General features: G+C 60.5%; 52 protein-coding genes. 34 read left to right on the forward strand and 18 right to left on the reverse strand.

Annotated elements, in window-relative coordinates:
* Positions 1–168 precede the first annotated feature (168 nt).
* From ACKVY0_RS18895 to ACKVY0_RS18905, 3 genes are all read left to right on the forward strand, one after another.
* Entirely contained in the window at positions 169–1,920 is a 1,752-nt protein-coding gene (locus ACKVY0_RS18895; protein ID WP_409216392.1) for a serine/threonine-protein kinase, read from the forward strand.
* Positions 1,921–2,107: 187 nt separating this feature from the next.
* Positions 2,108–3,070, forward strand: coding sequence for a hypothetical protein (locus ACKVY0_RS18900; protein ID WP_409216393.1), 963 nt, complete (start codon positions 2,108–2,110; stop codon positions 3,068–3,070).
* 186 nt (positions 3,071–3,256) lie between these two features.
* A complete protein-coding gene (locus ACKVY0_RS18905) occupies positions 3,257–4,384 on the forward strand; it encodes a family 16 glycoside hydrolase (RefSeq protein WP_409216394.1) in 1,128 nt (375 codons plus the stop codon).
* A gap of 79 nt (positions 4,385–4,463) precedes the next feature.
* Here the strand turns inward: ACKVY0_RS18905 and ACKVY0_RS18910 are convergent, their stop codons facing one another.
* Complete coding sequence (locus ACKVY0_RS18910) at positions 4,464–5,696, reverse strand: LL-diaminopimelate aminotransferase (protein ID WP_409216395.1); 1,233 nt, start codon at positions 5,694–5,696, stop codon at positions 4,464–4,466.
* A 189-nt stretch (positions 5,697–5,885) separates the two neighbouring features.
* On the opposite strand from ACKVY0_RS18910, the gene ACKVY0_RS18915 reads away from it, so the two are divergent.
* Genes ACKVY0_RS18915 through ACKVY0_RS18925 form a run of 3 tightly spaced genes read left to right on the forward strand, consistent with a single transcriptional unit; the run spans position 5,886 to position 9,437 of the window.
* Positions 5,886–8,954 carry a PVC-type heme-binding CxxCH protein gene (locus tag ACKVY0_RS18915; RefSeq protein ID WP_409216396.1) on the forward strand — a complete coding sequence of 1,023 codons (3,069 nt, stop codon included), beginning with the start codon at positions 5,886–5,888 and terminating at the stop codon, positions 8,952–8,954.
* Positions 8,955–9,003: 49 nt separating this feature from the next.
* Positions 9,004–9,195, forward strand: coding sequence for a hypothetical protein (locus ACKVY0_RS18920; protein WP_409216397.1), 192 nt, complete (start codon positions 9,004–9,006; stop codon positions 9,193–9,195).
* Positions 9,196–9,200: 5 nt separating this feature from the next.
* Entirely contained in the window at positions 9,201–9,437 is a 237-nt protein-coding gene (locus tag ACKVY0_RS18925) for a hypothetical protein (RefSeq protein ID WP_409216398.1), read from the forward strand.
* A 157-nt stretch (positions 9,438–9,594) separates the two neighbouring features.
* On the opposite strand, the gene ACKVY0_RS18930 is transcribed toward ACKVY0_RS18925, so the two are convergent.
* Genes ACKVY0_RS18930 through ACKVY0_RS18940 form a run of 3 tightly spaced genes read right to left on the reverse strand, consistent with a single transcriptional unit; the run spans position 9,595 to position 14,489 of the window.
* Positions 9,595–10,431 carry a hypothetical protein gene (locus ACKVY0_RS18930; protein ID WP_409216399.1) on the reverse strand — a complete coding sequence of 279 codons (837 nt, stop codon included), beginning with the start codon at positions 10,429–10,431 and terminating at the stop codon, positions 9,595–9,597.
* Between the two features lie 31 nt (positions 10,432–10,462).
* Positions 10,463–11,815 (reverse strand): DUF1501 domain-containing protein, encoded by a 1,353-nt coding sequence (locus ACKVY0_RS18935; RefSeq protein WP_409216400.1) that lies wholly within the window; start codon positions 11,813–11,815, stop codon positions 10,463–10,465.
* 1 nt (position 11,816) lies between these two features.
* Positions 11,817–14,489 carry a DUF1549 and DUF1553 domain-containing protein gene (locus ACKVY0_RS18940; protein ID WP_409216401.1) on the reverse strand — a complete coding sequence of 891 codons (2,673 nt, stop codon included), beginning with the start codon at positions 14,487–14,489 and terminating at the stop codon, positions 11,817–11,819.
* Between the two features lie 65 nt (positions 14,490–14,554).
* Between ACKVY0_RS18940 and ACKVY0_RS18945 the strand changes: the two genes are divergently transcribed.
* Entirely contained in the window at positions 14,555–15,160 is a 606-nt protein-coding gene (locus tag ACKVY0_RS18945) for a riboflavin synthase (protein WP_409216402.1), read from the forward strand.
* Positions 15,161–15,168: 8 nt separating this feature from the next.
* Here the strand turns inward: ACKVY0_RS18945 and ACKVY0_RS18950 are convergent, their stop codons facing one another.
* From ACKVY0_RS18950 to ACKVY0_RS18965, 4 genes are all read right to left on the reverse strand, one after another.
* Positions 15,169–15,486, reverse strand: coding sequence for a Dabb family protein (locus tag ACKVY0_RS18950; protein ID WP_409216403.1), 318 nt, complete (start codon positions 15,484–15,486; stop codon positions 15,169–15,171).
* Between the two features lie 31 nt (positions 15,487–15,517).
* Positions 15,518–15,892 carry an NADH-quinone oxidoreductase subunit A gene (locus ACKVY0_RS18955; protein ID WP_409216404.1) on the reverse strand — a complete coding sequence of 125 codons (375 nt, stop codon included), beginning with the start codon at positions 15,890–15,892 and terminating at the stop codon, positions 15,518–15,520.
* A gap of 106 nt (positions 15,893–15,998) precedes the next feature.
* Positions 15,999–16,349, reverse strand: coding sequence for a hypothetical protein (locus ACKVY0_RS18960; protein ID WP_409216405.1), 351 nt, complete (start codon positions 16,347–16,349; stop codon positions 15,999–16,001).
* 203 nt (positions 16,350–16,552) lie between these two features.
* Positions 16,553–17,866, reverse strand: coding sequence for a PQQ-binding-like beta-propeller repeat protein (locus ACKVY0_RS18965; RefSeq protein ID WP_409216406.1), 1,314 nt, complete (start codon positions 17,864–17,866; stop codon positions 16,553–16,555).
* Between the two features lie 91 nt (positions 17,867–17,957).
* Here ACKVY0_RS18965 and ACKVY0_RS18970 point away from each other — a divergent pair, with 91 nt between their 5' ends.
* Both ACKVY0_RS18970 and ACKVY0_RS18975 read left to right on the forward strand, forming a co-directional pair.
* Positions 17,958–18,416 carry a hypothetical protein gene (locus tag ACKVY0_RS18970; RefSeq protein ID WP_409216407.1) on the forward strand — a complete coding sequence of 153 codons (459 nt, stop codon included), beginning with the start codon at positions 17,958–17,960 and terminating at the stop codon, positions 18,414–18,416.
* Positions 18,417–18,506: 90 nt separating this feature from the next.
* Complete coding sequence (locus tag ACKVY0_RS18975; protein ID WP_409216408.1) at positions 18,507–19,415, forward strand: universal stress protein; 909 nt, start codon at positions 18,507–18,509, stop codon at positions 19,413–19,415.
* A gap of 244 nt (positions 19,416–19,659) precedes the next feature.
* Here ACKVY0_RS18975 and ACKVY0_RS18980 read toward each other — a convergent pair whose 3' ends face one another.
* Both ACKVY0_RS18980 and ACKVY0_RS18985 read right to left on the reverse strand, forming a co-directional pair.
* On the reverse strand, positions 19,660–20,499 hold the full coding sequence (locus ACKVY0_RS18980) for a sterol desaturase family protein (RefSeq protein ID WP_409216409.1): 840 nt from the start codon (positions 20,497–20,499) through the stop codon (positions 19,660–19,662).
* Between the two features lie 82 nt (positions 20,500–20,581).
* On the reverse strand, positions 20,582–22,318 hold the full coding sequence (locus tag ACKVY0_RS18985; protein ID WP_409216410.1) for a serine/threonine-protein kinase: 1,737 nt from the start codon (positions 22,316–22,318) through the stop codon (positions 20,582–20,584).
* A 106-nt stretch (positions 22,319–22,424) separates the two neighbouring features.
* Here ACKVY0_RS18985 and ACKVY0_RS18990 point away from each other — a divergent pair, with 106 nt between their 5' ends.
* A complete protein-coding gene (locus ACKVY0_RS18990) occupies positions 22,425–25,070 on the forward strand; it encodes a right-handed parallel beta-helix repeat-containing protein (RefSeq protein ID WP_409216411.1) in 2,646 nt (881 codons plus the stop codon).
* Positions 25,071–25,671: 601 nt separating this feature from the next.
* Here ACKVY0_RS18990 and ACKVY0_RS18995 read toward each other — a convergent pair.
* The 6 genes from ACKVY0_RS18995 to ACKVY0_RS19020 form a co-directional block, all read right to left on the reverse strand.
* Positions 25,672–27,645 (reverse strand): amidophosphoribosyltransferase, encoded by a 1,974-nt coding sequence (locus ACKVY0_RS18995; protein WP_409216412.1) that lies wholly within the window; start codon positions 27,643–27,645, stop codon positions 25,672–25,674.
* A gap of 61 nt (positions 27,646–27,706) precedes the next feature.
* Positions 27,707–28,282 carry a hypothetical protein gene (locus tag ACKVY0_RS19000; protein ID WP_409216413.1) on the reverse strand — a complete coding sequence of 192 codons (576 nt, stop codon included), beginning with the start codon at positions 28,280–28,282 and terminating at the stop codon, positions 27,707–27,709.
* A 30-nt stretch (positions 28,283–28,312) separates the two neighbouring features.
* Entirely contained in the window at positions 28,313–28,633 is a 321-nt protein-coding gene (locus ACKVY0_RS19005; protein WP_409216414.1) for a hypothetical protein, read from the reverse strand.
* On the reverse strand, positions 28,630–28,902 hold the full coding sequence (locus ACKVY0_RS19010) for an addiction module protein (protein WP_409216415.1): 273 nt from the start codon (positions 28,900–28,902) through the stop codon (positions 28,630–28,632). Before ACKVY0_RS19010 ends, ACKVY0_RS19005 begins: the two co-directional genes overlap by 4 nt.
* A 39-nt stretch (positions 28,903–28,941) precedes the next feature.
* On the reverse strand, positions 28,942–31,122 hold the full coding sequence (locus ACKVY0_RS19015) for a transglycosylase domain-containing protein (protein WP_409216416.1): 2,181 nt from the start codon (positions 31,120–31,122) through the stop codon (positions 28,942–28,944).
* Positions 31,123–31,196: 74 nt separating this feature from the next.
* Complete coding sequence (locus ACKVY0_RS19020; protein WP_409216417.1) at positions 31,197–32,057, reverse strand: PEP-CTERM sorting domain-containing protein; 861 nt, start codon at positions 32,055–32,057, stop codon at positions 31,197–31,199.
* A 150-nt stretch (positions 32,058–32,207) separates the two neighbouring features.
* On the opposite strand from ACKVY0_RS19020, the gene ACKVY0_RS19025 reads away from it, so the two are divergent.
* Positions 32,208–33,320: a hypothetical protein gene (locus ACKVY0_RS19025; RefSeq protein WP_409216418.1), complete on the forward strand. Its 1,113-nt coding sequence runs from the start codon at positions 32,208–32,210 to the stop codon at positions 33,318–33,320.
* Positions 33,321–33,518: 198 nt separating this feature from the next.
* Entirely contained in the window at positions 33,519–34,544 is a 1,026-nt protein-coding gene (locus ACKVY0_RS19030) for an Ig-like domain-containing protein (RefSeq protein ID WP_409216419.1), read from the forward strand.
* 46 nt (positions 34,545–34,590) lie between these two features.
* Here ACKVY0_RS19030 and ACKVY0_RS19035 read toward each other — a convergent pair whose 3' ends face one another.
* Complete coding sequence (locus tag ACKVY0_RS19035) at positions 34,591–35,637, reverse strand: helix-turn-helix transcriptional regulator (RefSeq protein ID WP_409216420.1); 1,047 nt, start codon at positions 35,635–35,637, stop codon at positions 34,591–34,593.
* Between the two features lie 91 nt (positions 35,638–35,728).
* Between ACKVY0_RS19035 and ACKVY0_RS19040 the strand changes: the two genes are divergently transcribed.
* The 22 genes from ACKVY0_RS19040 to ACKVY0_RS19145 all read left to right on the forward strand — a co-directional run bounded on the left by ACKVY0_RS19040 (position 35,729) and on the right by ACKVY0_RS19145 (position 55,770).
* Positions 35,729–36,337 (forward strand): hypothetical protein, encoded by a 609-nt coding sequence (locus ACKVY0_RS19040; protein WP_409216421.1) that lies wholly within the window; start codon positions 35,729–35,731, stop codon positions 36,335–36,337.
* Between the two features lie 53 nt (positions 36,338–36,390).
* A complete protein-coding gene (locus ACKVY0_RS19045; protein ID WP_409216422.1) occupies positions 36,391–36,969 on the forward strand; it encodes a hypothetical protein in 579 nt (192 codons plus the stop codon).
* Between the two features lie 18 nt (positions 36,970–36,987).
* On the forward strand, positions 36,988–37,674 hold the full coding sequence (locus tag ACKVY0_RS19050; RefSeq protein ID WP_409216423.1) for a vWA domain-containing protein: 687 nt from the start codon (positions 36,988–36,990) through the stop codon (positions 37,672–37,674).
* An 85-nt stretch (positions 37,675–37,759) separates the two neighbouring features.
* Positions 37,760–38,191, forward strand: a complete 432-nt coding sequence (locus ACKVY0_RS19055; protein WP_409216424.1) for a dual specificity protein phosphatase family protein — start codon at positions 37,760–37,762, stop codon at positions 38,189–38,191.
* A gap of 95 nt (positions 38,192–38,286) precedes the next feature.
* Entirely contained in the window at positions 38,287–38,421 is a 135-nt protein-coding gene (locus ACKVY0_RS19060) for a hypothetical protein (protein ID WP_409216425.1), read from the forward strand.
* A 6-nt stretch (positions 38,422–38,427) separates the two neighbouring features.
* Positions 38,428–39,399: a DUF932 domain-containing protein gene (locus ACKVY0_RS19065; RefSeq protein WP_409216426.1), complete on the forward strand. Its 972-nt coding sequence runs from the start codon at positions 38,428–38,430 to the stop codon at positions 39,397–39,399.
* A gap of 72 nt (positions 39,400–39,471) precedes the next feature.
* Positions 39,472–41,949 (forward strand): N-6 DNA methylase, encoded by a 2,478-nt coding sequence (locus tag ACKVY0_RS19070; RefSeq protein WP_409216427.1) that lies wholly within the window; start codon positions 39,472–39,474, stop codon positions 41,947–41,949.
* 8 nt (positions 41,950–41,957) lie between these two features.
* Complete coding sequence (locus ACKVY0_RS19075; protein ID WP_409216428.1) at positions 41,958–43,094, forward strand: YhcG family protein; 1,137 nt, start codon at positions 41,958–41,960, stop codon at positions 43,092–43,094.
* On the forward strand, positions 43,091–43,249 hold the full coding sequence (locus ACKVY0_RS19080; RefSeq protein ID WP_409216453.1) for a hypothetical protein: 159 nt from the start codon (positions 43,091–43,093) through the stop codon (positions 43,247–43,249). The genes ACKVY0_RS19075 and ACKVY0_RS19080 overlap by 4 nt, the downstream gene beginning before the upstream one ends.
* A gap of 48 nt (positions 43,250–43,297) precedes the next feature.
* The gene (locus ACKVY0_RS19085) at positions 43,298–44,461 is read left to right on the forward strand and encodes a Fic family protein (protein ID WP_409216429.1); all 1,164 of its coding nucleotides are present in this window, start codon (positions 43,298–43,300) and stop codon (positions 44,459–44,461) included.
* A gap of 85 nt (positions 44,462–44,546) precedes the next feature.
* Positions 44,547–45,803: a restriction endonuclease subunit S gene (locus ACKVY0_RS19090; RefSeq protein WP_409216430.1), complete on the forward strand. Its 1,257-nt coding sequence runs from the start codon at positions 44,547–44,549 to the stop codon at positions 45,801–45,803.
* Positions 45,800–46,726 (forward strand): DUF91 domain-containing protein, encoded by a 927-nt coding sequence (locus tag ACKVY0_RS19095; RefSeq protein ID WP_409216431.1) that lies wholly within the window; start codon positions 45,800–45,802, stop codon positions 46,724–46,726. The genes ACKVY0_RS19090 and ACKVY0_RS19095 overlap by 4 nt, the downstream gene beginning before the upstream one ends.
* 14 nt (positions 46,727–46,740) lie before the next feature.
* Complete coding sequence (locus ACKVY0_RS19100; RefSeq protein ID WP_409216432.1) at positions 46,741–47,043, forward strand: hypothetical protein; 303 nt, start codon at positions 46,741–46,743, stop codon at positions 47,041–47,043.
* A 55-nt stretch (positions 47,044–47,098) separates the two neighbouring features.
* Positions 47,099–48,166 carry a hypothetical protein gene (locus ACKVY0_RS19105; protein WP_409216433.1) on the forward strand — a complete coding sequence of 356 codons (1,068 nt, stop codon included), beginning with the start codon at positions 47,099–47,101 and terminating at the stop codon, positions 48,164–48,166.
* The gene (locus tag ACKVY0_RS19110; RefSeq protein WP_409216434.1) at positions 48,147–48,434 is read left to right on the forward strand and encodes a hypothetical protein; all 288 of its coding nucleotides are present in this window, start codon (positions 48,147–48,149) and stop codon (positions 48,432–48,434) included. The genes ACKVY0_RS19105 and ACKVY0_RS19110 overlap by 20 nt, the downstream gene beginning before the upstream one ends.
* A gap of 125 nt (positions 48,435–48,559) precedes the next feature.
* Entirely contained in the window at positions 48,560–51,667 is a 3,108-nt protein-coding gene (locus ACKVY0_RS19115; RefSeq protein WP_409216435.1) for a type I restriction endonuclease subunit R, read from the forward strand.
* The gene (locus ACKVY0_RS19120; RefSeq protein WP_409216436.1) at positions 51,667–52,383 is read left to right on the forward strand and encodes a M48 family metallopeptidase; all 717 of its coding nucleotides are present in this window, start codon (positions 51,667–51,669) and stop codon (positions 52,381–52,383) included. The genes ACKVY0_RS19115 and ACKVY0_RS19120 overlap by 1 nt, the downstream gene beginning before the upstream one ends.
* Positions 52,384–52,587: 204 nt before the next feature.
* Positions 52,588–52,836, forward strand: a complete 249-nt coding sequence (locus tag ACKVY0_RS19125; protein ID WP_409216437.1) for a helix-turn-helix transcriptional regulator — start codon at positions 52,588–52,590, stop codon at positions 52,834–52,836.
* Positions 52,833–53,159 carry a HipA N-terminal domain-containing protein gene (locus tag ACKVY0_RS19130; RefSeq protein WP_409216438.1) on the forward strand — a complete coding sequence of 109 codons (327 nt, stop codon included), beginning with the start codon at positions 52,833–52,835 and terminating at the stop codon, positions 53,157–53,159. Before ACKVY0_RS19125 ends, ACKVY0_RS19130 begins: the two co-directional genes overlap by 4 nt.
* 4 nt (positions 53,160–53,163) lie before the next feature.
* Positions 53,164–54,102 (forward strand): HipA domain-containing protein, encoded by a 939-nt coding sequence (locus ACKVY0_RS19135; protein ID WP_409216439.1) that lies wholly within the window; start codon positions 53,164–53,166, stop codon positions 54,100–54,102.
* A gap of 29 nt (positions 54,103–54,131) precedes the next feature.
* Entirely contained in the window at positions 54,132–54,629 is a 498-nt protein-coding gene (locus ACKVY0_RS19140; RefSeq protein WP_409216440.1) for a hypothetical protein, read from the forward strand.
* A gap of 118 nt (positions 54,630–54,747) precedes the next feature.
* Positions 54,748–55,770: a sialidase family protein gene (locus tag ACKVY0_RS19145; RefSeq protein ID WP_409216441.1), complete on the forward strand. Its 1,023-nt coding sequence runs from the start codon at positions 54,748–54,750 to the stop codon at positions 55,768–55,770.
* 164 nt (positions 55,771–55,934) lie between these two features.
* Here ACKVY0_RS19145 and ACKVY0_RS19150 read toward each other — a convergent pair whose 3' ends face one another.
* The gene (locus ACKVY0_RS19150) at positions 55,935–56,633 is read right to left on the reverse strand and encodes a fatty acid desaturase (RefSeq protein WP_409216442.1); all 699 of its coding nucleotides are present in this window, start codon (positions 56,631–56,633) and stop codon (positions 55,935–55,937) included.
* Positions 56,634–56,767 lie beyond the last annotated feature (134 nt).

Here is a 56,767-nt window from a genome sequence, read left to right on the forward strand (position 1 = left end):
GCGAGTGATGCGCTCATCACTTTGCGTGCCCTATACCTGACGCCCTCACTTTGGAAACACTTCTGGACTCAGAACAACAAACCCACCCGCGACTGCCTATAAAGAACATCATTCCGGCGATGCACCCAACTGCAACCGCCCACCGCGCTTCACGAAGATGCTTTCACGATGAACTCCCAACCCGACAACGACGCCCTATTTGGCAACAACGTCAGCGACCTGTTTCGCGGCGCTCTGGAGTCGCCTATCTCACAGCCTTGGCAGCCGCCGACGCCAGAACATCTCGCGGCGATGCTGCCGCAGTATCAGATCGAATCGCTCATCGGCCGGGGCGGCATGGGCGCGGTGTATCGGGGCCAGCAGGCCTCGCTGAAGCGTGCGGTGGCCATCAAGCTGCTGCCGGCGGAGTTTTCGGCGAATGCGGAGTTCATCTCCCGCTTTGAGCGTGAGGCGCAGACGCTCGCCAGCCTCAGCCATCAGGGCATTGTGGCCATCTTTGACTTCGGGCAGACGAGCGAGGGGCATTTGTACTTCGTCATGGAGTTCGTGGATGGCACGGACCTCGCACATCTGCTGCACGCACAGCGCTTGGAGCCGGATCAGGCGCTGGATCTGACCATGCAGATCTGCGAGGCGCTGCACTACGCGCATTCGCAGGGCGTCGTTCACCGCGACATCAAGCCCGCCAATGTCCTCATCACCCGCGATGGCCGCGCGAAGCTCGCGGACTTTGGCCTCGCCCGGCCGCTCAGCGCCATCCACACCCAGCTCACCGCCACGAATGCCATCATGGGCACGCCCGACTACATGGCCCCCGAGCAGTGGCAGGGCAAAGCGGATCACCGCGCCGACATCTACGCGCTCGGCGTCATGCTTTACGAGATGCTCACCGGCACGCGGCCTCAGGGAGCCTTCGATCTGCCTTCCATCAAAACCCACGTCGATGCCCGGCTCGATGAAGTCGTCGTCAAAGCCATGCGCCAGGAACCGGAGCGCCGCTACCAGCGCGTCAGCGAGCTGCGGGAGGCTGTGGACCGCATCCGCACCACACGCCCGCCGCAGCCTGCCGCCGTGCCGCGTCATCCCGTCCGCGCACCCGTGCCGAAAGCTCCGCCACCGCAGAAAAAACGCTCCGCATTCGCCGCGATCATGTGGGCCGTGCTCATCCTGCTGCTCCTCGGCCTCGGCTATGGTGCCTACACCTTGCTAAATCACCCGCCCAAGCCTGCACCGGAGGCAGACACCTCCGCAACCGTCATCACTCCGCCCGCCACACCACCCGTGACCAAACCCGTGCCGGTGGTGCCAAAGCCAGAGCCTCTTCCAGTCACTCCGCCTGTAGTGGTGGTCACACCACCGCCATCACCGATGCCCGTGCCTGCTCCAGCCCCGGTGCCAGCGCCACCCACCGCTGAATCAGCCTCCGCCTGCATCGACATCCTCAAGGCTCAGGCCCCCAATTCCATGAAGTGGGTGCTCGCTCCGCTCGATGAAACCGTCCCCAGCGACATCCGCCAAAACCTCACCCTGCTGCGCGAAGACCTCGTCGATGAAGGCAAATCCGCCAAGGCTGCCGCGCCCACCACCGCCTACAGCGCCGCCTGGCAGCTCTGCCAGACCCTCCTCGCCGCCCTCGACGAGCGTGACCGCGCCCGCGTCGCCGCCGGTTATCGCGATGCCCAGGCCGCTGCGAATCAAACCCACACCAACCAAGCCCTCAACGCCCGCCGCAACTACATGATGAGCTGGCCCCAATACGCCCGCGAAGGCGATCAACGCGGCGAACTCCAGCGCCAGTCCGCCAACCACACCGCCCTCGCCAGCGAAGCCCAAAAAGTCGCCTGGGCCACTCAGGGCGCCAAACTCAGCCGCAGCCTCGACACGCTCTATGCCAGGTTCCGCGAAGCCATGCGGCAGTAGCACGGCTTTGACCTTACACTGATGTTGAACCGCTGATATGACGCTAACGAGACGCTAATCCCAGACATCCCAGCCTATTTTCTTCATCAGCGTTAAATCAGCGTCTCATCAGCGGTTAATTATTCTGCCTCTTTGCAACCCTCCCGCCCGCTTTGCGAATCACTCTTTGAGAATAAACTCTTTGCCCATGAACTCCCGCCGTTCCCCCCTCGCCTTCACCTTGTTGTGCTCTTTGCTTTTTATGCCGCTGTGCCATGCGGCTGAGACTACCGAGCTGGAACAAGTCCTCCCTTCATTCGTCTGGTCGTGGAATAACCCCAAGTCCGCAAAGAATGGTTGGGGCGAGGGGGCTACGATGCGCTTTTCACCCGATGGAAAGTTAATCCAAACTAGCACAAAAGGTAAAACGGCTGTTTTTGACTGGAGAATTGAAGGGCCTCGAACCGTCGTCTTTGGCCCCAAGGATGGAATGAGGCGGGTTGAATTCGACGACTCCATTTCGTCCTACAAGGCGGCTGAGGTTTGGAATGGAAATGACACAATCACAGGCATTCGAAAACAACCGATTACAGCGACAATTCCATCACCCGCCCCCCAACAACACCCCATTAACCCGACCGCCGCACTCACCCTCGACACCAACCAACCCCTGCTCGACACCTTCTCCCAGCTCGCGCCGAATGCCAGCGCGTGGGTGCTCGCGGCTCTTGACGAAGGCGTGCCGCCGAACGTCCGCCAGAATCTCACTTACCTGCGGGAGGACTTGCTGGATGAGTACAAGCAGAAGCCCAAAGCCAGCCAGGACGCCTACAAAGTGGCGCACCAGCTCTGCAGCACCATGATCGCCGCGCTGGATGAGCGGGACCAGACCCTCGTCCGCGCCGGCTTCCGCGCCGTGCAGGCAGATGCCAATGCCACCCTCTCCGGCAACCAGGCCCTCAACGCCCGGCGCAACTACATGATGAGCTGGCCCCAATACGCCCGCGAGCAATCCCAGCGTGCCGAACTGCGCAGCGAGGCCTCCAATAAGTCCCAAGTCATGAAAGAGCAGCCCAAAGTCGAATGGTCCACCCGCACCGCCGCCCTGCGCCGCACCCTCGACGACCTCTATGCCAAGTTCCGCGAGGCGCTGCGGCAGTCAGTGAAGTAGCATCGAAGCCCACTGCCATTCTCAACCGCTAATTTGACGCTAACGAAACGCTAATCCCAGACATCCACCTCCAATTCGTTCCTCATTAGCGTTTCATCAGCGTCTTATCAGCGGTTAAATCTTCTGCCTCTTTGCAACCCTCCCTCCCGCTTTGCGAATCACTCTTTGAACATGAACTCCTCTCCTATGAAAGCACTCCTCTCCATTCTCTTCGCCACTTCACTCCATGCTGCCGTGGAACCTGGGTTTGTTTCGTTATTTGAAGGACCAAATGCTTCGGCTTGGCAACAAAGCGGTCCGGGGCAGATGAAGATCGCAAACGGAATCGCCACTTGTGTCTCTCCATCAAAATGGGGAGTCGCTGTCTTTGGCAGCAGGTCTTTCGCCGACTTCACTTTGAAGCTCGAATTCAAAGGGATGAAAACGGAGTTCAATTCGGGAGTGTGGCTGCGTATCCCTTCCATCTCAGGTGAAATCAATGCGTTGGCAGCAAGCCGCTATGAAGTAGGCATTCGTCACTCCAGCGCCGGACTCGGCAGATCAACTGGGGCCATCTGGGGCCTTCAACCTGCGTTTTTGGACACCGTCCGCACTGGAGACTGGAACGAGATGGAAGTTACTGTCTCCGGCCAGCGCTATACAGTGAAGCTCAATGGCCAAACCGTGAATGACTTCACTGGGAGCAAAAGCCTGTCCGGTTACATCGGCCTAGAAAGCAACGCAGAAGGCCCCGTGCAATTTCGCAATGTCCGCATCAAAGACCTCACCGCACCATCAACCGAACCAGCCGCTCCTTTGGCGATGATTCAGACCGACGCCAACCAGCCCCGCATCGAAGTCATCAAAGACCAAGGCCCCAACGCCACCGAATGGGCGCTGACGCCGCTGGATGAGGCCATCCCCGCCGACATCCGCCAGAACCTCACCTTCCTGCGCGAGGACCTGCTCGATGAAGGCAAGAAGGCCGCTAAGTCCTCTCCAGAGGCCTACAAACTGGCCACCGACTACTGCGACAAGCTTCTCGCCGCCCTCAGCCAGCGGGAGATCGCCCGCGTACAGGCCGGCTATCAGGCCGCGCAGGCGGATGCGAACAAAGCCACCTCCACCCAAGCCCTCGACGCCCGTCGCAACCACCAAATGAGCTGGCCGCAGTTCTCCCGCGAGGAGTCCCAACGCGCCGCCCTGCGCGAAACCGAGACGAACAAGGCCGACGTGAAGAAACAACGCCTCACAGTCGAATGGGCCACCCGCGCCGAGCAGATGCGCTCCTACCTCGACAACACCTACCGCCAGCTCCGCGAGGCGATGCGCTGAGGCGTAGAACGAACTTTCCAGTTCGTTCGTCCCACAAAGCACGCAAGCGACCGGCAGGAACGAGTTGGAAAACTCGAAGCTACAGCTTCGCGATGCGGCGGCAGACTTCTTCGACGTTGGCACGGCTGTTGAAGGCGCTGATGCGGAAGTAGCCTTCGCCGGCGCTGCCGAAGCCGCTGCCGGGGGTGATGACGACGTTCGCCTCAGTGAGCATCTTGTCGAACATCTGCCAGCTCGTGAGGCCGTTCGGACAACCGACCCAGACGTAGGGGGCGTTCACGCCACCGAAAACGGTGAGTCCGGCCTGTTTGCAGGCCTCGACGAGGAGCGCAGCGTTGCCCATGTAGTGCTCGATGAGCGCATTGACCTGCGCCATGCCTTCGGGGCTGTAAATGGCCTCCGCACCGCGCTGGACGATGTAGCAGGCACCGTTGAACTTCGTGCTGTGGCGGCGGCTCCAGAGCGAATGGATGGCTTGTTTGCCACCGGCCTTGGTTTTACCCATGAGGCCCTTTGGAATGACGACGATGCCACAACGCACGCCGGTGAAGCCGCCATTCTTGGAAAAGCTGCGGAACTCGATGGCGCAATCGCGCGCGCCTTCGATTTCATAAATCGAGCGCGGCAGTTCAGGATCGCGGATGAAGGCCTCGTAAGCGGCGTCGTAGAGGAGCGTGGTGCCGTTGGCGAGGGCGTATTTCACCCAGGCTTCGAGTTGAGCGCGGGTGGCGACAGCACCGGTGGGGTTGTTTGGATAGCAGAGGTAGGCCAGATCGACGGGCTCATTCGGGATCTCCGGCACGAAGCCGTTGGCGGGAGTGCATTTGAGGTAATGCAGGCCTGCATAGGCACCGCTCTCGTCCGCTTCACCGGTGTTGCCGGCCATGACGTTGGTATCGACATAGACGGGATACACCGGGTCGGTGATGGCGATCTTGTTCCCAGCGCCGAAGATGTCGAGGATGTTGCCGGTGTCACACTTGCTGCCGTCGGAGATGAAAATCTCATCCGCCTCAATGTTGAGGCCACGTGCCTTGAAATCATGCGCCGAGATGGCGTTACGGAGGAAGTCGTAGCCCTGCTCCGGGCCGTAGCCACGGAAAGTGGCACGGTCGCCCATTTCATCGACGGCCCGGTGCATCGCATCGCGCACGGCCTGGGGGAGCGCCTCGGTCACATCGCCGATGCCACAGCGGATCAGGCGCTTCGCCGCCTCCGTGTTGGCCTCCGTAAAGACCTTCACGCGGCGGGCAATTTCGGGGAAGAGGTAACCGGCTTTGAGCTTGTTGTAGTTTTCGTTGATGTAGGCCATGGCGGGGAAAAGGGCTGCCAGTGTGGCGAGTCGTGGCGGGGATGCAACTGTAGGACGAGTGTGGCGACAGCCCGCTCGTCTTTGGAGCGTTCGTTGGGCCAACGAGCACCCAAGCTGTCGGGTGGGCTGTCGCCACACCCAACCTACGGCCAGCGGAATACAAGCCCTGACGCCAACGTATGATCCACCATGCATCGCAGCCTTCTCTTTCTCCTGCCGCAGGCCCTCTTTGCCTTGGATTTCCCCACCACGCCACCCGTGGAGCCGCAAGCAGCCGCGAAGACCTTCCACGTGCTCGATGGCTTCGAGATGCAGCTCATCGCCGCTGAGCCACTCGTCACCGATCCCGTGGCGATGACGTATGACGCGGATGGCCGCGCCTATGTGAGCGAGATGAATGATTATCCCTACACCGACAAGGAGCATCACAAGCACGCGCAGGAAAACCCCACGGACCAAGCCATTGGCAAAGTGCGCCTGCTCACCGACACCGATGGCGACGGCACCTTCGACAAGGCCACCGTCTTCGCCGACGGCCTTTCCTGGCCAACCGGTGCCGCGTGCTGGAAAGGCGGCATCTTCGTCACCGCCACGCCCGATGTCTGGTACCTCAAGGACACGAATGACGACGGCGTGGCCGATGTGCGGCAAAAGGTCTTCACCGGTTTCAAAAAGCTCAACGTCCAGGCCGTCATGAACAACCCCATCTGGGGCCTCGACCACCGCATCTACATCGCCGGTGGCTCGAACGGCGGCGAAATCCAGCGCGTGCCCGGCAGCGAGAGCGTCATGCCGCTGCCAAAGGACTTCAAACCGCTGTCCATCAAGCGCAACGACTTCAGCTTCGATCCCAGCACCGGCGATGTGCGCCTCGAAAGCGGCGGCGCACGCTTCGGCAACACCTTCGACGACTGGGGCAATCGTTTCCTCTGCAACATCCGCAATCCCTGCCAGCACGTCGTGCTGCCGTATCGCTACCTCGCGCGGAATCCGTATCTCGTCGTCCCCAGCGCCCTGAACGACTGCGCCGAGGCCGGCGACCAGCTCCCCGTCTATCGCACCAGCCCCGCCGAGCCCTGGCGCGAGTTCCGTGCGAAGCGCTGGGTGCAGGAAGGCAGCACGCTGCCCAAGAGCGAACTCGTCGGCGCCGGCGTCGTCACTTCCTCCAGCGGCATCACCGTCTATCGCGGCGATGCGTATCCCAAAGAGTATCGCGACTTCGCCTTCGTCGCCGATGTCGCTGGCAATCTCTTCTACCGCATGAAGCTCGTCCCCGACGGCGTCACCTTCAAAGCCGTGCAGGTCGATGGAACGAAAAACTTCTGCACCAGCGACGACCTCTGGTTCCGCCCCGTGAACTTCGTCAACGCCCCCGACGGCTGCCTCCACGTCTGCGACATGTATCGCGAAGTCATCGAGCACCCCTGGAGCATCCCCGACGACATCCACAGCGCCGTCGATCTGCTGCGCGGACGCGATAAAGGCCGCATCTGGCGTCTCACGCCAAAAAAAGTACTCCAGGGCTTTAGCTCGTCCCCATCCGGGCTGAAGCCCAGGACCACTCTGCTCAGCCAAGCGAGCACGAAAGACCTCGTCACCCTCCTCGACCACGCCAACGCCTGGCACCGCGAAACCGCGCAGCGTTTGCTGTTTGAGCGGCAAGACAAAACCGCTGCAGAGCCGCTGCGGGAACTGGTAAAGAGCGGGAAGACTGCACAGGGGAAGATCGTAGCGTTGTGGGCGCTGCAAACTCTCTCACAGCTCAACGCAGAGCTTGTGAACGAAGTCTGCAATACACGCGATGAGCATGTTCAAGAGACAGCCGCAGAACTCTTTGAGCCTTTTGTCTCTGCTGTCGAGTGGCATGACAACGGTGAGAGGTTGAGCAACTCCAACCCTCCCTTTGCGAACTTGTTGGGCAGTGGTTCCGAACGAGTTCGGCTCAAAGCCATGTATGCGATCCGTGATTTGAGTGTTCAAAACGGCAAAGGAAATGCAGGAGGATTTTGGACATCTAGCATGCAGAACGCAGCCTTCTTCACCAGTGATCCGTGGTTTCGCTACGGCTTGCTTGGCGTTGCCTCTGATCGTAGCAAGCATGTGCTCACCGGCCTGCTCCTTAACCGCACGGCAGAGGATCGCTCGTCTGGTACGATGATCGAATCGCTCGTCGATCAGGTCGCAGCACGCGATGACAAGGCTGCCATTGGTGTGATTGTCACTGCGCTAAGCCGAGATCGCTTCTCGAACGAGCTTCGGGCGGGCCTGCTCAGGATTCTTCATCGCCACTCCAGCCGATGGCCGTTCACACTCACGGACACTACCGAAAATACTAAAACGCTAAACCGACTGCTCGTGCTCGGAGCACAAGCCCGTCGAGCGTTCGACCAAGAAAGCTCGAGTGATGGCAAGCTTCGTGAACTTGCCATCGCCGTTGCCTTACTGCCGCAGCCAGACGCTTTAAGTTTGACCAAGTCGCTTATCGCCCCAGCACAGCCGCAAGATCTTCAACTCGCCGCCCTCGAAGCCCTCGGCAGCTATCGCGAGCCTGCTGTCGCCGACATGCTCATCGACGCTTGGTCGAAGCTGACTCCCACACTCCGCGACAAGGCCACCACCATCCTGCTGTCTCGCACGGATCGCATCGCGAAGCTGCTGGATGCCATCGAGGCGAAGAAGATCACGCCCGCGCAGCTAAGCGCAGCGGCGAAGGCGACACTGGGGCGGCAGAAAACACCGGCGTTGGCGGAGCGGATCGCGAAACTCATCGGCGACGGTGGTTCGTCGAATCGCAAGGAGGTGATCGAGAGGTATGCGAAGGAGATGGGACTGAGGGCGGATGAGGGTATCCGCGCTCCTGGGGATGCCACTCGCGGCGCGAAGATTCATGAAATGGCCTGCATGGTGTGCCACAAGTTCGCGGACAAGGGCAACGATGTTGGACCGCACCTCGGGACGATCAAGGCGTGGCCAGTGGAGCAGATTTTGACGAACGTGCTGGACCCGAATCGCGAGGTGTCGCCGAATTTTGCGCTCTACATCGTGGAGACGAATGATGGGCGGACGCTGTCGGGGTTGATCGCGAGTGAAACGGCGGGCAATCTCACGCTGAAACGCGCCGACGGCGGCACGGACACCGTTTTGCGCAGTGAGATCAAGTCGCTGACCAGTCCGGGTATCTCGCTGATGCCCGAAGGCCTCGAAGCCGCCATCACGCCGCAGCAGATGGCGGATTTGATCGCGTATTTGAAGCAGTAGGCCGGAACAAAGGATTGCCGGAACTGGCCCCAGGAGATATTCTCCGCTCATGGACGCAGCCCTCAAAGCCAAGTATGCGAATCATCCGCTGGCGCAAGCCATCTTGCAGGATGCGCTGGCGATTCAGGATCGTTTCGCCGCCGAGCCAGTCTATGCGAAGACGGGCAAAGGATTTTTGAGGCGTGCGGGCGTGGAGGAAATCAAACAGGCCAAGGCAGCAGAGAAAAAATCGAAATCCTGATCGCCATGAGCCAGGTGAAAGCATGGCTGGCCGAGGTGCCGTGGGATTTGGTGATTTTCCAGAACGCATCGCTGTGCGAGCAAAAGAACGCGCTGCACAAACCCACCTCGGATGGCTACGAAGCCACAAAGACACTCTGGGAATCGACACACCAGCAACCGATGACGCTGATGGAGGCGCTGGAGGTCTGCCGCCGCTGCCATCGCATGGCACCCTTCTGCTTTTACAACGGCAACACCTAGGCGGCGATTGCCCGCACTATGGTGGAGCAGTTGGGTCTCTCAGGATCGGAAGCGGCGGCCCTGCGCAGTTTGGCAGGCCATATCGTGGCCGGGGTGGCGACGCCAGAGCAACAGGCGGCGTTTCGGAAGTTTTGTGAGAAAGACTGAGAGAGGCGGCTCAGGACTTCTTCATCTTCTTGAACAACATCACGAGCAGTCCGCCCACTGCGCCAACGATGGCACCAATCACAGCCGAGTTCCCAACCCCGTCGAAGATCGAAGTGCTCGCCGGTGGGCCTTCCACACGCGGATTGGCGGCCACCACGGATTTGCGCCAGGCCATCACAGCTTTTTCCGCCCATTGACGGTCGGCTTCGGATTTGAGGTCGGCGTTGGCATAGAGATAGATGAGACGCCCGTTGGTCGGTACGATCATGGTGGCCACCACCGCTTTGAGCTTGGCGTCATTCCCGCCTTCCTTCGCGGCAACATTCATCGCCATCGTGAAGCCGAGGCTGTTCGGAGAGTCGTCAAAGTAACCCAGCACCGCCACATCACTGACACTGAGGGCCGCGTCAGTGCCACTGGCGTCCTGCAGTTTCTTTTGTGTGTTGCCGAGCTGCTTTTCGATCTCCTGGCTGATGGTTTCCCGCGCCTTATCGATCTCCGCCATGGTCTGCTGCTTCATCTCCGCGAAGGTGCGATCACCGATTTCGCGGGTTTCGAGCGAGCGTAGCACCTGCGCGTTAAAACTGCGGCCGGTGTCGGCGGGGTTGGCCTTGAGCGGGTCAAACCGGGCCAGATAGCGGTTGGAGGCACCCAGCATGGACTCAACCAAACGATCCGCGTCGGGGTTCAAGCCATCAATGCGCTCAAACCCGGCAGGCGGCGGCAGTTTGATTTTCTGCCCGCCCACATCCACCTCCTCGCGCGAATCAGACTTCGACGCCTCCTGGCCGTGGCAGAGCAACAAGCTGAACGAGAGAACAACGAAGAGCGGCAGTGTGAATCGCATGCCGCCGAGCATTCGCAGGCCACAGGACAAATCAAGCCACGATCGGCGCGATGACCTCGCCATACACATCCGTGAGCCGGAAATCACGACCGGCATAGCGATAGGTCAGCTCCTCATGGTTGATGCCCATGAGATGCAGGATCGTGGCGTGCAGATCATGCACGCTGGTGGGATTGTCCTGCGCGGCGAAGCCGAATTCATCGGTGCTGCCATGCACGGTGCCGCCTTGGATGCCACCGCCGGCCATCCAGACGCTAAAGCCGTAGTGGTTGTGATCGCGACCCAGTTTTGATTTACCGCCAGCGAGTTCCACCGTCGGTGTGCGGCCAAATTCGCCGCCCCAGATGACGAGCGTGTCTTCAAGCATGCCACGTTGCTTCAGATCGGCCAGCAGCGCCGCAATGGGCTGGTCGATCTGCGCGGCGAGCTTGCGGTGATTGGTTTCAATGTTGTCGTGATTGTCCCACGGCTGCCCCGCACCGTGCCAGAGCTGCACCATGCGCACGCCGCGCTCCAGCAAGCGCCGTGCGATGAGCGTCTGCCGCGCATGCACGCCATCACCATACAGCTCGCGGATGTGCTGCGGCTCTTTGCTCACATCAAAAGCATCTGCGGCCTCGATCTGCATGCGGAAGGCTAGTTCGAAGCTCTGAATACGTGCCTCCAGCCGCGGATCACTGCGCTGCTGACGATGCGATTCGTTGATATGACGCAGCAGTTCGAGCTGCCGGAGCTGCACTCGCGAATCCGCATGCGGACTGCGGATGTTTTCGATCAAGCGGTCCACCGCCTCATGCTTTGAATCGACATACGTGCCCTGAAACGCACCCGGCAGAAAGGCGGACTGCCAGTTCTCGGCGCTTTTGATCGGCATGCCGCCCGGACACATCGCGATGAAGCCCGGCAGGTTCTCATTCGCGCTACCGAGGCCATACGTCAGCCATGCGCCCATACTGGGACGCGCCTGGATCGAATCGCCGCAGTTCATGAGCATCAGCGACGGCTCATGGTTCGGCACCTGTGCCTGCATGGAGCGGATGACCGCGATGTCGTCGATGTGCGCCGCTGTTTTGGCAAACAGCTCGCTCACCTCGATTCCGCTCTGCCCGTAGCGCTGAAACTTGAACGGCGAAGGGAACGCCGCGCCCGTCTTTCGCTCCGTGATGCGATGACTCGGCACTGGTTTGCCTTCGTAGAGCTTCAGCGCCGGCTTTGGATCAAACGTATCGACATGTGAAGGCCCGCCGTTGAGGAAGAAATGGATCACTCGCTTCGCCTTCGGCGCGAAGTGCGGCTTCGCCGCCTGCAAATCCGCCAGTCCAAGCGACGCCATGCCCATGCCGGAGCGGCGCAGAAAATCTCGGCGTGTGAGAGGATGATTCATATCAATCGACAAACATGAACTCGTTCGAGAGCATCAGCACCTGCACGAACTGCTCCCAGGCATTGAGTTGGGACTTCAGCAGGGTGGAAAAGTCCTTCTTGGCATCCCAGGTGTCGTTTGGCGAGTCGCCGCCAGCTCCCGTGATCGTGGTGACAGAAGGCGTGATCTTGAGAGACCACAAAAACTGATCGCTGTTCAGACCGTTGCCGATATCGACGATGAAATCGAACGTGTCGCCAGCTTGGAAGGCGATGGCGTCGAGTTGGAGGTCAGCTTTGGAGCCGAGGAGAGTCGTGCTACGCAGCTTGCCGAGGCGGGAGTGGCTCAAGAAGCCGCGAATGCCGTCACCCACCTCGGGTTCGTGGATGAGCGTGGAATGCAGATCGTAGCTGCCGCCGGCTGGCGCGATCCAGCGACGCACGACAGCGTGTTTGCGGTCATTGCCGGGATGACCACCATCGGCGGTGAGTTGTGCCCAGCCGAGTTTCTCGTTGGGCCACGCTTCATCACCCTGCCAAGCGCTGCCGGTGAAATGCGGCAGCGGCTTGAAATTCTTCACGCGACCCGTGCTCTCATCCCATTCGCCGTATCCATAGTGCCAGGACTTCGAGTGATCAGCTTCGGCGATGACAGGCGTGGTGTCAGCTTGAACAAAGCGCTGTGCAAAAGCCAGTTCGTCAGATGTGGGACTGCGTTGGAAGAGCTTGGCATAGATGAGGCGAATCCTTGCCTCGTCTGACTTGGCTGCCGCAGCATTTTGGACAAGCGACTTCGCCTGCTGCACGACAAACGGGTGATTCATGCCGAAGAGTGCCTGCTGCGGCACGGTGGTCTCGGTGCGCTGCGGGATGGAGAGATCGGGATTGGCGAAATCGAAGGTGCGCATGACGGTGGGCACGTTTTCGCGGTCCACGAGCGCGTAAAGCGTGCGGCGCGTGTTGCTGCTCGCAAACAAAGCATCAGGACGGCCACCCATGCGCAGGTTTAGTCGTCCTGCGGCGGCAAGCCACGCATCGCGGGCTTCCTCGAAGCTGAGGCGATGCGGATTCATGCGGGAGAGCAGGCGGTTGTCAGGATCGAGCTGCTTCGCGGCGGAGAATTGGAGTGTTGGAGTCGTGGAGTGTTGGGATGCCTCACGCCATGACTCCACCACTCCATCACTCCTCTGCTGGTAGGTCTGCGACAGCATGATCAACTTGTGCATCGCCTTGATGCTCCAGCCGGAGTCGATGAAGCGTTGGGCAAGCCAGTCGAGCAGCTCTGGATGGCTCGGCGGGCTGCCTTGCTTGCCGAAGTCGCTCGGCGTACTCACAAGACCGCGGCCAAAGTGATGCTGCCAGATGCGGTTCACCATGACACGAGCGGTGAGCGGATTGCGCGGGTCGATGATGGCCTGCGCGAGTTCCAAACGCCCGCTGCCCTTCGTGAAGGGCGTTGGTTTGCCGAAGGCGCTCAGGAACTGTCGCGGCACCTCGTCGCCCTTCGTGAGCGGATTGCCGCGCGTAAACACGCGCGGTGTGCTGGGCAGCGGACGATCAACCAAAATGGTCGCGTGAGCAGGCGTTGCGTTGTTTTTGATGAGGAAGCGATCCACGTCGCCCTGCGACTTCCACAGCTCGGTGATGACGCCGGTTGGGAAATACCTCTCGTTGTTCGCGATGTGTTCATCGGGCACATGAGCGGGCGAATCGTCACGCTTGAGCACTTCAGCGGTCGGTTGCGTGGTGGGATGCTTTTCCCGCCATGCCTTCCAGGCATGCACGATGAAGGGATTGAGGTCCTTTTCGTCGATGATCTGGTCGAAGCCTTCTTCAGGATACTTTTCCAGCTCCGACAGCGCCTGGAGATAGTCGGCAGCACGCGCACGCGTGCGCGCCATCTGCTCTTCGCGGCGTTGCGTCATCAGATCGCGGTTCTTTTGCACCAAGACGGCCAGCTCTTTGGTTTCACCCGTCCCACATGGCACCAATGCTTCCGCACTGCTCTGAAACACGCCGTAGAGCGCATAGTAGTCACGCGTGGGAATGGGATCGAACTTGTGATCGTGACAGCGCGCGCACGCGACTGTGAGACCGAGCGTGCCGCGCGTGACGACATCAATGCGATCATCAATGATGTCATGGGTGACGCCGAGAAAGCGCCGCCCGACGGTGAGAAAGCCCATCGCAGCGAGATCCGGCGACTTCGGCGACACGACCTGATCGGCGGCGATTTGCAGCAGCAGAAAGCGGTCATACGGCATGTCGTCGTTCAACGCGCGCACCACCCAGTCGCGATAAGATGTGGCATGCACCCAGTTTTTTTCCTCGCGGGCATAGACGTAGCCTTTGGTGTCCGAGTAGCGTGCCACATCCAGCCAGTGCCGCGCCCAGTGTTCGCCGTAGTGGGGAGAGGCCAAAAGGGAGTCCACAAGGCTGGCGTAAGCCTGATCCGTCAGATCAGCCGGATCGGACTGATCTGGCGGGAGGCCTGTGAGATCAAAGGTGGCCCTGCGGAGAAGCGTGCGCGCATCGGCACGCGGAGAGGGTTTCAGGCCGTGCTCGCTGAGCTTTCTCTGGATGAATTCATCGATGCTGGCCTCTTTGCCCGGCTTCAACGGCTGAAAGGCCCAGTGGTCCGCCGAGAAGACGCTCGTGGAAATGAGGGTGCCAAGCTGGACGATGCGGCGGAACATGCTGGTACTACGTGTCTGGCCTGCTTTGTCCTTTCCATCTGCGGTTTGCCCGGTTATTTCGCCCTATGTTCACGGGTCTCGTCGAAACCACCGGTAAAGTTCTCGCTCTGGAACCACGCGGCGAAAGCGCGCGTCTGACGTTGAACGTCGGCACGATGGCCGCCGAGCTGGCGGATGGCGATAGCGTGGCGGTGAACGGCTGCTGTCTCACGGTGACGGTGAAGGATGCCCCGGCGCAGACGGCGTGTTTTGATCTGCTGATGCAGACGCTGCAGGTGACGAGTCTGGGCGATCTGAAACCCGGCTCACTGGTCAATCTGGAACGTGCAATGGCGATGGGAGCAAGGTTTGGCGGGCATTTCGTGCAAGGGCACGTGGATGCGACGGTGAAGGTGCTGGACTGGAGCGAACACGGGCAGGATCACCGGCTGGAGGTGGAGATTCCGGCGGAGCAGCGTGGGTTGATCATTCCGAAGGGATCGATCTGCCTCGAAGGCATTTCATTGACCGCCGCCGAGGTGAGGGAGAGCACGGTGGTGTGCTGGATCATCCCGCACACGTTTCAACTCACGAATCTGCACACGAAAAAGCCGGGCGACCGGCTCAATGTGGAGTTCGACATGCTGGGCAAGTATGTGCGTGAGCTGATGCGGCGACAACCGCACTCCTGAAATCCAGATCAGGAATATTTTACGTCCTTACGCGGCTCCATCTCGAAGGAGGTGGATTCCTGCTCTGAGATGTTCGGTTTGAGGACGTCCTCGCGAAATTTGAAGTAGTTGGGGTCGTCCTGGCAGATGGCGAGCTTGTCCATGCTTTCTACCTCGAGATAAACGAACCAGGGGTAGGGATCGGAGGGATTGACCCGCTTGCCGGTTTTAACGGTGAGCACCTCGGGCACGCGAAGGAGCATGACGCGGGTCTGGGACATCATCTGTTCCAGTTTTTCCTCGGTCACCTGGGGCTTGAGCTGAAACAGGCTGAGGTAGGCGATCATGAGGGCAAATGCGGACGGCGAAGATGATGGACTAGGATTTCCAGTCGAGAACACCCTTCTTCCAGGCATAGATGAAGGCGACGAGCAGGATGGAAACGAAACCGGTGGCTACGGCGAGGATGGCGGGGCCGAAGGCGGCGAGGTAGTCCTTGTAGATGATGGCCCAGGGATAGAGAAAGACGACTTCGATGTCGAACAGCACGAAGAGCATCGCGACGATGTAGAACTTCACGCTGAAGCGCGGCTGACTTTCGCCGACAGGAAGCATGCCGCACTCGTAGGCGGAGTCCTTGATGGCGGTGCGTTTGCCAGACTTCCCGAGCAGAGCGGAGGCGATGAGGGTCACGACGGCGAAACCACCGGCAATGACGATCTGGAGCAGGACGGGAATGTAATTCTCAAACATGGGGGGGAGTGACCACGGATGGGTAGCGAGAGGCCGTGCAGCGTCAAACTCTGAAACAAAAAGGGCCGCCCTGTGCGAGACAGGGCGGCCTTGATTGGAAGGAAGATTAACGGGCGGCCGCTGCGGCCGTAGTGCGTGAGACGACCGCTGCCGTACGGGCGGCGATCGCCGCATTATGGGCGGCACGCAGGCCTTCGAGACCGCGGTAGGTCTTGGCAACTTTGGCGCAAAGGCCGCGGCTGACGAGGTTCTGCAGCTTCTCGTAGGAACGCAGGCGGAGCATCTCTTCCCCACCGCTCACCGCGTTCTTCAGTTTGAGATTGTCATACACCAAGCCAAAAAGCGTGTTGAACTCGTATGTCTCAGGCTTGGATAGTACATTGACGAGTTCGTCGGTGACATGATCAGGCACTCGGCGAGAGAAACGTGTCTTGCGTGTCGGTGTAGTGGTAGGCATAGAGAATTCCAAAGTAGCACGCTTATGGCATCTTTGCGACGGTTTTGTGAGAATGGGCAGCTTTTTCTCCTACGCCGCATGTGCAACGATAGAAAACGGCGATTGCCTCCGTTCTGCACTGCCAGAGATTCCGCTACGGTAGATACAAAGCGTGGGTGGATTATAGTAATTTGAGGATGCCGACCCCAAAACCGAGTGAGCAGTTACTTCACTGCAATCTTGTAGAGTGCCTTTTTGGTGCGGATGAACAGGGTGCCGTCAGCCACGGCAGGCGAGGAGGAAATGGGCTCGGCGAGCTGGTTTTTGCCGACCAGTTCGAATTTTTCCGCCGAGGCGCGGACGAGGAAGGTCTGACCGCGATCATTGGAAAAAAGCAGTTTGTCTCCCACGACCACCGGTCCGGGCAGGTGCTGACCCTCCATGCGGTCCTCCCAGAGGTCTTTGCCGGTCTTGGCCTCGACAGCACTCACGATGCCGCCACGGGTGGTCTGCAACAGGATGCCCATCACCAGCACCGGAGCGGACTCGCTGGCGTTGCGCTTTTCGCGATCCCAGAGGACGTGGCTTTCGGTAATGTCGCCGCTCATCTTGTCGTCAATGCGAACACCGAGGGTGTGGGCGCGTTCGGAACCGGTGTTGAGAATCAACAGATCGCCGAGACGCAGCGGTGGAATGGCGGCATTGAAGCCGCCGTGGCGGATGGTCCAGAGTTCCTTGCCGGTTTTGACTTCGTAACCAAACGCGGCACGCGAACCGATAGAAACGAGCACTTCTTTGCCGCCGATCTCAAAGACCGCAGGCGTGTGGTAGGCCTTGCGCATGTCACCATCGCGCGTGGGTTTGCCTTCCTTGTCGAGATCGCCGTAGTCGGTGGTGCGGGAGGTCTTCCAGACGCTCTTGCCGGTCTTTTTGTCGAGTGCCGTGACGTATTGCTGGTCGATGCCGTCGAAGGTGAGTATCAGCAGATCCCCATGGATGATCGGTGAGGAGCCGGGGCCGCGAAAATGACGTGCGTTGATGTCACGACGCTCCCAAACCTTCTCGCCAGTCGCCGGATTGATGCGTGCGGTGCCGTAGGTGCCGAAGTGGACATACAGCGCGTCCTCTTCGAGCACGGGTGACGGGGCGGCATAGTTGTTGAGCGGATTGCCCAGGATCTCGGGGGCAGGATTTTCAAAGACCAGGTTATGATGCACGATCTTGCCGCTGTGGCGGTCGATGCCATAGACGAACATCTTTTTACCATCCGTCGTGGCGGCGGTGATCCAGATCATGTCACCACCAATCACCGGCGTGGAGTGGCCTTCGCCTTCGAGTTCGACCCGCCAGGCGATGTTTTTGCCGGATTCACCATCCCACTCCAAAGGAATGCGTGCAGCCTCCGCCGCAGGCACGATGCCGTCATGCGTGGGGCCGTTCTTCGCCGGCCAGAAGAGGGGTTTTGTAACGGGCTGGGCGCTCGCAAGAGCGGACAGCAGGATGAACGAGAGGGTGGTGAGGGCTGGCGTGCGGATCATGGGCGTGAAGTTGACGTTGCAACGTAGAAATTCTTTCGCACGAGAAAACAGCATGCATGGTTCGCGGAAACCTCTCGTAGCCTTTGCCATCATGAAAAAGACCACCCTTGCCTGCCTCATCCTCAGCCTGCCCCTGTCTTCCCTCCACGCCGAAGACAGCCTCAATGATCAACTCCGCCGTGCCGCCGAGAAGTTGAAAAATGAATTCTCCAAGGTGAAGGAACAGACCGAGGTCAAAGGCCGCGAGTGGTACAAAAAAGCGAAAGAGCATCTCACCACCAGCCGCGAGGAGTATTTGAAAAAGGCCGGTGACGCCCTCACGCGCTGGAAGGCGGACATTGACGTGCTGAAAGACCAGGTCGGTCGTGAGTACTTCAAAACCCGCATCAAAGCCCTCGAAGAGCATCACGCGTTTGCTATAAAGGAGATGGAAACATTGAACGCCGTCACCGAGGAAGCCCAGTTCCGCGCCCGGCAGAAGTCCTTCGACAAAACGCTGTGGACACTCGAAGCCGCCATCGAGCAGGCACAGGAAGAAGCCGGGTTATAGGCGCAAAGCCCGCCCACAGAGGCGCAAATGCCGCGCGGCATTGTCTGCCTCGGGTGATTATGCTGAAATCACTCAAATCCAACCATCACCATGAAAAAGCTCCATCACATCATCGCCGCCATCGACTTCACCCCGTCCTGCCGCAATGCGTTGCGTGAGGCTGCGCGACGCGCCTCTCTCGACGGTGCCGCCATCACCGCCGTGCATGTCATGGATGAATTCCTTGTGCATGAACTCAAGCGCGCGCTTTCCACCGACCAGGCCACCATCCGCGCCGACTGGCTCAAACGCCTGCAACAGTTCGTCGCCGAATGCGAAGTCGGAGCCGTCGCAGTGAAAGCGGAAGTGCGCATCGGCCACCCCTTTACCGAACTCGTCGAAGCCTGCCGCGCTCACAGCGCCGACCTGCTCGTCATGGGTGCGAAGGGCTCGAAGAACGAGCCGCATCGCATCGGTGCCATCGCCGCCAAATGCGTGCGCAAGGCCCCAGTCGATGTCCTCGTCATGCGTGAAGACGCGCAGGGTCCATTCAAGAAGATCGTCACCTGTGTCGATTTCTCCGAAAACTCCGCTAAGGCCGTGCAATGCGCTCTGCATGTGGCGCAGCAGGACGGCGCATCGCTCGACTGCCTGCATGTGTATCAGAGCGCCCTGGCCATGTCGCTCGACTACGGCGGCTTCGTCCCTTCCCTGCCAGCGACGATCGACCCCGAGGCCGTGGACAACTGGCGCAAGGATCTCGACGCCTTCCTCGTCCCGCTCACACGTGATGCGGCGGCGGTGAAAGTCACCGCCCTCATCATCGAACGCGTGAACATCCGTGAGGCCATCCTCGAACATGCCTGCGAGGTGCACGCCGACCTCGTCGTGCTGGGCACCCGCGGCAAGACCGGTTTGCGCGAGCTTTTGATCGGCACCACGGCGGAAAAAATCGTGCAACACGCCCCGTGCTCGATCCTAGCCGTCAAACCGGATGGATTTGTCACGGCGGCAGACTGACCACTGCATGAGCCGGACCACAGGTGCCGCCCTCCGCGTCTCCTCATTGGCGGCCTTTTTCTTCTTCGGCTTCAGGGGCTTCCTCTTGCTGACACCAGGGTTGTTCTCGGTCGGAAGCTGCCTGGCGATTTCCGCTTTCAATGCGGCATGCGCAGGCAGCGCGGCGAGGTTCTGCCACTCTTTCGGGTCAGCCTTGTGCTCGTAGTCTGGATGGCGGCTTTGAGATCGAGGCGCATAGGATTGATCACGTCGGGTCCACTTTCTTGCCACGCCGCAGCAGCCACGCAAACGGTTCCCACAACTGACCGAAGTAGCCTTTCGGCATGGGTTCGCAGATGCCAAAGTTTTCAGGATAACGGCCCGTGGGCATGTAATAGGTGCCAAAAATGATGTCCCACAACGGCAGCAGGCCGGCGAAGTTTTTGTCCCAGGCCGCACGCTCCTTCGAGTGATGCCAGCGATGAAACACGGGCGTGGCGATCACGCTGCGCAGCGGGCCGAAGTCCCAGTTCACATTTGCGTGCAGGAAGATCGCATAGAACGTGAGAATCGGGGCGCTGGTGAGCGTTACCAGCGGATTATAGCCCAGCAGCAACACCGGCGTCACTTGCGCGAGTTTGTTCACCAGGTCATTCACCGGATGCACCCGCAGACTGCCCAGCCAGTCGAGATCCTCCGAAGAATGATGCACCGCATGAAACGGCCACCACCGACCGCGATGAAACAGGCGGTGCGACCAGTAGGAGAAAAAATCGACCAGCAGATAGATCTGCACGGTCTGGAGCCAAACCGGCTGGCGGCTCAGCGGCCCATAACCGGCATACGCACCAAGTTTGAAGGCCTCTGCTGGCACCACCTGCGCCAACACCAGCAAGACCGCCGGTAACAACAACAGCACGCGCACCAGCGGCTTGGTGAGCAGCACGGTGGCAAACCAATAGACCACATCGGTAAACCAGCCGCGGCGCAGCACTGGCTGCACGCGGTTGCGGCCGTGTCCGGCGATGCGCTCGATCACAAAAAAGATCACGGCGAGAAGGAGCAGTGTGACCAGCACGCTGGTGAAGGTTTGGGCGTTTTTCATCGAGAGGTGGATGGCAGCAGTCGTGCGCTTCAACCACGCTGCCGCCGGTAGGTTTGATGATTTTGCCTGCGCGCCTGACGCCTCAGCGGGCGGCACCCGCATTCGTGGCTGGCGGCGCGTCTAAAACCACCGGGCCGGCCGCACTCTGCTTCAGCGCTTTCACGGAGGGCGCGGTCTTGAGCTTCGCCAGTTCCGCCGCCACGACCTCTGCACGCTTGGCAGCCTCCGCTTTACCGGCCGCAGCACGCTCTTTGGCCTTCGCCAGCACCAGCTCACACTGCGCGGCACGCATTTGCGCAGCGGCGGCATCTGCCTGGGCCTGGATCACGCTGAACTGCGTGTCGTAGGCCTTGCGCAAGTTGCTCAGCGCCGACGGCCATGACGGATCGGGTTCACTCAACGGCTCCTGGTTCGCCACATGCGAGATTTCACTGAGAATGTGATCGCGCTGCTCGGGCATGAGGCCGGCCAGGCTGCGCTGCAGCGCAGGAATGTATTTGCTGGTCAGTTCTTGGACTTCGGGAGCGGTTTCGATCATTTCGTTTGCCGCCCATTCCTCGCCAAAGGCATTCACCAGTTGTGCCAGTTCAGGATCTCGTTCTTCGAGTTTTTGCAACGCCTCACGCGGGTCTTCCGGCACAGGCACAGGAACAGGCACAGGAGGCGGAGTCATAGCGACCACAGTCGGAACCGGTACAGGCACCGCTTCTGACTTTTTCTGCGGCTCAGGCACGGGCACTGGCATGACCACCACTGGCGCCGACTTCTTTGGCTCCACCTCGACCTTCGGCTCCGGTGTTTTTTCCGGTTCTGGGGGAGGTGTCGCGGTGGCGACGATCTCAGGCACCGGTTCTTTGTCCGGCTCCCCTTTGAACATCACCCCCAGCACGATGATCACCATCGCCGCCGCCCCAAGTATGCCGAAATGCAGCGGCGCGAGACCCCTCTTTTTCTTCGGCTTGGTCTCCTCGACCACTTCCACGACAGACACCGCCGCCGCTGCCTGCGACATCATCATGGCAATTTGCGCCCGAAAATCACGCACGTCCTGAAAGCGCTTCTCGGGATCGGGATGCGTGGCTTTGTCGATCAGTCCATCCCACTTGGCTGACACGGGAGCGTACTCGCTCACCGAGCGGCGTGGATGCTGCGGCACCCGGCCTGTGAGCATTTCATACAGCACCACGCCTGCGGCATAAATATCTGCGCGTTGATCCACCGCGCCCTTGCCGAGAATCTCCGGTGCCACGTAATCCGGCGTGCCATACGGATTCTCTTCCGCCTCACCAGTGATCGGCCGCGCCAGGCCAAAGTCGGCCACCTTCACCTGGTCGTCCTCATTGACCATGATGTTGCCCGGCTTGATGTCGCGATGCAGGATCTTGTGATTATGCGCATAGGCCAGCGCCTCGCAGAGCTGCATGGCCAGGTTCGCCGCCTTGCGCACCGGCACGCAGCCTTTGTGGATGATCTCGTGCAGGGTGTGTCCCTCCACCCACTCCATCACCAGATACAAATGCCCGCTCGTCGTGATGCCAAAATCATACACTGCCACGATGTGCGTGTGGTTCAGCTTCGCCATCGCCCGCGCCTCGGATTTGAAGCGGTCGGCGAAATCCTTCTCCGCGCCAAACTCCGGCGGCAGGATTTTGATCGCCACCGGCCGATCCAGGCTCTCCTGCCGTGCCTTGAACACCGCCCCCATGCCACCGTAGGCCGCCAGCTTTTCAAACTCATACTGCGGCAGGAGCGCAGACATCTCCTCGACGCTGGGAACGTCAAACGGCGGCGGGTGATGATGCGGAGCTTCCTGAGACATGGAAAAGGCGACGGACAGTAGCGAAACGCACGCGCACGGCGAGTACAATCACCACGGCTTTCATTCCCATCCTTGCAGTGCTTCATGCCGCAGTCATTTTCCGGTCATGATGCGCTCCTGCTGCCTGTTTTTCATTTTCGCCGGTATCACCACCGCTGCCGACCTCACGCTGAAGCCCGGCAACCTCGCCGCCGTGCTCGAACAGGCCCGCAAGGCTCCCAAGCCGGTGCGCATCCTCATCGAGGACGGCGTGCATCCAATCACGCAGACGATCACACTCGGCAAAGATGATTCGCAGGTGACGTGGAGCGGCAAGAACGCCGTCTTCACTGCTGGGCAGCCGATCACCGGCTGGGTCAAAGACGGAGCAATGTGGAAAGCCGTGCTGCCGGACAAGGCGTGGAAGTTTGAGCAGCTCTGGATCAATGGCCGCCGCGCCACACTGGCTCGTTCGCCGAACAAGGGTTACTTCCACATCACCGAGGCCGTCGGCGCGGATGTGTTCGCGGATTTGAAGGAGAACATGAACTTCCACGCCTTCTCCATCGCGCCGGAGCAGTATGAGGTGCTCAAAAGCATCCCGCAGGCGGAGCGCGACGACGTCTTGCTCACCGTGACGCATGCCTGGGCCGTGGGGCAGTGTCGCATCAAGGCGCTGAACGAGGAATCGCTCGCGGTGCAGATCAAAGGCCGCTCGCGTTATCCCTTCGTCGAGTTCGAGCCCGATCAGCGCTTCTGGATAGAAAACTACCGCGCCGCGCTGGATGCGCCGGGCGAGTGGTTTCTCGACAAAGCGAAGGGCGAGGTGCTCTACCTCCCGCTGCCCGGCGAGGACATGACGAAGGCCGAAGTCATCGCGCCCGTGGTGACGAAGTTCATCGTGATGAAAGGCGCACACGATGTGTGCTTTGAGGGCATCTCGTTTCAATACAACCAGCATCTCTATCCCGCCGATGGCCTACACGACGGCCAGGCCGCGACGACGAGCGATGGCTGCATCGAGATCGAGGACTCGCGCGGCATTCACTTCGAGAACTGCGAGATCGCACACACCGGCCTGCACGGCATCTGGTTCAAAAACGGCTGCGCGGACTCCTCTGTGAAGCATTGCCAACTCCACGACCTCGGCGGCGGCGGTGTGTATGTCGGCGAAACGGGGCGTCCGGCGGATGATCGCGTGAATCATCACGTCGTGGTCGATGACTGCATCATCCAGCACGGCGGGCGACTGCATCCAAGTGCCTGCGGCGTGGTCTTCACGCATACGCAGCACTGCGCGGTCACGCATTGCGACATCACCGACTTTTATTACACCGGCATCAGCGCCGGATGGAACTGGGGCTATGGCGACACCGCGTCGCGTGAGACGCTGGTGGAGAACAATCACATCCATCATCTCGGCTGGGCTTACCTCAGCGACATGGGCGGCTTCTACGGCCTCGGCACCTCGCCCGGCACGATCATTCGTGGCAATCACGTCCATCACATCGCCAGTCATCGCTACGGCGGCTGGGGCCTCTACAATGACGAAGGTGCCACCGACACGCTGATGGAGAACAACCTCGTGCATGACACCTGGAACGCCGGCTTTCATCAGCACTACGGCTACTTCAACACCGTGCGGAACAACATCTTCGCCTTCGGCAACTCCGCGCAAATCCAGGCCAGCCGCAACGAAGCACGTCTGCGTTTCCGCTACATGAACAACATCGTCGTGTGGGACCCCGCGTCGCCGCTGCTCGATGGCGGCGAGTGGAACTGGAAGCTCTTCGACAAGATCGATCGCGGCGATCCGAAGGACAGCCTCCTCTTCCGCAAAAACCTCTACTGGTCCACCGACGGCAAAATCCCCGCCAAGCTCACCAAAAGCCACTTCACCTGGGAAGAATGGCGCAAGATGGGCCGCGATCGCGAAAGCCAGTTCGCCGACCCGATGTTCGAAAATCTCGCGAAACGCGATTTCCGCCTCAAGCCCGGTTCTCCGGCCGAAAAGCTCGGTTTCAAGCCCTGGGACCTCACCTTGGCCGGAGTCCGCAAAACCGAGGCAAAGTGGCAAGAACTCGCCGCGAAGGGTCACGACTACCCAAATTGGCAAACCGAGGCCAAACCCTGGCCCGCGCCACCTTACAAGGTCGATCAGAGCTTCGAACGTGCCTCTCTCGGCACCCTCGGCATTCGCAACGCCAAATACTCCACCGACAACAAAGGCGAAAGCATCGGCGTGACCGACGAGATCGGTTCCCCCATCGGCGGAACCTCCAAGCGCAGCCTCAAAGTGCAGGACGCCCCCGACTTGAAGCACAGCTACGATCCCGTGCTCGACATCTACCCGAAGTGGGCCGAGTCCGGCACCTACCACGTCAGCTTCGACATCATGGCCCAACCCGGTGCCGACTGGTTCTTCGAGATGCGCAACAAAGCGGGCGAGTTCGCCGCGGGTCCGTATGTGCGTTGGCAGAATGGCAAGATCGCCCCCTGCTTGCAGAGCGGCCCTGTGCCCTTTGAAGTCGAACCTAACCAATGGGTGCATGTCTCCATCACCGCCACTCCCGAAGTCGCCGCCACCCCAACCACGCCCACCAAACCCGGCACCTGGACCGTCTCCTTCACCCGCCAGGACGGCGAGAAAAAAGGCTATCTCACCTTCGCCACCAAACCCGGCTGGACCGACGCCCACTACCTGCTCTTCAGCGCCCTCGGCACCACGAAGACGGCGTTCTTCATTGATAACGTGAAGTTGGAGCAGAGGTGAGTGAACCCAGACAAACTGAGCTGTTCATTGACGTGAATCACGTTGCTACCTTGTGTTAAGCGGACATTGATCCAGCAAACCAACGCCACAAGCCATGAAAGACGTATTGACGTCCTTCGCCCAATTTAGTGGCTGGCCGATCCCGAAGGCCTTGAATTGGGGGGAGCGCTGTTGGGGTGCGGAGCCACACATGAGACCGGCTGTCGATGCGCCGGTGTGGTTCCGACGTCGGGACAGACGCCCGGACGGCTGTCGCCAGCCACTAATTTGGGACAAGAACCTTGCACACTTAGGGCCGTATTTCGTTGATGGCACCGACGACGGTGTTGATGAAGAAAAGAAAACTTACTTCATACTCAACACGCCAATGCCTTGCCCTCCTCGGAACACTTTCCCGGGTCACCGGCTTTCCATCTCCAGACGCAGGTGTTGGGAGATCTCAAGCCACGACTTCGGTAGGCGTGCGGCTGTCCTGACGATGGTTCGCCTCATGGCCTCAAATCACGCCGAACGCAAGCAGCCGGGTTTCCGGCTTGGCAATGGACGGGCGTATGGCAGCGGACTTTGTATTGACCAGAAAACTCCGGGATGGGTTAGACCATCACAGCAGCGCTTCGTGCGCACGGCCATCCTTGGCCTCGCAGTAGAGAATGAAGGACTGGTTCACGACGGAGTAACCGCCGGGCGTCGGATAGTCACCGCTGAAGTACCAGTCGCCGTATTCGGCGCCGAGGGCACGGTGCAGGTTTGGGATGTTTTGATAGATGACCTCCACGTCGCCGTGCCACGGCGTATCCTCGGGGCTGATCAACTGGGCGACCTTGGCGGAGATTTCTTCGTCAGTGAAGGGCGCGTAGATGGCCTTCACGGCATTGCGCATTTCTTCCTTGGGCTTTTTCAGCTCGGCCTGACAGGCGAAGTACGTCTCGCGCACGATGTGCGCCATGCCACGCGAGCGCAGCAGGCCGATGGCGGCCTGGAAGGCGATGAACTTGCCGAGTTCGGCCATGTCGATGCCGTAGCAGTCGGGATAACGAATCTGCGGGGCGGTGGAGCAGACGATGATGCGGCGTGGATTGGTGCGGGCGAGGATGCGGAGCAAACTTTTCTTCAAGGTGGTGCCGCGCACGATGGAATCGTCGATGACGACGAGATTGTCCTTCGGCGTGACGACGCCGTAGGTGATGTCATAGCTGCCGGAGACGAGCTGGTCGCGCCCGGTCTCCTGCGCGATGAAGGTGCGCATCTTGATGTCCTTGAGCGCGATTTTTTCGCCACGCGGCCAGTTGCGCAGCACGAGATCGTCGAGCTTCGCTTCATCGAGTTCGCCACGCTTGAGCATGTCCATGAGCGCTTCTTTGACGACACCACGCCGGCTTTTGCGCAGGCCGTCGAGAAAGCCGAAGTAGGCCGTCTCGGCAGTGTTGGGGATGAAACTGAGCACGGTGTGCTCGAAGTCGTTGTCGATGGCCTTCACGACCTGCGGCACGAGCTGCTCGCCGAGTGCCTTGCGCTGACGGTAGATGGCGGAGTCGTTGCCGCGTGAGAAGTAGATGCACTCGAAGGAGCAGGGCTTGAACACACGCGGCTCCGTGAACTGCTGGATGCTCATGCTGCCGTCGGCCTTGATCACGGCCACATGCGCTGGCGGCACTTCGCGAGTGTCATCTTCACCGACGCCGAACACGGACATGAGGGCGACGCGTTCGGAGGCGAGGGCGAAAATTTCATCATTCTCGTAGTAGTGACAGGGGCGGATGCCGCTGGGGTCGCGCATGGCGAAGAGATCGCCATTGCCGATGACGCCGACGATGCTGTAGCCGCCGTCCCAGCGTTTGGCGGATTCTTTGACGACGCTGGTCACATCAAGCTCCGCGCTGATGCGCGCAGGGATGTTTTCCCCCGGCATGCCGGAGTCACGCAGGACATGGTAGAGCTTGGTATGCGCCTCATCGAGCTGGAAGCCGATTTCTTCGAGCACGCTCTGCGTGTCGGTGCCGAAGACGGGGTGCTGCCCGCGCTTCATCATGACCTCGTTGAGTTCGCGAGTGTTGGTAAGGTTGAAATTGCCCATCACCATCAGCGTGCGCGTGGGCCAGGTGGTGCGGCGCATGTAGGGATGCAGCGCACCTTTGCCAAAGTCACCGCTAGTGCCGTAGCGCAGGTGGCCGATGTAAATCTCGCCCGCCATCTCGAACTCGCGTTTGATGGCCTCGGGATCGTCCTCAAAGGACACAAATTCGCGGCCTTCCTGGTCGCGCTCGTCCTTGCGCTGCTTGTCAATGCGGCGGGCGATGCGTTTGAACTCCTTGCGCTCGTCATCAAAGACCTGCGCGATGCGTTCCACGCTCTCGGTGCTGCGCACGCGGAACATGTAGGGCAGGCCGGGGGGCATGCCCAGCTTGCTGCAACCGATGCCGATGCCGTCCTGTCCGCGGTTGCGCTGTTTGGTCATGAGCGCCTGCAACGCATCGAGGCCGTAGAGGGCGTTGCCGTATTTTTGATAGTAGTATCCCAGCGGCTTTTTCAGCCGCACCACTGCTATGCCGCACTCGTGCCTGATTGGGTCGCTCATCGGTAAGGAGCGCCCACCTTTGGCAGGTGGTGGCAGGAGTGCAACCGGTGGAAAATGTTTCTCATTTGGAGCTTCTTTGCCACCATCCCAGCGCAAATCCTATTCCAGCCCCGAAGCCAAGCCCGTGGAACAACCCCCAGCCCAGTTTGGCCACGATGGCGACCTGCGGCTTCGCCCAGCCCTCGATGCCCGAGGCCAGGATGCCATACATCCATTTGCCACCGATGAAATAGCCCGCTGTGTGCAACACGAACAGCATGAGAGCCGCGATCCAGAATCCTCGGGCAAGGCCCAACGAATTCCAGGCAACAAAAGCGAAGAACAGCGTTCCCGCTGCTGCACCTACCCACTCGCCGGGCCGGCCCTTGATCAAAAACCACGCCAGACTCCACAACAGCGCGTAACCGAAGAACGCCGGCAGAAACATGCGGTAGAAACGCCCCAGCTTGTTTTCTCCGTGCAACAGCCCGCACAGCGCCAACCCGGCCCCGCCGAGATAAACCAGCGCGATCAGCGCATACATGCCGATCTCACTGCCCGCGATGCGCGGCGCAAAGGCCCAGATGGAATACGCGGCGACGCTGACAGCGGCGAAACCAAGGCTGCCGTGCAGCGTGGAGCGGAGGATGGGGTTCATGCGTGATGAAACGCCGGAGGAGCGCAAAGTTCAGAAAATTTTCTTGGCTTCGCCAATGCGCTGCCGCCAGTAATACGGACGGCGCTTCGCATGCGCGATGGCGAGGATGACGACCTGCTCACGCCAGAGCATGTAGGCGATGTAGTATTCGCCAAAACGGGGCGTCAGGTTCACCCGGCGAACGATGCCAGCGCGGATGTTGTAGAGCAGCGGGTTGCCACAAATCTGCTGCCGGTAACTGAGGTAGTGATGGTTGAACCACTCCGCCAGCTCTGCGTCGATCAAAAGGTAACGCTCAGCGGCCTGCTCCAGCTCTATCTGAGCCGCTGGATGAATGTGCCAGGGTTTCATGCGACTTTTTTGCGCTGGATTCCATGCTTGGCGTACAAGGCATCCATCATGCGGTCAGATTCCTCACCCGAAATCAGCTCCACCGTGCCGTCCATCACTTCCTGTGCTCGCCGGTTGATTTCTTCATCCCAGGCGGCAGCGACAGATTTTTCATCGTCGTCGAGCGAGGGCAGCACATACTCAGATTGAATGTCGCGCAGCAGGTCGTCGAGATCGTCCTTGGGCAGGCTGCGGATTTCGTTTTTGAGGCGTTCAACAGTGGCGGTCATGGCGCGATAGTAATGAATCGCGCTGAGTTTGTCGAGTCCTCACCGAAACCACCCGCGAATGCGGTCAAACAGACCGCCGCCACGCTGGCCGGGCTGCTGCATCTGGGGTGGTGGTGCGGCGTAGCCCTGATGCTCCACGCAGAAGTTTTGCGGCACCAGATCATAGGGCAGTGCCTCCTCATACGCGGTGCCGGCGCGACCGCAGCCGTCGGTGGCGAGCTGACTGGTGACACGGCACAGCGACACGCGTGAGAGTGGCAGCGTGGCTTTCGGAGCCTCCGTCTTGTAGCCGAGGGCGACGGCTTTTTTCATCACGTCGGCCCAGATCGGCAGTGCGAGCGTGCCACCGTAGCCTTCCTCGACAATCGTCTGCGGTTTGTCGAGGCCCACCCACACGCCGCAGCTCACACGATCGGTGTAGCCGGCAAACCATGCGTCTTTGTAATCGTTGGTGGTGCCGGTCTTGCCGCCGCCGGGTTCCTTGAAGCCGTAGGTACTGCGCAAGGATGCCGCCGTGCCGCGGTCCAGCACCTGCGCCAGAATGTTGCGCATCATGTAGGCCACGCTGGGGGTGATGACCTCGGCTTCGAGCACGGGGGTCTGGTAGATGACGTTGCCGGCCTTGTCGATGATGCGGTCGATGAGGAAGGGACGCCTGCGCAAGCCTTGATTCGGGAAGATGCTGATCGCGCTGGTGAGCTGGCGTGGATTGCCGCCGATGTTGCCGATGAAAATCTGCGATGTGCGTTCAGCGGGCCGGGAAAAACCGGCGTTGGTGAGGAGATCGAGCACACGATCGAGACCGGCATAGTTGCCGAGGCGCACGGTCATGGTGTTGCGGCTTTTGACGAGGCCTTCCGTGAGTGTGGCGAGGCCGAGGAACTTGCCGTCCGAGTTCTGCGGGCTCCAGCCGGGCTCAGAGCCGTCGATTTCACCGGGCTGGATCGGTGCGTCGTTGATCAAGGTGCCGGGCATGAAGCCAGCGGCGACACCGGCGGCGTACACGAATGGTTTCACCGTCGAGCCGATCTGGCGTTCACCCTGCGTGGCGCGGTTGTATTTGCTGTGGTGATAATCACGCCCGCCGACGACTGCCAGAATGGCACCAGTGTTGTTGTCGAGCATCATGAGTGCGCTCTGAAGGTAAGGCGTGGCGGTGATCTCGTGTGTGCCGTCCCAGGTCTTGTCAAAGTCGGCTTTCTTGGGGTGCAGGTAGCCTTTCTGCTTTTCCACGGCGGCGAGACGCTTCTCCACCGACTCCTCGGCGGCATCCTGCAAATCCTTGTTCAAGGTGGTGAACACCTGCAGGCCGCCGTCCTCGATTTCCTGCTGCTCCAGGATCAAATCGAGATCGCGCCGCACGGCATCGAGCGCATAGCCGCCCTGGTTTTGGAACGCGGGCTGTGCGTGCAGAGCGATGTCGGCATAGCGTGCGGCCAGTTCTTCCTCCGGCGTGATGACCTTGGTCACGAGCATGCGCTTGAGCACATCATCGCGCTCCTTGATCGCGCCGTCGTAATTGCGGAAGGGCGAGAAGCGCACTGGGCTGCGGATGATGCCAGCGATCATCGCCGCCTCGCTCAGATTGAGCTGGCTGGCATGCTTGCCGAAGTACACCTGGCTGGCACGCTGCACACCGTAGATGCCGGGGCCGTAGAAGATGCGGTTCACATAATGCTCGATGATCTGGTCCTTGGTGCAGGCCTTCTCGATGCGGCGGGCCAGCATCATCTCCACCAGCTTGCGGTGGATGCTGCGGTCGTCGAGATCGGGGAAGCTGTTACGCGCGAGCTGCATCGTCAGCGTGCTGGCGCCCTGCACCACGCGCATGTCCTTCACATTGCGCACCATCGCACGCGCCACGCCCTTGTAGTCGATGCCGCCGTGGTCGTAGAAGCGCGCATCTTCGCGTGCCAGCAGCGCTTTGACGAACCAGGAGGAAACTTCACTCAGCGGCACGATGATGCGATTCTCACCATGCATGCGGCCGAGGATCTCGCCCTTGTAATCCATCACGATGGTGCGCTCCGGCATCTGGCCGAGCTGAGTGAGATCGTAGGCCTTCGCCAGATGGCTGTAGATGCCGATGACCACCGCCGCCGTCACCGTGCAGAGCAGCGAGCCGCCCATGACCACGATCAGCGACAGCCGCTTCCATCGCTGCCAGCGCGACAAGGTTGGTTTCGCCGGCTTGCGGGTTTCAGAGGGCGTTTTTTTCATGGGGGCGCACATCGGGTCGTTGTTTTCGACCAAAGATCAAGCCCCGGACAATGAACTCCATGTGAACTTCGTTTTCACCCGGGCCGCCGAATCGATCTGGAAGAAGTGCGCCGACGACGAAACTGCATCATCATCCCCGCCACGGCCAGCAGCAGCGCGCTGGAAGGTTCAGGAGCGCTGGTGACCGGACCGAAGCCGCTGAGGTCGCCGTTGAGCATGCTGAGATCGCCGTCGATGGACGCGAACACGGCATTGGGCACGGTGCCGGTGGTGGTGGACTCGAAGTCGAGGCGGAAGTGGCTGGTGTTTTCATAAGTGAGGATGAAAGCGCCGCTCACATCGGTCTCGGCGTAGTTGGTCCCTGGTCCGGTGAAGAGCACGCCGCCAGTGAAGATGGAGGGAGTCACGCTGGCGGCATTGCTGCCAGTGCGGTAGGAAACCAGGCCCTCGGCGGTGTAGGCGCGCAGCTTTTCGCTCTGTGAAGCTTCGCCATCGACATCATAGATGAGCAGGTCGAGCTGGCCCACGGTGTAAGGCGTGGTGAAGCCCGTGCCGCCGAGATAGAAGGACAGGTCATAATGCACACCACCCAGTCCGGTGGTGGTGGCGGTGTGATAAACGCCGAGATCGTCGTTCGGCTCGCCGGTGTTCGAGCTGTAGTCCGCGTAGTAGCCGGAGTTCGCGGCGGAGCCGAAGGTCATGCCGCCCCAGGTGCTGGCGGTGACACGCAGGTCGAGCACCACCGGGCCGGAGGTGGCAACATCGAGGAAATCGAGCGTGCTCGTGCGGTAGTAGCTCATGCCGCCGAGGCCGTTGGTGCCGGTCGGTGTGCCGACTGGATTGCTGAAATCCAGTGACACGGACTGCGCGTGCGCGGTCTCCAGTGTGAGTGCCAGAGCGGTGAGGAGGAAGAGGTGGAGTTTGCGAGCTTTCATGAGCGTGGCTGATGCTAGAAGCACCGCCTTGATGCGAACAGCCCCGCGACTGCGGGGAGAACCCCACCGCCGCAGGCAACGCTGCATCTTTGTGCGTGACATTCACGCTGCGAATCCCGTACCATGCGGTTGAAACCAATCATCCAACCCATGAAAGCACTCTGTCTCTCCCTCTTGCTTGCCACCACGCTTGCGGCCTCCGCCGCGCTCATCGAATCGCCCCAGAAGGGCGGTTTGAAGCTGGCTTCACTCAGTTCGATCAGCTTTGGCCCAGAGGGGCTGCTGCTCGTCGCCGAACCGGCCACCGCCAGCATTCTCGCCATTCAAACCGGTGACACCGGCGCGACGAAGGCCGTGCTCAAAAAAACCTTGGCTGATGTCGGCGGGGCGATTGCCGACGGCCTCGGTGCGAAGAAGGAGGACATCACCGTCAAGGATCTCGCGGTGAATCAGGCCAGCGGCCGCATCTATCTGGCGGTGCAGCGTCGTCCGGACAACGCGGTGATCATTGTCACCGTCGATGCAGCGGGCAAGGTGGCACCGCTGAACCTCGATCCCCTGCCCTGGGTGCGCGTCACGCTGCCCGGCGGCACGACGAGCAAGGTCACCAACATCACCGACGTCGCTTTCGACAAGGACCGCGTGTTTGCCACCGGCACCTGCAACGAAGAATTCGCCAGCCGCATCTTCACCATTCCCGTGCCGATCAAGAACGGCGCCACGGCCAGCGTGTTCAGCGCAGAGACCTATCATGTGGCGCATCGCAAGTGGGAGACGAAGGCCCCGATTCAGAGCTTCGTCCCGTATCAATCGAAGGAAGGCACGTTTGTCGTCGGCGCTTTCGCCTGCACGCCGGTGGCGAAGTTCAAAGTCGATGACATCCAGAGCGGCGCACAGGTCAAAGGCGTGAGCATGGTGGAGCTTGGCAGCGGCAATCGTCCGCTCGATCTGTTCAGCTACACGGACAAGAGCGGCAAGGAGTGGCTCGTGGTCCACACGCAGCGCTTCAAGCAGAACGCCTTTGGCCCCAGCAAGATGTGGGGCGCGCGCATCAGCATGGACTACCTCGACGCCAAGACGCCGGAGAAGACGAACGAAAACGCCGCACGACGTGATGAGAAGGAGTCCAAAGGCCCCGAGGGCATCGAGATCGTCGATGCGCTGTTCGGTGCCGTGCAGGTGGACAAGCTGAGCAACACCGAGGCCATCGTGCTGCGTGACACCGAGGGCACGCTGAGCCTCGAAGTCGCCGCGCTGCCGTGAGGAATCCAACGAGCAGGGCTATCCTCGGCCCGTTTCTGGCGTTCGCTTGCATGCTATGTGTCATGACCGCTCATCATTGGTGCGCGCTTTGACGCGCCAGCGTTTTGGAGCTTTGCGTGTGCCGTCGGATGTTCGAAAGCGCCGGAAGACCGGCGCACTCCAGGACGCTGCCGCGCTTTTCATCGTTCTTTCCGAGTCATGACGCTTCCTTCCTGTCTTCATCGCCTGGGTTGGCTCGTTTTGAGCGGCACACTCTGCCTCACACAGGCGGCCGAGCTGCGCGTGAACGAGGTCGGCCAGATCGAGGTGCAGGGCGGCGATGTGCGTGTGTTTCGCGGTGATGCGGCCACGCCGATGTTTGGCACTGTGTCGAAGGAGCGCGACGCCGTTCGCTTCGCACCTGCGCTGCCCTTCGTGCCGGGCGAACGCTATCGTGTTGAGTTCCAGAAGACCGACGGCTCGTGGAGCACGCAGCGCCTGCGCATTGAACTGCCGAAGGCGGAAGCGCCCACCGCCGCCATGCTGCCCTCCGACACACCGTTTCCGGCGAACGCGTTGAAGTTCTACCTGCACTTCAGCCAGCCGATGGAGCAGGGCGTGTTTCTCGACCGCATCAGCCTGCATCGCCTAGATGGCAGCGTGGTGCAGGGGGCATTCCGTGAGACAGAACTGTGGTCGCCCGATGGCAAACGCCTCACGCTCTGGCTGCATCCGGGAAGACAGAAGACCGGCGTTAATTTGAACACGGACGAAGGCCCGGTGCTGCAGGAAGGGGAAACGTACACGCTGAAGCTTGCCGCGAACTGGCGTTCCGCGGCGGGAGTGCCGCTGGGACAGAAGTACACGTTCTGGATCACCGCCGGGGCCGTCGATCACGCCTGTCCTGAGCCGCAGCGTTGGAAGGTTACCGCGCCGAAACGCAGCACGCGTGATCCACTGCACCTCCTGTTCGATGAAGCGCTCGATCCCGCCATGCTGAACTCTGCGCTGCACGTCCGCAGTGGCGATCAAGCGGTGAAGGGAGTGATCCATGTCGCCACCGATGCTCGTTCGTGGTCGTTGATCCCTGCGGCTGAGTGGCCGCCCGGCCGCTATGAAATCGTCATCGACCCACTGCTCGAAGACCTCGCCGGGAACAACCTGCTCGGCCCCTTTGAGGTGGATCGGGATCAGCCGGCGCAGCCAGCGCAGGTGACGCTGCTGCGGTTTGAAATTGGTGAGTGAGGGCCGCCCGGCGCGGCGGTTGTATTCGCGGTTGCGCTCCCTTCGTTCACTCCAGCATCGCCCGCGCCTCGGCTTGCACGGCATCGCGCAAGACTCCGGGCCGCAGCACCTTGGCATGTCGGCCCCAGCTCAGCACCCAGCGGGTGATTTCCTCCAACCCGGACAGGTCGGCCTGAAACTCGATGACGCTGCCATCGGGTTTGAGCTTTCTGATGGCCTGCGTGGAGTGCCACAGGCGCTCGGCCACCACGCGTGCGGCATAGCCTTCAAAGCGGATGTGGACCTCGTGCTTGCGCTGCTCCTCGCCCGCATAGCTCCACACGCCAAAGCCGCCGCCGAGATGATCGCGTGCATTGAAGCGTGGATCGCGCACGAACTTCGTCTTCAGCAGGCTCAGGTTCGTGATGCGTTGCAGGGCAAAGGTCCGCACCGCTTTCCGTGCTGGATCGTAGGCCAGCAAATACCAACCGTGCTCGATCTGGCCCACGTGATAAGGCTGCACCGTGCGCTGCTCGGGTTTGCTGCCGGTGAGCTTGTGATAATCAAAGTTCACCTCCCGGCAGGCCCGCACCGCATCCAGCAGATCGCCAAACAACGTCACATCTGCCGGCAGCACACCCGATGCCTTCACCGAGAAAGCCTCGTCCAGCTCATGCCACTCGATAGAAATCTCGCCGGGGCATGCTTCCGCAATTTTGCTGAAGCTCTCGCTCAGCATGCGCTCCAGACGCGTGCCCCGCAGCGGCTCCAGCGCATGACGTGCCAGGAACAAGGCCACCAAGTCATTGCGCGAGAGATGCAGCATAGGGAACTCATGCACCGGCCGCGTGTAGTAGTAGCCATGCTTGAGCTGATCATACTCCAGCGGCAGATCCAACTGGTCCCGCATGAAAGTGATGTCGCGCTGGATCGTCTTCGGCGTCACTTCGATCTCTGCCGCCAGGCTGGAACAGTTCGGATGTTTGCCTGTCTGCACGATCTTGTGGATCTCCAGCACCCGCCACATGGCGACTCGACTGGTGCCTTTGCGGATGACCGAAGCGGGAAGAGGATCTTTGGTTCGTGATCTTCGGGAGGCAGATGCTTTGGACATGTTAGCGAAGAAATACCGCAGAAAGTTCGTCTGTCGCCCCGCAAATGTCCGACCCCCTGTGCGAGGATGCGTGTGTTCAGACCACTCGCACATGCGCTCCCACATTCTCGCTCAACTCCAGCCCCTGCTCAGCAGCACGACCACTCCCGTGATCCTGCTGGAAGGCACCCGCCAGCTTCCTGCCGAGAAACGGCAGGCACTCGCTGACGTAGGTCGGCGTTTGGCAGAAGCTTTCCCCCTGGCCGTGTTCCGCAGTGGCAATGCCATCGGCACCGATGAAGCGTTTGCCGCAGGCGTCGCCACCGTTCCGGGTGCAAAGCTGCAGCTCGTTCTGCCCACACCTGGCATGGGTCGCTCACGCCGTCCCGCTTCCGCCTCCTGCCTAGCCTTGGACGATCTGCCCTTGGAAGAGCGCCACCACCTTGCTCGTGAATCTTTTGCCGCATCGCCCGAGAATCATCGCCTCTTCGATCTCTATCTGCGCGGCCAGTCCGGCAATCCCGCCTACGCCAAGGCGCAGTATCTCGTGCGCGACGCCTTGAAAGTCTTCGGCAGTCCTGGTTTGCGCCTTGCTCCTGCCACCGTGGCGCTCTTCTTCATCAACAACATCGGCCCCACCAGTGGCGGCACCGCCCACACCATCCGCCTCTGCGAGCGCCAGGAGGTGCCCGTCTTCACCCAGCGCGACTGGCTGGCATGAGCCTCTCACCATTCACCACTCCACGCCCTTTGTTTCCGACCCCTCCATCTACCATGGCCCTTCTCCCCTCAGGCATTCATTATTGCATCAACAGCAAGCCGCTCGATGAACTGCTTCACAGAGCGGGCAACGGCAGCGGTCTGCACATACCGGACGTGCGCATGATTCATGGCACGGACGACCTGCGCCGCTACATGCGCCTGATGTGGCTGCTGCCATTGGGGGCGGACTGCGCGACTGCTCCCGAGCTGAATGCGCTCTCGTTGCCAGTGCCTGCGCATTTAACGCTCGTGGACAGCGGTTACACCTTCCACCGTCTGCCAGAGCACCTCGACGAGCGTGACCGCCAGTCATTGGCGCTGTTTTGGCAAAGTCCGCGCTGTCAGGCCTTTTTGGAGCAGCAGATGGAGAAGGTGCGTCCAGTGCGAAGAATCGCGCTCGATCATCTCGAACCGGAGGACTCCCTCATCAGCCAGTGGTTTCCCGTGCCACCACCGCCGCCACGATCTGGTCCGCCACTGACGCAGGCAGAAATGACAGCCAAACGGAACGCTTCCAGAGCCGAGCTTGAAGCCGCTGTGGAGGAGGAAATGGCCGAGCAGGCCGCCATCTCACAGACCGATAACCCCTAACTCACCCATCCCAATCCCATGAACCCACACCTCACCGAAATCGCCTACATCCTCGACCGCTCCGGTTCCATGCAGCCCATGCAGGAACCCGCCGTCACCGCCTTCAATGACTTCGTCAGAACCCAGCTCGATGTCCCTGGCGAGGCCCGCCTCACGCTCATCCAGTTTGATGATGCCTACGAGGTGCCCATCGCCGCGCTGCGTTTGCAGGACGTGCCACAGCTCACCGCCGCCACCTACGTCCCGCGCGGCAGCACCGCGCTGCTCGATGCCATTGGCCGCACCATCAAAGATACCGACACGCGCCTGCAAAAACTCCCTGCCGCCAGCCAGCCCGACAAGGTCATCATCACCGTCTTCACCGACGGCATGGAGAACGCGTCCAGCGACTACACCGTGAAGCACATCAGCGATCTCATCCGCCTCTACCGCGATGACAAAGGCTGGGAGTTCATCTTTCTCGCTGCAAATCAAGACGCCATCGCCACCGCCGCCACCATGCGCATCGACGCCTGCACTTCGGGGAACGTCAGCTACAGCATGAAGGGTGTGACCTCCACCGGCAGCGCCATGTCCCGTAAAGTGCGCGCCATGCGCATGAAAAGCAGCGGCACCATGGATGCGCAGGCTGTGGAGGACGACGCCAAGCCCATGGATCAGATCGTCAAAGAAGAGGAGGCAAAGCCGGAAGAAGAGCAGAAATGAAAAAAACAAAAAATCAGACCTTCAGCACTTCAGATTTCCAATTTCCAATTTCCACTTTCCCATTTCTGCTTTTCCCCCTTCTCCCATGACCTTCATCACCGAGACCATCGCCATCGGCAACTTCATCGACGCCGAAGACCGTGTCGCACGAGAAGCAGCCGGCATTCGCTCCATCCTCTGCCTCAATGGTCTGCTCTCTGGCTGCAAGCCGGAAGACTGCGGCGTCGAGGCGCTGACCTGCCTCAACCTGCACGACGGGCCGGGCAATGATCCATACATCTTCGCCCGTGCCGTGAAACTCGTGGGGCAGTATGCGCTGAATCATCCGAAGCTGCTGGTCCACTGCCACGCGGGCAAAAGCCGCTCCGTCATGGTGGTGGCCGCTCATCTCGTGCGGCAGAACGCTTGGGATCTGCGGCAGGCGTTGGCATTCATCCACGCAAAACGGCCAGAGACCGTTTCACCGGAAGAACTGCTATCCGTGTGGGATGTGAATAATGATGGGAGGATCGCATGACCAACCGCCGCCGCCCTTGGCATCAGCGCCTTGTCCGTAGAGTGACACGCCATGCTCCGGTCAGGGCCATCCTGACGCCCTCTCCCTTGAGCTTCATGGCAGCCTTCACCCTCCTCGGCAGCCTCATCGCCCTCCTGTCGGGCATCTTCGCCGTCGCACTCGTGCTTGCAGCCTCAAGCATCGGCTGCCTGGCCTGCCAGCTCCGTCAGCAAGATGACCTGCCCACTTGAACCCATATGAAACTCCAAACCTCCGTCCATGATCTCCTTTTTGATGTGGATCATGTCCCTATCGAAGCCGTCGTCGGCTCGAACGGCAGCACCCGTCGTATCAACATCCCCGGCAAGAAAGCTCTCGTGAACAAGCTCACCGGCCTCGTGCTCGGTGTCGTCAGTCGTGACTACCGCGTCGTCACCAATCAGGAAGCGGTGAATCTGGCTCGTGATGTCTGCGAGAAAGCCTTCCCTGGACTCTCATCGGTCGAATGGGAAGCCAAACGTGCCGCCGCACCACGCACCCTCAGCTACGCCTTCATCGACCTCATGCATAAAACACATGTGCTGAACTACTGGGACAGCGAGATCAAAAAAGACGATCCCTTCACCCCCTTCCTCCGCGTGGCCAACAGCTTCAACGGTGCCCGTGCCCTCCGCTTCGACATCGGCTTCATGCGCAAGCACTGCTCCAACGGCGTCATCTTCGAGGAAGAAGTCGCCACCATCAAAGCCTCCCACAGCAAGGAGGCTCTGGCGCAATTGAAGATCGAGATCACCTCCCGCAGCCTGCCGCAGATGTGGGACGAATTTTCCAAGTTCCTCACTAGCGTCCGCAGCATCGGCATGACCACCGACCAGTCCACCCTGGCTTTGAACACCGTCCTGCGACTACCAGCCGCCAAATGCGACGACAAACCAACGCGGAGGGAGGGGTTGCAAGTCTTGACCGACGACTTCGCCGCACGGTTGGGTGGCTACCTGAAGGAACTCGGCTCCAATGCATACGCCGTCTTCAACACCCTCACGGACATCGCCGCTCGTCCACCGGACAGTCCCTTGTTCCAAAAGGATCGGGACACCATTGAGAAACGCTCGGGCCGCTGGCTCAAGGAGTTAGCCCGTCACAGCCAGACAGCCGGATTCGATCTGAATGGGTGGATTCCAGCATGGGAGGCAGGTTTGGCAGGTCGCTCGATTCCGGGACGGAATTAAAACCGATTCCTTGCCTCTTCCTCGATCACCCGCTTTGATCGTTCAGACGCTCCTCTGAACGTCTCCCCCCGAATGGCCATCAAGAAATCCGACCTCTACTCCTCCCTCTGGGCCTCGTGCGATGAACTCCGGGGCGGCATGGATGCCAGCCAGTATAAGGACTACGTCCTGTTCATGCTCTTCATCAAATACGTCTCCGACAAATACGGCGACAGCGATGACTTTGCCCCGCCGGTGGTCATTCCGAAGGGTGCGTGCTTCAAGGACATGGTCGCCCTCAAGGGCAAGGGCGACATCGGCGACAAGATCAACACCCAGGTCATCCAGCCGCTCATCGATGCGAACTCCCGCCTCGCCCGCAGCGACTTCCCGGACTTCAACGACTCGAACAAACTCGGCGACGGGGCGCAGAAGGTCGAGAAGCTCGGCAACCTCATCTCCATCTTCGAGAACCCCGCCCTCGATTTCTCCCAGAACCGGGCCGAGAACGACGACATCCTCGGCGACGCCTATGAGTATCTCATGCGGCACTTCGCCAGCGAGAGCGGGAAGAGCAAAGGCCAGTTCTACACCCCATCGGAGGTCAGCCGCATCATGGCCAAGGTCATCGGCATCGGGCCGCATAACTCCATCGCCGCCACTACCGCCTACGACCCCACCTGCGGCTCCGGTTCGTTGTTATTGAAGGTCGCCGCCGAAGCGGGCAAGCACATCACGCTCGAAGGCCAAGAAAAGGACGTGACCACCGCCGGTCTCGCCCGCATGAACATGATCCTGCACGACTTCCCCACGGCGAACGTGCTTTCAGGCAACACCCTCTTCGACCCCAAGTTCAAGGACGGCGAGGCACTCCGCACCTACGACTACGTCGTCGCCAATCCGCCCTTCTCCGACAAAGCCTGGTCCACCGGCCTCACCACGTCCGCAGATCTATTCCAGCGCTTCACCTGGGGCGTGCCGCCCGCCAAGCAGGGCGACTACGCCTACCTCCTGCACATCATTCGCAGCCTCAAGAGCACCGGCAAAGCCGCCTGCATTCTCCCGCACGGCGTGCTCTTCCGCGGCAATGCCGAAGGCGTCATCCGACAGCAGCTCGTCCGCTCCGGCTACCTCAAGGCCATCATCGGCCTGCCAGCCAATCTCTTTTACGGCACCGGCATCCCGGCCTGCATCCTCGTGCTCGACAAGGAAAACGCCCAGGCGCGCAAAGGCATCTTCATGATTGATGCCTCCAAGGGCTTCAAGAAAGACGGCCCGAAGAACCGCCTCCGCGAGCAGGACATCCACAAGATCGTGGACACCTTCACCCGGCAGGAGGAAAGCGACCCGCGCTACGCCCGCATGGTGCCCGTCGCAGAAATCGCCGACCCGAAGAACGACTACAACCTCAACCTCCCGCGCTACATCGACAGCACCGAGCCCGAGGACCTCCAGGACATCGACGCCCACCTGCGCGGCGGCATCCCCGAGAACGATCTCGATGCCTTCGGCGGTTATTGGAAAATCATGCCCGGCGTGCGCTCCGTTTTATTCCAGACGCTCCGTCCCGGCTATTCCGCACTCCGCATTCCGCATTCCGAAATCAAGGCCACCATCTTCGCCCATGCCGAGTTCACTGCCTTCACCACCAAGGCGAAGAAGCTCTTCACGAAATGGCAGACCGCCAGCGTGCCGCTGCTGAAAGGCCTCGCCAAGGACGGCCACCCGAAGCCGCTCATCGAGACCATCGCCGAGGACCTGCTGGCCACCTTCAAGTCCGCGCCGCTGCTGGATGCCTACGATGTCTATCAGCACCTCATGGACTACTGGGCCGAGACCATGCAGGACGATTGCTACCTCGTCGCCGATGTCGGCTGGATCGCCGGGGCCAGGCCGCGTGAGATCGTTCAGGTGAAGAATAAGGAGGGCAAACTCATCTGGCCCGAGAAGGAAGACTTCAAAAAGGGCAAACGCCGCTTCAAGTCCGACCTCGTCCCCGCCGCCCTGCTCATCGCCCGCTACTTCGCCGCCGAACGCGATGCCATCGCCGCCCTGGAGGCCGAACTCGCCAGCCTTGAGCAGCAGCTTGATGAGATGCGGGAGGAACACAGCGGCGAGGACGGGCTGCTCGCCGAAGTCATCGAAGGCGAGGGCGATAAGCAGAAAATCACCGCCAAAGCCCTCAAGGCCCGCCTCAAGGACATCGGCAAAGACAAGGACGATGCCGAAGAACGCCAGGCCCTTGAAGCCTACGCCGCGCTGCTCGACCAGCAGGCCGACACCAAGACCCGGCTCAAGACCGCGCAGGACGACCTGGAGGCCAAGCTCGACGCCAAATACCCCACGCTCACCGAGACCGACATCCAGATCCTCGTCGTGGACGACAAATGGCTCGCCACCCTCGCCGCCGCCGTGCAGGGCGAGCTGGACCGCGTCTCCCAGACCCTCACCGGCCGCATCCGCCAGCTCGCCGAACGCTACGCCACCCCGCTGCCGCAGCTCACCGATGAAGTGGCCGCCCTGGCCGCGAAAGTGGACGGACACCTCAAACGAATGGGAGCCAAGCTATGAACTCACCGATGAATTTCGAGCAACTCGTCACCCTTTGCCAGCAGACGCATGAGGAAATCCAGAAAAGAGCCGTCCGAGCAGTGGACCTCTCTCTCGTTGTCCGAAATTGGCTCTTTGGCTGCTACGTCGTCGAGTTTGAGCAGAATGGGGCGGATCGGGCAACTTATGGAGCAGGCCTCATGGATGCACTGACGGCACGGCTGAAGCCGCTGGGGATCAAGGGTGTCTCTGCCACCCGCCTCCGCCTCTATCGGAGTTTCTACCGTGAGTATCAGCAAATTGGTCCGACGGCGTCGAACCTATCGTCAGCGCAGGATCGAGTCATCCGGATTCAACAGACACTGTCGGTTGAATCAGCGTCGGCAATTCAACCGACAGCGTCGGCTGAATTTAACCTTGCCAGCTCCGTGCAGACCCTCTCACGCCACTTCACCCTCGGCTGGTCCCACTACGTCGAGCTGCTCACCCTGGACGACACCGCCGAGCGCCGATTCTACGAAATCGAGGCCGCCGCCAACCAGTGGACCGTCCGCGAACTCCAGCGCCAGATCGCCAGCAGCCTCTATCAGCGGCTCGCGCTCAGCCGGGACAAGGATGAAATCCGCCGCCTCGCCAGGGAGGGGCAGATTGTGGAAAAAGCCGCCGACCTCATCAAGAACCCGCTCGTGCTGGAGTTCCTCGGCCTGGAGGACCGCCCGCATTACTCCGAGGATGAGCTGGAATCCGCCATCATTGACCAGCTTGAGTCCTTCCTCCTCGAACTCGGCAAAGGCTTCCTTTTCGAAGCCCGGCAAAAGCGTTTCACTTTCGACAACGACCACTTCCGTGTGGACCTCGTCTTCTACAATCGCCTGCTGCGTTGTTACGTTCTCATCGACCTGAAGCGCGACAAGCTCACGCATCAGGACCTCGGCCAGATGCAGATGTATGTGAACTACTTCGACCGCCATATGAAGCTGCCGGACGAGCTGCCCACCATCGGCATCCTCCTCTGCCATCGCAAAAACGACGCCCTCGTCGAACTCACCCTGCCGCCGGACGCCAACATCTTCGCCTCCAAATACCAGCTTTACCTGCCATCCAAAGAAGAGCTGAAGGCGCGGCTGGAGAGCATCACTACCAGCCTAGAAGGGGGACAATCATGAACCCGGAAACTTGTGAAACTCTTACCGGCCGCATCCGCCAGCTCGCCGAACGCTACGCCACCCCGCTGCCGCAACTCACCGATGAAGTGGCCGCAATGGCGGCCAAAGTGGACGGGCACCTCAAAAAGATGGGATCCGCTGCCGTTATTCAATAATGTGACGCTATTCTTTAATAGCCGCTGCGCTTATTCAAGCTTCGCACCATGATTCGGACCGCTACCGGCACCTACCACACGACAGCCACCGCTGGCGAGACCGTGCGTGCCTTTGTGCCGCACGACCTGCCGCCGGAGCCCGCCTTGGATGTTTCCGGGCAGCGCCAGCGCCTGCTGGAGCGTGCTACCCTCGCCGTTGGTCGGTTGGACAGCGTCAGCACCCTGCTGCCAGACCCCCAGCTCTTCCTGTATGCCTATGTCCGGCGTGAAGCCGTGCTCTCCTCCCAGATCGAGGGCACCCAGTCCTCCCTCTCCGACCTGCTTCTCTTCGAGTTGGAGGAGCTTCCTGGAGCGCCGTTTGATGACGTCGTCGAGGTGTCGAACTACATCGCCGCCCTGGACCATGGCATGGCCCGCCTGCGGGAGGGGTTCCCCCTCTGCAATCGTCTCCTGCGGGAGATGCACGCCAAGCTCATGTCCCGGGGACGTGGTAGCGACAAGGAGCCCGGCGAGTTCCGCCGCAGCCAGAACTGGATCGGCGGCACCCGGCCGGGGAATGCCCGCTTCGTCCCCCCGCCACCGCATGAGGTGGAAGCCCGCATGGCCGCGCTGGAGCACTTCCTGCATGACGAGGCTGGCGGGATGCCCCTGCTGCTGAAGGCCGCGCTCGCCCACGTCCAGTTTGAGACCATTCACCCCTTTCTGGATGGCAATGGCCGTCTCGGTCGCCTGCTCATCGCCCTGCTGCTGCATCAGGGCGGCCTGCTCACCCAGCCGCTGCTCTACCTCAGTCTCTATTTGAAGCAGCACCGCCCGGTGTATTACGAGCTGCTGGACCGCATCCGCTCCCAGGGCGACTGGGAGGCCTGGGTGGACTTCTTTCTGGAAGGCGTGGAGCAGACCGCCCTCGGTGCCGTGCAGACCGCCCGCCGCCTCGTCGAACTCTTCGACACCGACACCCGCCGCACCCAGGACATCGGGCGCGGAGCTGCGAATGCGCTCCGCGTCCTCGCCGCCCTGCGCCACCGCCCCATGCTCAGCCTAAAGCAGCTCTGCCACACCAGCACCATGACCTTCCCCACCGCCTCCAAGGCCATGCAGCAACTCGTCAGCGCAGGCATCGCCCGCGAACTCACCGGCCAGCGCCGCAACCGCGTCTTCGTTTACGACGCCTACCTCACCATCCTCAACGAAGGAGGCGAACCACTATGAACACGATCCCGCTGCCGCAGCTCACCGACGAAGTGGCGACGCTCGCCGCCCGCGTGGACGAACACCTCAAAAAGATGGGAGCGGTATGGAAGTGAAACCCGGCTACAAACAGACCGAGGTCGGCGTCATCCCGGAGGAGTGGGAATGCCCACGCATTCGTGACGCGGCTGCCAAATCATCAAATGCTACTGTGGGAGGCCCATTCGGCTCGGACCTTGTATCCGCTGATTACGTCGAATCAGGCGTGCCCGTAATTCGCGGACAGAACATGAGTTTCTCCTTCGTCACGGGCGATTTTGTCTTTGTCTCCGAGAAGAAGGCTAGATCGCTAAGCGCGAATTTAGCACACCCGAAAGACTTGGTATTCACGCAGCGCGGAACGCTCGGCCAAGTTGCGATTGTGCCCGACGGTTCGTTTGAGTCCTACCTCATCTCGCAGAGTCAGATGAAGGTTTCGCTCGACCGTCCGAGACACGATCCTCACTTCCTTCATCAGTATTTCACGAGCGCGGCGGGGCAAAAACAGATCGTCACCAGTGCGATTCAGACAGGAGTTCCCCACACCAATCTTGGGATTCTACGTGCGTATCGGTTTCCAGCTCCACCCCTCCCCGAACAACGCGCCATCGTAGAGGCGTTGAGCGATGTGGATGGGCTGCTGGGCGGGCTGGACCGGCTGATCGCCAAGAAGCGCGACCTCAAACAGGCCGCCATGCAGCAACTCCTCACCGGCCAAACCCGCCTCCCCGGCTTCCACGGCGAGTGGGAGGTGAGGCGGCTCGGGGAGATTGCGAAGATTCAGCGCGGCGCATCACCTCGCCCCATTGATAGCCCCGTCTGGTTCGATGATAGCTCTCCAGTTGGCTGGGTTCGCATTTCCGATGTCACTCGCGCCGGTATGTTCCTTCTCGAAACGACTCAACGCCTTTCCCCACTCGGGGTGAAGCACAGTCGCCCAGTTGCTACCGGCAGCCTTATCATGAGCATTTGCGCGACCGTGGGCAGGCCCATTATCACCCAGATCGACGTTTGCATTCACGATGGATTCGTCGTTTTCGACAACCTCGAAGCCGACCAGCGCTTCCTTTATTATGTGCTCAAGTGGATCGAGCCCGATTGGTCGAAGCACGGACAGACCGGTTCCCAGATGAACCTCAACACGGGCCTGATCAACGGCACTCGCATTTCCGTCCCACCCCTCCCCGAACAAACCGCCATCGCGACGGTGCTGAGTGAGATGGACGGGGAGCTGGCGGTGCTGGAGCAGCGGCGGGAGAAGACCCGCGCCCTGAAGCAGGCCATGATGCAGGAACTCCTCACTGGGAGGACGAGACTCTTATGAAACGATACAATCGAGTGATGGCGGGGCGGCAAAGCATCCACGCGGCCCAGTGTTTTCAAGAAGGCTGGATCGGCGTGGACTATGACTTTGTGGTCGATTTCACCGGCCAACTACCGGACCACTGGCGAGACTTCAACCGCACCTATGTGCCGGTTTACCTCGCACAGCATCCTGGCAAGACCAAGATCGCTGCGGGGCTGGCCTGTGGCTTCACCTGGACTCTATGCAAGGGCCTGAAAGAGGGAGATGTCATCATCACCCCGGATGGCAGTGGACGTTATCGGGCCGGGGAGATCACCGGAGCGTATTTCCACGCTCCCGGCCAGATCCTGCCGCACCGCCGTCCCGTGCACTGGCTGAGCCAGCCCTTTGACCGCAGCGACATGAGCGAGGAACTGAAGCGCTCGACCAACTCGACAGGAACCTGCTGTGACATCACCTCGTATTCGGCGGAACTGGAAAAGCTCATCGGCGGACAGGCTGCACCTGCCCTGATCGCCACGGACTCAACGGTGGAGGATGCCTCCGCCTTTGCCATGGAAACGCACCTGGAGGACTTCCTGGTGAAGAACTGGGCGCAGACAGAGCTGGGCCGCGAATACGACATCTACACGGAAGATGGCGAGCAGGTGGGCCAGCAGTATCTCACCGACTCGGGGCCACTGGACATCCTGGCGGTGAGCAAAGACAAAAAGCGGCTGCTGGTGGTGGAGCTCAAAAAGGGCCGCACCAGTGATGTGGTGGTGGGGCAGACGCTGCGTTACATGGGCTTTGTGCAGGACGAGTTGGCGGAGGATGGCCAGACCGTGTGCGGTGCCATCATTGCCCTAGAGGATGATTTCAAACTCCGACGCGCGCTCACCATGGTGCCCAGCATCACCTTTTACCGCTACCAGATCAGCTTTAAACTCGTCAAGTCGTGAGGAACGATCCTGCTATGAGTGAAACATTCGAATCCCTCTGGTCCTACTGCACGGCTGAAAAGCGCCTCGTGCCACAACCGACGCTGTGGAGCGAGCTTTACGCGAAGCTCCACCACACCCGCCAGAAGCCCTCCGGCGGCTGGGAGCCTGCGCTGCCTCTGATCCTAGCTGCTTGGCACCACTCCATGCCCATCGAGAAACAGCTCCGCTTCAAAGAACACCTCGAATGGGCCGCCCAGCAGGGACAGCTCGATGAGATTGGTGCGTTTCTCCGCTCGCTGACCGAAGAGCAGTGGTGTCATTTCGGGGAGGTGTGAAGGTAATTCAGTTCTTGCACTCAGACAGTCCGAGAAAGTATAAAGAACCCACGTCATGACCGAGTCGCCCCACCCAGATGAGATCGAGTTCCGCATCCTGCCGGAAGATGGCGGGCATGAGGTGCCGGTGGCGCTGCTGATGCAGGGCTTGCAAGGTTTGCAGCAGTTGATCCACTTCAGTGCTCTGTCCGTGGAGAACAAGGCGGTGCGGCAGCGGGTGCGGGTGTCTGGGGAGATGCAGCGAAATTACACGTTTCACTGTCGGCCACCTGAGAAAGGCAGTTTCAAAGTATCAGGCCGTGTGGGGGATCTGAACCGGTCCACTTTGATCAACCCCAACGTGGCGCGCGTCGTCGGCCTGGCCCTGGCCTTTTCCCACGCCACCATGGAAGGGAACGAGGAGAAGCTGGTGTCTCTGGTGACTGACAGCCGCCTGCGCGTGCGGATGCTGGACTGTCTGCGCGGCATGGCCCCGCCTCCAGGTGCGGGCTACGCCTTTGAGTTCCAGAACAGTGTGGGACCAGCCGTGCGGCTGGATGAGGTGCTGAAGCAGCGCATCGAAAGCGTGCTGAGCCCGGAGGAAACCCGCCAAAGCACACGAACGATCACGGGGCAGCTCTCCAGCATCTCCTTTACCGAGCACCGTCTGAGCCTGTTTTATGCGCCCAAGGAGCGCACGCTCGAATGCCTCTATGATGGGTCTCTGGAGCCGATGCTGTTTGAGAACCGCCGGGCGCTGGTGCAGGTGACCGGGCAGGTGGTGGATGCGGAGGACGGACATCCACGGCAAATCGTCGAAGTCTCCCAAATTGAGGAGCTGGACCTGTCGCCCTTTGTGGTGACGGAGTTTATGCCAGAAGTGCCGCTGACTGCGCCGCTACGGCTGGAACCCTTCTTGAGCGATGACGAACAACTGCTGCGACTGGAGTACCCAGAACTCGATATTGATGTCTTCGCCCCGACGCGTGGCGAGCTTTTGAACGAGCTGCGGGAGCAACTCGCCATGCTCTGGACCGAGTATGCTCTGGAGGAGGATGAAAACCTCTCCGAGCCTGCCCGGCAGCTCAAAAGCCGCCTGCTAACCCTTACCAACCTCCAAGCCTATGCCGCGCGACAAAACTGATGTTGAAGGCGGCCTGACCCGCAAAGGCTTCCAGCCGATCAAGCCGGGGGCGGACCACAATTACTTCATCTACCAGTCCATGGCTGGGCAGAAGGCTCGTGCGTCCACCAAGACGAGCCATGGCAAGGGCTTTGACATTGATGACAACCTGCTTTCGCAAATGGCGCGGCAGTGCGGTCTGACGAAGAAGCAATTTCTCGGCCTGCTGGACTGCCCGTTGTCGCGGGAGGACTATGAGAAATTGCTGAAGCAGAACGGTAAGCTGTGAAAAAGAAGCCGGTGGATATAGGTTTCGCTGGTCGTGAGACCCGAAACACACGGCGCTGAGGCCGAGTTTCATCCACCGGCAGATTGAAGCTGCATTCCTGCGTTCCAAAGTCAATCCCCCACCTGATGCCTGAAATACCCCGCTCCGAACGCAAGACGCAGAACCGCGTCATCCAGCTCTTCACCGGGCCGGGTGGGCTGGGCTACGGCTACCTCGGCGAGTGGAACAAGCGGGAGAACAATCGCTGCATCGAGGTGGACCTGCTGCGCGCCAACCTGCTGAAGCGCGGCTATTCCGAGGCGCACATCTCCGCCGCTGTGCAAAAGCTGATGGCCGCTGCGGATGCCACGGGCATCACCCTGTATCAGGCCAACCTGCGCACCTACCAATTGCTGCGCTACGGCGTGTCGGTGCAGATCGCCGCCGGGAAACCGAACGAGCAGGTGCATCTGGTGGATTGGGAACACCCGGAGAAGAACGACTTCTCCATCGCTGAGGAGGTGACGCTCAAAGGTGGATATGAGCGGCGGCCCGATCTGGTGATTTACCTGAACGGCATCGCCGTCGGCGTCAACGAACTGAAACGGAGTTCGGTTGAGATTGGGGATGGCGTGCGCCAGCTCATCACCAACCAGGAGGAGATTTTCAACAAGGGGTTCTTTGCCACGGTGCAGCTCGTTTTCGCGGGCAGCGACTCGCAGGGACTGCGCTACGGCACCGTGACCACGAAGGAGGAGTTCTTCGTGGAATGGAAGGCGGTGAACACGGGTGAAGTCACCGCTGGCGCTTTGCTGGACCGACCACTGGCGGAGATGTGCGAGAAGTCCCGCCTTCTCGACCTGATCCGCAACTTCATCATCTTTGACAACGGCATCAAAAAGGTGCCGCGTCCGCATCAGTTTGCCGGTGTGAAGAAGGCGCAGGAACGCATCCGCATCCGCGAGGGCGGTGTCATTTGGCACACGCAGGGCAGCGGCAAAAGCATCCTGATGGTGCTGCTGGCAAAGTGGCTACTGGAACATGATCCCGCAGCCCGCATCCTCATCATCACCGACCGCGATGAGCTGGACAAGCAGATCGAGGGCGTGATGAAGAACGCCGGAGTCATCGGCGAAAACTCGCCTTCGCCCCGCATCCTGAACCGGGCGGAGTTTGTCGCCAAGCTCGGCGCCACTGCTCCCCGACTGCTGTGCGCGCTCCTCCATAAATTTGATCCCGCTGACCTCGAAGGTGACCCGCCGCACATTCATGGCCGGTTCTATGTGTTCGTGGATGAATGCCATCGCACCCAAGGCGGCGACATGAACAAACAGATGAAGCGCTGGCTGGAGAACGCGCTCTTCATCGGCTTCACCGGCACGCCGCTGCTGAAAAAGGATGCGGCCAAGCTGCGGACGCAGGACATCTTCGGCACCTACATCCACACCTACAAGTTCCACGAGGCGGTGGCAGACAAGGTGGTGCTCGATTTGAAATACGAGGCCCGCGATGTGCCGCAGCGCCTCACCTCGCCGAAGGACATCGAAGACTACTTCGCGCGGAAGACCAAAGCGCTGAACAACTTTCAGAAAGCCATCATCCGCAAGCGCTGGGCGACGATGGAGGAGCTGATGAGTGCCGAGGAACGCAAGGCACGCATCGCCGCCAGCATCATCCATGATTTCGACACCAAGCCGCGCCTGAACGACGACCGTGGCACCGCCATCCTCGTGGCCGCGAGCATCTACGACGCCTGTCATTACTACCGCATCTTCCTGAACAAGCCCTTCGGCGAGTATTGCGGTGTCATCACCTCCTTCGAGCCGAGTCACAACGCCATCTCACGCGAACCGGCCAACAGCGACGAACGCTACAAGTTCGATACCTATACGAAGCATGTCCTGAAGAAAGGCCAGACCACCAAAGCTTACGAGGACGAGGCGAAGCGCCGGTTCATCGAGGAACCTGCGAATATGAAGCTGCTGATCGTGGTGAGCAAACTCCTGACCGGCTTCGACGCCCCAAGCTGCTCCTACATCTACCTCGATAACGAACTCTACGACCACAACCTCTTCCAAGCTATCTGCCGCACCAACCGGCTCGACGGTGACGACAAGGACTACGGCCACATCGTGGATTTCAAGAAGCTGTTCGATGACGTGCAGGAAGCCATCGCGGTCTATAGCTCGGACGAGCTGGACATTGATCAGGGGAGCGGCGGCAGCAACAACGTGGACCTCAAACAGTGGCTGGTCGAAGGGAAGAAGGTGCTGGATGCCGCGAGGGAAGCGCTCCGCTATCTGTGCGAACCCGTGAAGCTGCCGCGTGAGATGGAGCAGTTCCTCCACTACTTCTGCGGTGACGCGGCCAATCCGCTGGCGCTCACGGAAACGGAGCCGCTGCGCATCACGTTCTACAAGACTGTGGCGACCTTTGTGCGCGCCTATGCCGACATCGCACAAGACCTCACCGAAGCGGGATACTCCGATGTCGATGCGGCTGCGTTGCAGCAGGAGGTCGATTTCTACAGTGAAGTCCGCTCGGCTATCAAGAAGCACTCCGGTGAGGAGCTGGACATCAAGCCCTATGAGGCGGACATGCGGAAGCTGCTCAACACCTATGTGCAGGCTGATCCAGCGAAGGACGTGGGCAATCTCAATTCGCTCTCGCTAACGGAACTGATCATCGAGACCGGCATCCATGACGCCATCGCCCGCAAGCTGAACGAGAAAGGCAAGCTCTCCAAGAACGCCATCGCCGAAGGCATCATCAACAACGTCCGCAAGACGATCATCCGCGATCAACTGACCGACCCACGATTCTACGCGGAGATGTCGAAGCTGCTGGATGACCTCATCAAGCAAAGCCGGACCGACGCTGCCGCCTACGAGGCGTTCCTGAAAAAGGCAGAGGAACTGGTGAAGCGCATGGCAAAGAAGGATGTGATCGCTGGCATTCCCACGATCCTTCACGGCAAACCGGAGGCCACAGTGATCTATTCCAATCTATATGATATTCTTGCAGGCAATACATCCGTGCTGCGTGAGGAAAGCCCGCTGGAAAAAGAGGCGCGTGCGGAGCTTGCCCTGCGGATCGACCAAACGATGCGCGAGAAGGCCCCGGCAGGCTGGAAGAGCGACATCGAAGGCCCACGGGGAAGCCAGGTGATCAATGCGCTGTTCCCAATCATGTCGCGGGATCGCACGGCGACTCTGGCGATCTTCGAGATCATCAAGAACCAACCCGGCTACTGATGACTGAGACGATCCAGATCGGAGAGATTTCCATTCAGGTGACCCGAAAAGCCATCAAGAACGTCCATCTCTCCGTTCATCCGCCTGATGGCCGTGTCACGCTGGTCGCCCCGAGCGCGACCCGGCTGGATGTCGCCCGAGCGTATGTCATTTCCAAGCTCGTCTGGATTCGACAGCAGCAGCAGAAGCTGCGCGGACAGGCGCGGGAAACACCACGCAGGTTCATCGAGCGTGAAAGCCATCACATCTGGGGCCGCCGCCATCTGATGACGATCAAGCATGCCCATGCGAAGCCTTGCGTCAGACTCGACCACAAGCGCATCACGCTCACCGTGCGTCCTGGTGCCGACGCCAAAAAGCGAGCCGAGGTGATCCACGAGTGGCACAAATCCCTGCTTCACGAGATCGTTCCGGCGATCATCAAGAAATGGCAGCCCAAGCTGAAGGTGCATGTCTCCAGCTATTTCCTGCAACGCATGAAAACCAAGTGGGGAAGCTGTAACCACAAGGCTGGTCACATTCGGCTCAACACCGAACTGGTGAAGAAGCCGAAAGACCTGCTCGAATATGTGATCGTCCATGAGATGGCCCATCTGCTGGAGCCGACGCACAGCGAGCGGTTCATCACCATCTTACAAAAGCACTACCCGTCTTGGCGTGAAGCGCGGGCCGAATTGAACGAACTGCCACTGAGTGCCGAGGCTTGGAGGGGGTAGCATCTACGTCCTGGTGCACTTTTGTCTCCATGCACACCTTCGCCGATCTCGCCAAAGCCCTGAACCGGTCCACGGTTTATGTCTCCGGCCTGCAGTCGCGCTTTGAGCTGCCAGTGAAATGACAGATATACCGATCAAAGATGTTGCTTCAATGAGGCTGGATCGTTAAAATTGCCAGTAACAGGCTTTTATGCCTGATTTATCATGCTGCCATCCGCTCTAGCATCACTGGTCACTTTTCACCGCAAGCGAGCCAAGCTCTCGCAGGCGGAGCTGGCACGTCATGCAGGGGTGAGTCGCTTCGTGGTGCAGGACATCGAGGCGGGTCGGGATCGCACGACGTGGCGCAATCTTCTGGCCGTGCTGGCCGTGCTGAATCTGAAGCTGGAGCCTAAAGGCCCGCTGGTGGCGGAGTGGCAGCAAACGCAGATCGTGGAGGAACCCAAACCATGAGCAGGAGCGAGCCGAGCCGTCGAGCACGGGTGACGCAGCACGGCGTGATCGCCGGTGACCTGGAATCACTGGCTGCTGGCGGCTGGCAGTTTCGCTACCTGGAAGCGTATGACGGTGAGCCGGTCTCACTGACGCTGCCGGTGCGGTCGGAGTCCTATGTTTTTCCGAGTTTCCCGGCGGTGTTTGAAGGTCTGCTGCCCGAAGGTCCGCAACTGGAGGCGTTGCTGCGCCTGCACAAGATCGACCGTCATGACAGCTTTCGTCTGCTGCTGACGGTGGGGCGTGATGTGGTGGGATCTCTAACCGTGGAGGAGGCGACCTGATCTCATGGCGGTCTGCCCCATCACGCTGGATGAAATTCCCGCTGGCAGCGCCTTTTCGGCCGCAGGCCTGCGCTCGCTGCACCCACGCCTGAAGCGGCTGGCGGCGCTGGAACTGACCCATGAGGAACAACTGCGGCAGGCGCGATTGCGTGCGGACAAGATGTCCGTTCAAGGCGTGCAGCCGAAGCTGTCTGCCGTGCTGAACATCGCTGAGGGCAGGCTGGAGATCGTGGATTCGGGTGGACGCTTCATCTTGAAACCCAATCCGCCGCCTTATGCCGAGGTGCCTGCGAACGAAGCGCTGACGATGACGATGGCTGCCGTGGCAGGCATCGACGTGCCACCGCATGGACTGGTGCCTGCCGTGGACGGGAGCTGGGTGTATGTGGTGAAGCGGTATGACCGCACGGGACGCTCCAGCAAAGTGCATGTGGAAGATTTTGCCCAGCTCTGCGGCGAAACCCGTGACACGAAGTACAACAGCACGCTGGAACGAGTGGCCAAGGTGGTGGAGGACTTCTGCACCTTCCCGGCGATCGAAAAAGCGCATCTGGCCCGCCGGACGCTGTTCTGCTTCCTGACCGGCAACGAGGACATGCACCTGAAGAACTGGTCGCTGATGATGGACCAAGGACGTGTCACCCTGTCGCCCGCTTACGACCTTCTGAACACCACGGTCGTGCTGGAACGTGCCATTGAAGAAACGGCCCTGCCGCTCCATGGACGGAAAAGAAACCTCACTAAGGCGAACTGGCTGGACTACTTCTGTAAAGAGCGCCTGCAACTGCCGGATCGCATTCTGGCAGGCATTGTGAAAGATCTGTCGGATGCCGTGCCGCGCTGGCGGGAACTGATCGGACGGTCGTTCCTGTCTCCCGCCGCACGGGCAGCCTACACCCATGTGCTCAATGACCGACTTGAGCGCCTTGACTTGAACCCCTGATGCACGCAACCACGACGAAGCATTGAATCATGAACGACCTCATCATCTACCAGTTCAGCCGGGATCTTGTGGAGGCCGGTGATGCCAAGAATTTTCACGCGCGATTCGGCAAGCAGCGGCTGCCGGTGGGGAAGCAGCTCGGAGCCATGATGAACAGCCTAACCCTGATGATCGAGGGCTATGACCACGACCCACGGGAAATCTACGCCATCCCGGAAGTCAGGACGTTTTATCAGCAGCTTTGGCAGCGCTGGCCCTACTGGCTCTATTTCTGCAATCTGGACACTGAGAACCTCATGATGATGGTGATGTGCTGCCTGGACTCGCTGGACGCTCTGAAAGTGCAAGGCCAGAGCCAGGTCAAGGTCAGCATCAGCCCTTTGGATGTCGTCCAGTTCATCAGCGGTGGTTTCGTCCCGATGAACGAAATGTGTGAACGAGCGGGAATGAGCGAACGCCAGATTTTTGACCGGACCAAAGCGGTGTTCGAGTATTTCCATCTGCCTTTCGATGTTGAGCCGCTATGAACTCTTCCCTCCAATCCCTCATCGCCGAAGCCAGTCGCTACACTCCATGAAGAAGAGCGGGTGCCTAGCTCAACGCAACTCGACGAAGTACACCCGCTCGCGACGTACCAGTTCGATCATGAACTACCCTCCCTCACTCCCCGCCGGTCACTCGCCTGGACGTTTTTCAGCAGTCTTGGTTGTCACTGCCTGGCTCTGCTCGGCTGTGATAGGACAGGAGGCGGGAGTCTCTGCGCCGGTGCGCATCGAATCCGGCGTGAGCGGGCACATTCATCCGGCGCTGTGCCGCAGCACGAAGGGCACGCTGGTGGCCACGTTTTGCAAGAAGGAGTTCATGCCGCATCTCATCACGCGCTCGACGGACGGCGGCAGGACGTGGTCGCCGCCGGCGCTGTTCCCGCCGACGGACAAGATCGCGATCTACCCTGGTTCGCTCACCACGTTGGCCGATGGACGGCTGCTGCACTGCTGGAATGTGTGGTTTGCGCCGGAGGAGAAGCTCAAATCGCGTTACGTCGCCTTCTCGCTGAGCAGCGACGATGGCCTGACGTGGAGCACACCGGTGAATCTGGCGAAGAATGCCGACCCGAAGATTCACAGCGTCATCCGCCATCCCATCGTCGAGCTGTCGCCGACCGCCTGGCTGCTGCCGCTGGCCGACCGCACGGTGCTCTACAATCCACAGACCGGTGCGGAGAAATCCTTTGGCGACGGGACCAGCCACGGCCTCGTGCCGTTCGTGCGCACACCTGCGGGGACGCTCATAAGCGGCAAAGGGCAGCGCTCAACCGATGGCGGCCAAACGTGGCAGCCCATCAAGCCCTTCCCGGATGTCTTCACGCAAGGCTGGCGTCATCAGATGATGGGCCTGAAGAACGGCTGGCTACTGGCTTCGCAAATCGTCGGGCCGGGTGTCGGTGGTGACGTGATCCACTTCATCGTCTCGCGCGATGATGGGCAGAACTGGGACCTGGCGCATCCCGTGGAGTTTTACAACCCAGGCCGCCCCATCGGCGGCCGTGCCTGCCCGCGCACGGTCGAGATCGACGCCGGGACGCTCGGCACGATCTATTATGACACCGATGAGAAGCAGCCCGGCGGTTCCGGTGTGTTTTTCAGGACGATGAGGTTAAAGCGGTGAGCGGCAGGCGGTGAAACGGTCGGACCACTGATGACTGAGCACTGAGCACTGAGCACTGAGCACTGAGCACTGAGCACTGAGCACTGAGCACTGAGCACTGAGCACTGAGCACTGAGCACTGAGCACTGACTACTAACTACTAAGCACCGCAGAATGCACGCTGCTCAGGCGGTGACGTGGCCGCCTTCGTTCTCGAAGGTTTGCACGGCCAGATCCTTCGCCGGGGCGGCTTTCGCAGCGGCCTGCTCACGGCGCACCTCGCGCATGTGGCGGTAGCCGACGAGTTTGCGCAGGTTTTCATCCCAGAGGCGATAGGCGAGGGATTTGAGGCTGGTACGGATGGTCAGGGGCTTCACCTGCTGGAAGACGGGGCGCGAGTGGTGGCAGCGTTCCAGGTTGTAGGCGAAGCGCTGCCAGCGGGAGGATTCGAGGTACTCCTGCACGGTCATCGTCCAGAGGTCGCCGGTGCTGGCATGATGGATGGAGTGCTCCCAGCGCCAGTGATGGTAAGGGGTGAAGGTGAGCAGGCCGGTGATGAAACCGGTGATGTCATTGGCTAGGCGCGAGGGGAAGAAAGAACCGTGGCCGCAGTCATGGAAGATGATGAACACACGGGCGAGCAACGCCCCAGCGAGCATTGCCATCGGCACGACGAGCCACCACGAGACACTCAGGAAGTGGTGCATGAGGAACCACAGCGCGACATAGGGCACGAGGGTGTTCACCAACTGCCAAGTGGCACGCCAGGTGGAAGGATGCTGGTATTCCGCCACGATGGCCTTCCACTCTTTCACGGAGGGGAAGCGTGCGGCCTGCGTCGGTGGCAAGGACGGAGGTGGTGAAAAGCCGAGGTGGGCTGGCATGGTCGAAAGGAAGATCAAGGTTGGGGTGGTCGGGAGAGCCGGTTCCGGTAGTTCGAGTTCGCCCGGGGAACTCCGTGTGATTGCTTGGACAGTTTTTTTGACGGCAGCCGTTCACCCAGCGGGTTTCCTGGCGG

Source organism: Prosthecobacter sp., from assembly GCF_046154365.1.
Lineage (GTDB): Bacteria > Verrucomicrobiota > Verrucomicrobiia > Verrucomicrobiales > Verrucomicrobiaceae > Prosthecobacter.

Excerpts from the sequence above, each read along its gene's own strand:
- ACKVY0_RS18895 (WP_409216392.1), top strand. The coding sequence starts at position 169 with ATGAACTCCCAACCCGACAACGACGCCCTATTTGGCAACAACGTCAGC.
- ACKVY0_RS18900 (WP_409216393.1), top strand. The coding sequence starts at position 2,108 with ATGAACTCCCGCCGTTCCCCCCTCGCCTTCACCTTGTTGTGCTCTTTG.
- ACKVY0_RS18905 (WP_409216394.1), top strand. The coding sequence starts at position 3,257 with ATGAAAGCACTCCTCTCCATTCTCTTCGCCACTTCACTCCATGCTGCC.
- ACKVY0_RS18910 (WP_409216395.1), bottom strand. The coding sequence starts at position 5,696 with ATGGCCTACATCAACGAAAACTACAACAAGCTCAAAGCCGGTTACCTC.
- ACKVY0_RS18915 (WP_409216396.1), top strand. The coding sequence starts at position 5,886 with ATGCATCGCAGCCTTCTCTTTCTCCTGCCGCAGGCCCTCTTTGCCTTG.
- ACKVY0_RS18920 (WP_409216397.1), top strand. The coding sequence starts at position 9,004 with ATGGACGCAGCCCTCAAAGCCAAGTATGCGAATCATCCGCTGGCGCAA.
- ACKVY0_RS18925 (WP_409216398.1), top strand. The coding sequence starts at position 9,201 with ATGAGCCAGGTGAAAGCATGGCTGGCCGAGGTGCCGTGGGATTTGGTG.
- ACKVY0_RS18930 (WP_409216399.1), bottom strand. The coding sequence starts at position 10,431 with ATGCGATTCACACTGCCGCTCTTCGTTGTTCTCTCGTTCAGCTTGTTG.
- ACKVY0_RS18935 (WP_409216400.1), bottom strand. The coding sequence starts at position 11,815 with ATGAATCATCCTCTCACACGCCGAGATTTTCTGCGCCGCTCCGGCATG.
- ACKVY0_RS18940 (WP_409216401.1), bottom strand. The coding sequence starts at position 14,489 with ATGTTCCGCCGCATCGTCCAGCTTGGCACCCTCATTTCCACGAGCGTC.
- ACKVY0_RS18945 (WP_409216402.1), top strand. The coding sequence starts at position 14,555 with ATGTTCACGGGTCTCGTCGAAACCACCGGTAAAGTTCTCGCTCTGGAA.
- ACKVY0_RS18950 (WP_409216403.1), bottom strand. The coding sequence starts at position 15,486 with ATGATCGCCTACCTCAGCCTGTTTCAGCTCAAGCCCCAGGTGACCGAG.
- ACKVY0_RS18955 (WP_409216404.1), bottom strand. The coding sequence starts at position 15,892 with ATGTTTGAGAATTACATTCCCGTCCTGCTCCAGATCGTCATTGCCGGT.
- ACKVY0_RS18960 (WP_409216405.1), bottom strand. The coding sequence starts at position 16,349 with ATGCCTACCACTACACCGACACGCAAGACACGTTTCTCTCGCCGAGTG.
- ACKVY0_RS18965 (WP_409216406.1), bottom strand. The coding sequence starts at position 17,866 with ATGATCCGCACGCCAGCCCTCACCACCCTCTCGTTCATCCTGCTGTCC.
- ACKVY0_RS18970 (WP_409216407.1), top strand. The coding sequence starts at position 17,958 with ATGAAAAAGACCACCCTTGCCTGCCTCATCCTCAGCCTGCCCCTGTCT.
- ACKVY0_RS18975 (WP_409216408.1), top strand. The coding sequence starts at position 18,507 with ATGAAAAAGCTCCATCACATCATCGCCGCCATCGACTTCACCCCGTCC.
- ACKVY0_RS18980 (WP_409216409.1), bottom strand. The coding sequence starts at position 20,499 with ATGAAAAACGCCCAAACCTTCACCAGCGTGCTGGTCACACTGCTCCTT.
- ACKVY0_RS18985 (WP_409216410.1), bottom strand. The coding sequence starts at position 22,318 with ATGTCTCAGGAAGCTCCGCATCATCACCCGCCGCCGTTTGACGTTCCC.
- ACKVY0_RS18990 (WP_409216411.1), top strand. The coding sequence starts at position 22,425 with ATGATGCGCTCCTGCTGCCTGTTTTTCATTTTCGCCGGTATCACCACC.
- ACKVY0_RS18995 (WP_409216412.1), bottom strand. The coding sequence starts at position 27,645 with ATGAGCGACCCAATCAGGCACGAGTGCGGCATAGCAGTGGTGCGGCTG.
- ACKVY0_RS19000 (WP_409216413.1), bottom strand. The coding sequence starts at position 28,282 with ATGAACCCCATCCTCCGCTCCACGCTGCACGGCAGCCTTGGTTTCGCC.
- ACKVY0_RS19005 (WP_409216414.1), bottom strand. The coding sequence starts at position 28,633 with ATGAAACCCTGGCACATTCATCCAGCGGCTCAGATAGAGCTGGAGCAG.
- ACKVY0_RS19010 (WP_409216415.1), bottom strand. The coding sequence starts at position 28,902 with ATGACCGCCACTGTTGAACGCCTCAAAAACGAAATCCGCAGCCTGCCC.
- ACKVY0_RS19015 (WP_409216416.1), bottom strand. The coding sequence starts at position 31,122 with ATGAAAAAAACGCCCTCTGAAACCCGCAAGCCGGCGAAACCAACCTTG.
- ACKVY0_RS19020 (WP_409216417.1), bottom strand. The coding sequence starts at position 32,057 with ATGAAAGCTCGCAAACTCCACCTCTTCCTCCTCACCGCTCTGGCACTC.
- ACKVY0_RS19025 (WP_409216418.1), top strand. The coding sequence starts at position 32,208 with ATGAAAGCACTCTGTCTCTCCCTCTTGCTTGCCACCACGCTTGCGGCC.
- ACKVY0_RS19030 (WP_409216419.1), top strand. The coding sequence starts at position 33,519 with ATGACGCTTCCTTCCTGTCTTCATCGCCTGGGTTGGCTCGTTTTGAGC.
- ACKVY0_RS19035 (WP_409216420.1), bottom strand. The coding sequence starts at position 35,637 with ATGTCCAAAGCATCTGCCTCCCGAAGATCACGAACCAAAGATCCTCTT.
- ACKVY0_RS19040 (WP_409216421.1), top strand. The coding sequence starts at position 35,729 with ATGCGCTCCCACATTCTCGCTCAACTCCAGCCCCTGCTCAGCAGCACG.
- ACKVY0_RS19045 (WP_409216422.1), top strand. The coding sequence starts at position 36,391 with ATGGCCCTTCTCCCCTCAGGCATTCATTATTGCATCAACAGCAAGCCG.
- ACKVY0_RS19050 (WP_409216423.1), top strand. The coding sequence starts at position 36,988 with ATGAACCCACACCTCACCGAAATCGCCTACATCCTCGACCGCTCCGGT.
- ACKVY0_RS19055 (WP_409216424.1), top strand. The coding sequence starts at position 37,760 with ATGACCTTCATCACCGAGACCATCGCCATCGGCAACTTCATCGACGCC.
- ACKVY0_RS19060 (WP_409216425.1), top strand. The coding sequence starts at position 38,287 with ATGGCAGCCTTCACCCTCCTCGGCAGCCTCATCGCCCTCCTGTCGGGC.
- ACKVY0_RS19065 (WP_409216426.1), top strand. The coding sequence starts at position 38,428 with ATGAAACTCCAAACCTCCGTCCATGATCTCCTTTTTGATGTGGATCAT.
- ACKVY0_RS19070 (WP_409216427.1), top strand. The coding sequence starts at position 39,472 with ATGGCCATCAAGAAATCCGACCTCTACTCCTCCCTCTGGGCCTCGTGC.
- ACKVY0_RS19075 (WP_409216428.1), top strand. The coding sequence starts at position 41,958 with ATGAATTTCGAGCAACTCGTCACCCTTTGCCAGCAGACGCATGAGGAA.
- ACKVY0_RS19080 (WP_409216453.1), top strand. The coding sequence starts at position 43,091 with ATGAACCCGGAAACTTGTGAAACTCTTACCGGCCGCATCCGCCAGCTC.
- ACKVY0_RS19085 (WP_409216429.1), top strand. The coding sequence starts at position 43,298 with ATGATTCGGACCGCTACCGGCACCTACCACACGACAGCCACCGCTGGC.
- ACKVY0_RS19090 (WP_409216430.1), top strand. The coding sequence starts at position 44,547 with ATGGAAGTGAAACCCGGCTACAAACAGACCGAGGTCGGCGTCATCCCG.
- ACKVY0_RS19095 (WP_409216431.1), top strand. The coding sequence starts at position 45,800 with ATGAAACGATACAATCGAGTGATGGCGGGGCGGCAAAGCATCCACGCG.
- ACKVY0_RS19100 (WP_409216432.1), top strand. The coding sequence starts at position 46,741 with ATGAGTGAAACATTCGAATCCCTCTGGTCCTACTGCACGGCTGAAAAG.
- ACKVY0_RS19105 (WP_409216433.1), top strand. The coding sequence starts at position 47,099 with ATGACCGAGTCGCCCCACCCAGATGAGATCGAGTTCCGCATCCTGCCG.
- ACKVY0_RS19110 (WP_409216434.1), top strand. The coding sequence starts at position 48,147 with ATGCCGCGCGACAAAACTGATGTTGAAGGCGGCCTGACCCGCAAAGGC.
- ACKVY0_RS19115 (WP_409216435.1), top strand. The coding sequence starts at position 48,560 with ATGCCTGAAATACCCCGCTCCGAACGCAAGACGCAGAACCGCGTCATC.
- ACKVY0_RS19120 (WP_409216436.1), top strand. The coding sequence starts at position 51,667 with ATGACTGAGACGATCCAGATCGGAGAGATTTCCATTCAGGTGACCCGA.
- ACKVY0_RS19125 (WP_409216437.1), top strand. The coding sequence starts at position 52,588 with ATGCTGCCATCCGCTCTAGCATCACTGGTCACTTTTCACCGCAAGCGA.
- ACKVY0_RS19130 (WP_409216438.1), top strand. The coding sequence starts at position 52,833 with ATGAGCAGGAGCGAGCCGAGCCGTCGAGCACGGGTGACGCAGCACGGC.
- ACKVY0_RS19135 (WP_409216439.1), top strand. The coding sequence starts at position 53,164 with ATGGCGGTCTGCCCCATCACGCTGGATGAAATTCCCGCTGGCAGCGCC.
- ACKVY0_RS19140 (WP_409216440.1), top strand. The coding sequence starts at position 54,132 with ATGAACGACCTCATCATCTACCAGTTCAGCCGGGATCTTGTGGAGGCC.
- ACKVY0_RS19145 (WP_409216441.1), top strand. The coding sequence starts at position 54,748 with ATGAACTACCCTCCCTCACTCCCCGCCGGTCACTCGCCTGGACGTTTT.
- ACKVY0_RS19150 (WP_409216442.1), bottom strand. The coding sequence starts at position 56,633 with ATGCCAGCCCACCTCGGCTTTTCACCACCTCCGTCCTTGCCACCGACG.